This is a genomic window from Microbispora sp. GKU 823 (assembly GCF_002027145.1).
In the GTDB taxonomy this organism is placed as follows: domain Bacteria; phylum Actinomycetota; class Actinomycetes; order Streptosporangiales; family Streptosporangiaceae; genus Microbispora; species Microbispora siamensis.
In genome coordinates, this window is the sequence record NZ_MWJN01000069.1 from 1 (window position 1) to 48,815 (window position 48,815).

General features: G+C 70.5%; 39 protein-coding genes and 1 pseudogene. 17 read left to right on the forward strand and 23 right to left on the reverse strand.

Annotated elements, in window-relative coordinates:
* A partial coding sequence (locus B1L11_RS29575) for an extracellular solute-binding protein (RefSeq protein WP_143737642.1) occupies positions 1–507 on the reverse strand: 507 nt, incomplete at its 3' end.
* Positions 508–789: 282 nt separating this feature from the next.
* Here B1L11_RS29575 and B1L11_RS29580 point away from each other — a divergent pair.
* The gene (locus B1L11_RS29580) at positions 790–4,392 is read left to right on the forward strand and encodes a LamG-like jellyroll fold domain-containing protein (protein ID WP_218671394.1); all 3,603 of its coding nucleotides are present in this window, start codon (positions 790–792) and stop codon (positions 4,390–4,392) included.
* Between the two features lie 67 nt (positions 4,393–4,459).
* Here B1L11_RS29580 and B1L11_RS29585 read toward each other — a convergent pair whose 3' ends face one another.
* The gene (locus B1L11_RS29585; protein WP_204052611.1) at positions 4,460–5,038 is read right to left on the reverse strand and encodes a TetR/AcrR family transcriptional regulator; all 579 of its coding nucleotides are present in this window, start codon (positions 5,036–5,038) and stop codon (positions 4,460–4,462) included.
* Between the two features lie 202 nt (positions 5,039–5,240).
* On the opposite strand from B1L11_RS29585, the gene B1L11_RS29590 reads away from it, so the two are divergent.
* Positions 5,241–7,589, forward strand: a complete 2,349-nt coding sequence (locus tag B1L11_RS29590) for an oxidoreductase (RefSeq protein WP_143737643.1) — start codon at positions 5,241–5,243, stop codon at positions 7,587–7,589.
* Between the two features lie 46 nt (positions 7,590–7,635).
* On the opposite strand, the gene B1L11_RS29595 is transcribed toward B1L11_RS29590, so the two are convergent.
* The 7 genes from B1L11_RS29595 to B1L11_RS52285 form a co-directional block, all read right to left on the reverse strand.
* Positions 7,636–9,330 (reverse strand): AMP-binding protein, encoded by a 1,695-nt coding sequence (locus B1L11_RS29595; protein WP_079318429.1) that lies wholly within the window; start codon positions 9,328–9,330, stop codon positions 7,636–7,638.
* Between the two features lie 59 nt (positions 9,331–9,389).
* On the reverse strand, positions 9,390–9,599 hold the full coding sequence (locus tag B1L11_RS29600; RefSeq protein ID WP_079318374.1) for a DUF2399 domain-containing protein: 210 nt from the start codon (positions 9,597–9,599) through the stop codon (positions 9,390–9,392).
* Positions 9,596–9,766: a hypothetical protein gene (locus B1L11_RS47225; protein WP_179155383.1), complete on the reverse strand. Its 171-nt coding sequence runs from the start codon at positions 9,764–9,766 to the stop codon at positions 9,596–9,598. The genes B1L11_RS29600 and B1L11_RS47225 overlap by 4 nt, the downstream gene beginning before the upstream one ends.
* Positions 9,763–14,139, reverse strand: coding sequence for an SbcC/MukB-like Walker B domain-containing protein (locus tag B1L11_RS29605; protein WP_079318376.1), 4,377 nt, complete (start codon positions 14,137–14,139; stop codon positions 9,763–9,765). Before B1L11_RS29605 ends, B1L11_RS47225 begins: the two co-directional genes overlap by 4 nt.
* Positions 14,136–15,632: a DUF2398 family protein gene (locus tag B1L11_RS29610; RefSeq protein WP_079318378.1), complete on the reverse strand. Its 1,497-nt coding sequence runs from the start codon at positions 15,630–15,632 to the stop codon at positions 14,136–14,138. Before B1L11_RS29610 ends, B1L11_RS29605 begins: the two co-directional genes overlap by 4 nt.
* Positions 15,629–17,176, reverse strand: coding sequence for a TIGR02677 family protein (locus tag B1L11_RS29615; RefSeq protein WP_079318380.1), 1,548 nt, complete (start codon positions 17,174–17,176; stop codon positions 15,629–15,631). The genes B1L11_RS29610 and B1L11_RS29615 overlap by 4 nt, the downstream gene beginning before the upstream one ends.
* A 209-nt stretch (positions 17,177–17,385) precedes the next feature.
* A complete protein-coding gene (locus B1L11_RS52285; protein ID WP_306291724.1) occupies positions 17,386–17,739 on the reverse strand; it encodes a helix-turn-helix domain-containing protein in 354 nt (117 codons plus the stop codon).
* Positions 17,740–17,922: 183 nt separating this feature from the next.
* Between B1L11_RS52285 and B1L11_RS29625 the strand changes: the two genes are divergently transcribed.
* The 3 genes from B1L11_RS29625 to B1L11_RS29635 all read left to right on the forward strand — a co-directional run bounded on the left by B1L11_RS29625 (position 17,923) and on the right by B1L11_RS29635 (position 20,543).
* Positions 17,923–18,366, forward strand: a complete 444-nt coding sequence (locus B1L11_RS29625; RefSeq protein WP_079318383.1) for a VOC family protein — start codon at positions 17,923–17,925, stop codon at positions 18,364–18,366.
* Between the two features lie 9 nt (positions 18,367–18,375).
* A complete protein-coding gene (locus tag B1L11_RS29630; protein WP_079318385.1) occupies positions 18,376–18,714 on the forward strand; it encodes a hypothetical protein in 339 nt (112 codons plus the stop codon).
* A 473-nt stretch (positions 18,715–19,187) separates the two neighbouring features.
* Positions 19,188–20,543 carry an FAD-binding oxidoreductase gene (locus B1L11_RS29635; protein ID WP_079318387.1) on the forward strand — a complete coding sequence of 452 codons (1,356 nt, stop codon included), beginning with the start codon at positions 19,188–19,190 and terminating at the stop codon, positions 20,541–20,543.
* 43 nt (positions 20,544–20,586) lie between these two features.
* On the opposite strand, the gene B1L11_RS29640 is transcribed toward B1L11_RS29635, so the two are convergent.
* A complete protein-coding gene (locus B1L11_RS29640; RefSeq protein WP_218671395.1) occupies positions 20,587–21,951 on the reverse strand; it encodes a PLP-dependent aminotransferase family protein in 1,365 nt (454 codons plus the stop codon).
* A 354-nt stretch (positions 21,952–22,305) separates the two neighbouring features.
* Here B1L11_RS29640 and B1L11_RS29645 point away from each other — a divergent pair, with 354 nt between their 5' ends.
* Positions 22,306–22,674, forward strand: coding sequence for a hypothetical protein (locus tag B1L11_RS29645; RefSeq protein ID WP_079318391.1), 369 nt, complete (start codon positions 22,306–22,308; stop codon positions 22,672–22,674).
* Here B1L11_RS29645 and B1L11_RS47230 read toward each other — a convergent pair.
* Both B1L11_RS47230 and B1L11_RS29650 read right to left on the reverse strand, forming a co-directional pair.
* Complete coding sequence (locus B1L11_RS47230) at positions 22,671–22,808, reverse strand: hypothetical protein (protein WP_179155384.1); 138 nt, start codon at positions 22,806–22,808, stop codon at positions 22,671–22,673. The two genes, B1L11_RS29645 and B1L11_RS47230, sit on opposite strands and share 4 nt — an antisense overlap.
* A gap of 23 nt (positions 22,809–22,831) precedes the next feature.
* Positions 22,832–24,265, reverse strand: a complete 1,434-nt coding sequence (locus B1L11_RS29650; RefSeq protein WP_218671396.1) for an MFS transporter — start codon at positions 24,263–24,265, stop codon at positions 22,832–22,834.
* Between the two features lie 79 nt (positions 24,266–24,344).
* Here B1L11_RS29650 and B1L11_RS29655 point away from each other — a divergent pair, with 79 nt between their 5' ends.
* Both B1L11_RS29655 and B1L11_RS29660 read left to right on the forward strand, forming a co-directional pair.
* Entirely contained in the window at positions 24,345–24,914 is a 570-nt protein-coding gene (locus B1L11_RS29655; RefSeq protein WP_079318395.1) for a TetR/AcrR family transcriptional regulator, read from the forward strand.
* A 50-nt stretch (positions 24,915–24,964) separates the two neighbouring features.
* The gene (locus tag B1L11_RS29660) at positions 24,965–25,612 is read left to right on the forward strand and encodes a tyrosine-type recombinase/integrase (protein WP_256863008.1); all 648 of its coding nucleotides are present in this window, start codon (positions 24,965–24,967) and stop codon (positions 25,610–25,612) included.
* Here B1L11_RS29660 and B1L11_RS29665 read toward each other — a convergent pair.
* The 5 genes from B1L11_RS29665 to B1L11_RS29690 form a co-directional block, all read right to left on the reverse strand.
* Positions 25,575–26,276, reverse strand: coding sequence for a hypothetical protein (locus B1L11_RS29665; RefSeq protein WP_079318399.1), 702 nt, complete (start codon positions 26,274–26,276; stop codon positions 25,575–25,577). The two genes, B1L11_RS29660 and B1L11_RS29665, sit on opposite strands and share 38 nt — an antisense overlap.
* A gap of 466 nt (positions 26,277–26,742) precedes the next feature.
* Positions 26,743–27,582, reverse strand: a complete 840-nt coding sequence (locus B1L11_RS29675) for a hypothetical protein (RefSeq protein ID WP_079318403.1) — start codon at positions 27,580–27,582, stop codon at positions 26,743–26,745.
* A gap of 98 nt (positions 27,583–27,680) precedes the next feature.
* Positions 27,681–28,541, reverse strand: a complete 861-nt coding sequence (locus tag B1L11_RS29680; RefSeq protein WP_079318405.1) for a haloalkane dehalogenase — start codon at positions 28,539–28,541, stop codon at positions 27,681–27,683.
* 109 nt (positions 28,542–28,650) lie between these two features.
* Positions 28,651–29,466, reverse strand: a complete 816-nt coding sequence (locus B1L11_RS29685; RefSeq protein WP_079318407.1) for an NAD(P)H-binding protein — start codon at positions 29,464–29,466, stop codon at positions 28,651–28,653.
* A gap of 87 nt (positions 29,467–29,553) precedes the next feature.
* A complete protein-coding gene (locus tag B1L11_RS29690; RefSeq protein ID WP_079318409.1) occupies positions 29,554–30,471 on the reverse strand; it encodes a LysR family transcriptional regulator in 918 nt (305 codons plus the stop codon).
* A gap of 70 nt (positions 30,472–30,541) precedes the next feature.
* On the opposite strand from B1L11_RS29690, the gene B1L11_RS29695 reads away from it, so the two are divergent.
* The 6 genes and pseudogenes from B1L11_RS29695 to B1L11_RS55280 all read left to right on the forward strand — a co-directional run.
* Positions 30,542–30,859, forward strand: a complete 318-nt coding sequence (locus B1L11_RS29695; protein ID WP_079318411.1) for a hypothetical protein — start codon at positions 30,542–30,544, stop codon at positions 30,857–30,859.
* A 370-nt stretch (positions 30,860–31,229) separates the two neighbouring features.
* Positions 31,230–32,171, forward strand: coding sequence for a carbohydrate ABC transporter permease (locus B1L11_RS29700; RefSeq protein ID WP_218671398.1), 942 nt, complete (start codon positions 31,230–31,232; stop codon positions 32,169–32,171).
* A 23-nt stretch (positions 32,172–32,194) separates the two neighbouring features.
* Complete coding sequence (locus tag B1L11_RS29705; RefSeq protein WP_218671399.1) at positions 32,195–32,872, forward strand: carbohydrate ABC transporter permease; 678 nt, start codon at positions 32,195–32,197, stop codon at positions 32,870–32,872.
* Positions 32,809–33,003 carry a hypothetical protein gene (locus tag B1L11_RS48760; RefSeq protein ID WP_218671400.1) on the forward strand — a complete coding sequence of 65 codons (195 nt, stop codon included), beginning with the start codon at positions 32,809–32,811 and terminating at the stop codon, positions 33,001–33,003. Before B1L11_RS29705 ends, B1L11_RS48760 begins: the two co-directional genes overlap by 64 nt.
* Positions 33,004–33,034: 31 nt before the next feature.
* Positions 33,035–34,378, forward strand: a complete 1,344-nt coding sequence (locus tag B1L11_RS29710; RefSeq protein ID WP_079318415.1) for a sugar ABC transporter substrate-binding protein — start codon at positions 33,035–33,037, stop codon at positions 34,376–34,378.
* Between the two features lie 28 nt (positions 34,379–34,406).
* Positions 34,407–34,520: pseudogene (locus tag B1L11_RS55280) on the forward strand (LacI family DNA-binding transcriptional regulator); the annotation flags it as partial.
* 47 nt (positions 34,521–34,567) lie between these two features.
* Here the strand turns inward: B1L11_RS55280 and B1L11_RS52295 are convergent.
* Positions 34,568–34,966: a hypothetical protein gene (locus B1L11_RS52295; protein ID WP_256863010.1), complete on the reverse strand. Its 399-nt coding sequence runs from the start codon at positions 34,964–34,966 to the stop codon at positions 34,568–34,570.
* On the opposite strand from B1L11_RS52295, the gene B1L11_RS52300 reads away from it, so the two are divergent.
* Together B1L11_RS52300 and B1L11_RS52305 are read left to right on the forward strand one after the other, a co-directional pair.
* Positions 34,958–35,434 carry a substrate-binding domain-containing protein gene (locus B1L11_RS52300; RefSeq protein ID WP_256863012.1) on the forward strand — a complete coding sequence of 159 codons (477 nt, stop codon included), beginning with the start codon at positions 34,958–34,960 and terminating at the stop codon, positions 35,432–35,434. The genes B1L11_RS52295 and B1L11_RS52300 overlap by 9 nt on opposite strands.
* A 91-nt stretch (positions 35,435–35,525) precedes the next feature.
* The gene (locus B1L11_RS52305) at positions 35,526–37,598 is read left to right on the forward strand and encodes an alpha-galactosidase (protein WP_079318417.1); all 2,073 of its coding nucleotides are present in this window, start codon (positions 35,526–35,528) and stop codon (positions 37,596–37,598) included.
* 60 nt (positions 37,599–37,658) lie between these two features.
* Here the strand turns inward: B1L11_RS52305 and B1L11_RS48770 are convergent, their stop codons facing one another.
* Entirely contained in the window at positions 37,659–39,413 is a 1,755-nt protein-coding gene (locus B1L11_RS48770) for an RICIN domain-containing protein (protein WP_218671402.1), read from the reverse strand.
* An 857-nt stretch (positions 39,414–40,270) separates the two neighbouring features.
* Between B1L11_RS48770 and B1L11_RS29730 the strand changes: the two genes are divergently transcribed.
* Positions 40,271–43,087, forward strand: a complete 2,817-nt coding sequence (locus tag B1L11_RS29730; RefSeq protein WP_079318419.1) for an immunoglobulin-like domain-containing protein — start codon at positions 40,271–40,273, stop codon at positions 43,085–43,087.
* A 158-nt stretch (positions 43,088–43,245) separates the two neighbouring features.
* Here B1L11_RS29730 and B1L11_RS29735 read toward each other — a convergent pair whose 3' ends face one another.
* The 4 genes from B1L11_RS29735 to B1L11_RS29750 form a co-directional block, all read right to left on the reverse strand.
* Positions 43,246–46,290 (reverse strand): LamG-like jellyroll fold domain-containing protein, encoded by a 3,045-nt coding sequence (locus B1L11_RS29735; RefSeq protein WP_079318421.1) that lies wholly within the window; start codon positions 46,288–46,290, stop codon positions 43,246–43,248.
* A gap of 242 nt (positions 46,291–46,532) precedes the next feature.
* On the reverse strand, positions 46,533–47,354 hold the full coding sequence (locus B1L11_RS29740) for a carbohydrate ABC transporter permease (protein WP_079318423.1): 822 nt from the start codon (positions 47,352–47,354) through the stop codon (positions 46,533–46,535).
* Positions 47,351–48,331: a carbohydrate ABC transporter permease gene (locus tag B1L11_RS29745; protein ID WP_079318425.1), complete on the reverse strand. Its 981-nt coding sequence runs from the start codon at positions 48,329–48,331 to the stop codon at positions 47,351–47,353. Before B1L11_RS29745 ends, B1L11_RS29740 begins: the two co-directional genes overlap by 4 nt.
* Positions 48,332–48,397: 66 nt before the next feature.
* Positions 48,398–48,815 (reverse strand): extracellular solute-binding protein (locus tag B1L11_RS29750; RefSeq protein ID WP_372974744.1); only part of this gene is annotated, 418 nt, incomplete at its 5' end.

The following is a 48,815-nucleotide window of genomic DNA, read 5'->3' on the forward strand; positions in this document are numbered from 1 at the left end:
CTTCTTCAGCACCTCCTTGTTGTAGTACAGGGCGAGGGTGTTGGCCCCGATCGGGACCCCGTACGTCTTGCCGCCGAACTGGCCCGCCGCGAGCAGGTTCGGCGCGATCGACGAGACGTCGAGCTTGTTCTCCTCGGTCGTCGTCAGCACGCCGGCCTCGGCCAGCGTCGAGACCACCGGGTTGTCCACGATCAGCACGTCCGGCGAGTTGCCCTGCTGCGCCGCAAGCAGCGCCTTGTTGGTGAGGTCGCTGGTGTCGTAGCCGGTCCGCTCGACCTTCACTCCCGCCTGGGTGCCGCACGCCTCCAGCAACTTCACCCATTCGGAGCTCTTGTCGTACTGGGGGTAGGGGTCCCAGATCGTGTAGGTCCCGCCCCCGGCGGCCTGGCTCGAACTCGCCGAGCCGGCGCCGCCGGACGGTGACGAGCACGCGGCGAGTCCTGCGGCAGCGGCCAGCACCGCCACACCCATGCCGGTCGCACGCCGGCCGCTTGACCCTGTTCTCATTGACGTGACCTCCGCTGACAGCGTTACGCGCCTGTTTCCCGACGAGAGTCGAACCGATTCGCCGAATCGGTTCGCCGACGATAGGCCGGGCCCGTCATATGCGTCAATGGGCTGCGGGCAGGAGTTGCGGAGATGTTGCGGACGGCGCACTTGACCCCCTCGCGAGGGTGCGCTTATCGTCCAGTCGAATCGATTCGGCGAATCGATTCGATCCACCACTCGACTCCCCCCCGAATGGGACAGCGCATGGCCGTACCCTTGTCCGGGCGAGCGCGCAGACGCGTGCCTCACGCCGTTCTCGCCGCCGCCCTCGTCACGACCGCGATTCCCCTGACCGCCTCACCAGCCCTCGGCGCCGGCGTGCCGGCCCTCGTCCTCCACTACGACTTCGAAGGCGACCTGTCGAGCGGCGTCATCGAGGACCGCTCCCCGTCCGGCCTCGACGGGGCCCTGGCCAACCCGGGCGCGGCCAAGGCCGCCGCGGGTCCCGACGGCACGCAGGCCCTCTCGCTGCCCGGCGGGCCGACCGGCTCGGCGACCGCCCCCTACGTGACGATCCCGAACGGCCTGTTCCGCGACCGCCACGCCATGACCGTCTCCACGTGGCTGAAGTGGGCTGGCGGCGCCGACTTCCAGTGGGTCTACAACCTCGGCAAGGACGCCGCGACCGCCACGTTCGTCACGCCGTCCTACGCAGGCGACGCCACCACGAGGTCGTCCATCAAGCCGGTCAACGGCAGCGCCGAGGTGGGGGTGCCTGGCGCGCAGAAGCTGCCCACCGGGCAGTGGGTCAACCTCGTCACCACGATCGACGGCAGGACCCTCACCTACTACGTGAACGGCGTGGCCATCGGGAGCACCACCGCCCAGATCGACCTGGCCGCGGTGATGCACTCCGACCGCAACAGCACCTCCGGCTTCCTGGGCAAGGCGTTCTGGGGCGGACACCCGTTCCTGGCCGGAGACCTGGACGACTTCCGCGTCTACGACGCCGCCTTGAACGCCGAGCAGGTCGCGGAGCTCGCCGGAGACCACAAGGCCACTCTCAGCAAGGTCGACCAGACCTCCTTCGAGATCACCACCTACCCGGGCACCGCGCCGGCACTGCCCGCGACCGTCGACGCGCAGTTCTCCGACGGCATCCGCCGGGGCGTGCCGGTCAGCTGGGAGGCGGTCGACCCGGCAAGTTACGCCAAGCCGGGCCGGTTCACGGTCAAGGGCACCGCGTACGGGACCACGGTCGAGGCCACGGTCAAGGTCGTCGCCAACGATCTGGTCATCGATCTCGGCACCGAGACCGGCGCCTTCCACGGCGGCGCGTCCGGCACCCTGTACGGCGTGTACGGCGAGGGCGTGCCGACCTCCAACCTCCTGGAGGGCATGCGGCTGCGCACGGTCGCGACGAAGGCCCAGGACGGCCCCCAGCACCCCGGCGCCGACGCGCTGGAGGTGGTCAAGCCGCTCGCCGACAGCACTGGCGGCGACGTGTACATCTACATGACCGACATCTACCGCGGCTTCCCCTACCAGTGGCCCGGCGACACGCCCGGGGCCAGGCTGAACGACTTCAAGGCCAAGATCGCCAAGCAGGTCGACCAGGTCCTCAAGCTCGACCCGAAATATCAGGACCACATCGTCTTCGTGCCGTTCAACGAGCCCGAGGGCAACATGTTCGGCACCGGCACGTGGAGCTACAACAAGATCAGTTGGCTGAGCGACCCCCAGTACTACTTCAAGGCCTGGGACGAGGTCAACGCCCTGATCAAGGGCAAGATGCCGAAGGCCAGGATCGCGGGCCCCAACACCAGCGTCCTGTACGACCAGGTGCAGGGCTTCCTGCGGCACGCCGTGCAGGCGGGCACCGTCCCCGAGGTCATGACCTGGCACGAGCTGGGCGACCCCGCCCGCATCCGCACCAACGTGGCGAAATACCGCCAGTGGGAGCAGGCCATCTTCACGGGCACCCCGTACGAAGGCAGGCGGCTCCCGATCAACCTCGACGAGTACGCCTTCAACTACCACACCTCGGTGCCCGGCCAGATGATCCAGTGGGCCTCGGCGATCGAGGAGTCGAAGGTCGACGCCGACATCGCGTACTGGAACATCGACGGCAACCTGTCCGACTCGGCCGTGCAGGCGAACCGCGGCAACGGCCAGTGGTGGCTGCTGAACGCCTACGGCCAGATGACCGGCAACACCGTCAAGGTCACCCCGCCGCGGCCGAACGTCAGCTACACGCTGCAGGGCGTCGCGACGCTCGACAAGGCCAAGGCGCAGGCCCGTACGCTGTTCGGCGGCGCGTCCGGCCTCGTCGGAATCCACTTCGACAACGTCGACACCGGGCTGTTCGGCGACACCGTGCACGCGCTGGTCCAGGAGATCCCGTGGACCGGCCAGATCGGCGACTCAGCGCAGCCCCGCGTCGTCGCCGAGCTGAACCGGAAGGTGACGGACGGCGCGGTGACCTTCGAGTTCGGGTCCGTGCTGCCCGCGCTGAAGGAGTCGTCGGCCTACCAGATCATCCTCACCCCCGGCGACCACGCCGCCTCCGGCACTCCGGCGACCACGCTCTGGCAGGCCGCGTACGAGGCGGAGGACGCCGGCCACACCGGCGCCGGGTACAGCAGGAACGGTCCCGAGGGGACCCCGTCCGACGTCGGCAAGTTCTACACCTCCGGCGGCTACGACGTCGGCGGGCTGCGCACCGGCTCCGACGTCACGCTGAACTTCACCGTGTCGGTGCCGCAGGACGGCACATACGACCTGTCGGTCTTCGCGAACTCGCTGAACACCTACGGCGCGGTCCAGGAGCAGGGCCCGACCAACGTCTTCCTCCGGGTCGACGGCAAGGACGAGCAGGAGCTCCACCTTCCGCTGGGGTACAAGTGGGTGGTCTGGGACCACACCGACACGAAGGTCACCCTGTCCAAGGGGGAGCACACGATCACCCTGGCCGCCAGGAGCCTCGACGGCGCCCGCGCCACCAAGGGAGACGCGATCGTCGACAAGATCGACCTGTCCCTCGCCAACCCCGCCGCGAGCGAGGCGATCTACGAGGCCGAGCACGCCACGCTGGACGGCGCGCGCACCGACTACGGCGAGAAGAAGGTGTCCGGCTCCGGCGTGGCCGAACTGCGCAAGGGACAGTCGGCGACGTTCTGGGTCTACTCACCCGGCGACGGCGAGTCCACGGTGGGTGTCGACCTGCATGGCGGCGGCAAGGGCACGCTGACCGTCAACGAGCAGGACATCGCCGAGCCGTCCGGGTCCTCCGAGATCAAGGCGTTCCTGTCCGGCGGCGTCAACAAGATCACCTACACCGCGCGGACGGGCAGGGTGCGGCTGGACCGGCTGCGGGTCCGGAAGACCGAGGGCGCGCTCACGCCGACCTGGTACGAGGCCGAGTCCGCCGACGTCGCCGGCGCCGCCAAGGTGGCCGCCTATCCGCTGGCGAGCGGCGGTAAGGCCGTCACCGACATCGGCGGCGCCCCCGGCGGCGCCCCCGGCACCGCCGGCACCCTGACCTTCGACGTCACCGCCCCCAAGAGCGGGACGTACGCGCTGACGGTCCGCTACTCCAACCCCGAGCAGTCCCCCGCCTCCCACTACAACCCCGACCCGCTGGCCCGCCACGCCGAGATCTCCGTCAACGGCGCCGCCCCGCAGCGGGCCTGGTTCCCCCACTCGTTCCACGCCGACAACTTCTGGGAGCTGACCATCCCCGTCCAGCTCAGGAAGGGAGCCAACACCGTCGCCTTCGCCTCACGAGAACTGCCGAACTTCGACGGCGACACCTACATCTCCGACGCCTTCCCGGACATCCTGCTCCGATCGAAGTACGCCCCGATCATCGACAAGATCGCGGTGACACCCATCGCCAGGTGACACACCGGGCACGTCAGCCGGGCGGGGCCGTCGGCCCCGCCCGGCATTCCTGTTTCTCCACCGGTATTCAGGCCGGGCGGGCCCGGAGGCCGTCGAGGGCCATGCCCAGCACCCGCTCGCGCTGGTCGTCGTCGACGAACCCGCCCCCGGTGATGCCGGAGATCATCCGCAGGACGTCGTCGAAGGTCACGTCGCCGCGAACCTCCCCGGCCTCGCGCGCCCGGTCGAACAGCGGCTCCCCCGCCTCGTACATCGCGGTCCGGCTGGAGCGCATCATCTCCGAGTCGCGGTTGAGCGCCTCGTAGATGGCCCGCTTGGTGGCCGCGTAGTCCACGAACCGGCGCAGCCAGGCGGCCAGCGCCTCCCACGGCGGCAGGGCCGCGACCTGCGCCGCGGCACTGCACAGTTCGTCGATCTCGTCCAGGTAGACGCTGTCGAACAGGTCCTGACGGGTGGGGAAGTTGCGGTAGAGCGTACCGATGCCGACCCCGGCGCGCCGGGCGATGTCCTCCAGCGAGGCCTGCGTGCCGTGTTCGGCGAAGGCCTCGCGCGCGGCGGCGAGCAGCGCGTCGAAGTTGCGCCGCGCGTCGGCGCGCTGGGGGCGTCGCACCCTCGTCCGGGGGCCTTCGGCCGCCTTCTCGTTCACCGGGATCCTCCCCAGGTTGTACCGGAGGCATACCTCCGCTAATGTGGAGGCACGCCTCGACTTTAGCAGGCGGGCATCCGCGTTCGTGTCTTCCCTGTCAACGCCGCCCTGATCGTCGTCTTCACTACGCGCCGTCCTCGTGCCCGGGGACGGCGTCACCGGCGCGCCTCGTCGCGCCCGTTCCTCCTGTCGAAGGATGTCGATGTCACGTACCACCTCGCCGCAACGGCTGACCTTCCTCGCGCTGGCAGCCGCCACGGCCTCGTTCTCCATGCTGCAGTCCCTGGTCAGCCCGGTGCTGTCCACCATCCAGCACGACCTGCACACCGGCCAGAGCACGGTGACCTGGGTGCTCACCGCCTGGCTGCTGTCCGCCTCCGTCGCGACTCCCCTCATGGGCAGGATCGCCGACATGATCGGCAAGGACCGCACGCTGCTCGTCGCGCTGGCCGCCATCGCGCTCGGCTGCCTCGTCGCCGCCATCGCCCCCAACGTGGGGGTGCTGATCGCCGGCCGGGTCGTCCAAGGGCTGGGCGGGGCCGTGTTCCCCGTCTCGTTCGGGATCGTCCGTGACGAGTTCCCCGCCTCGCGGGTCCCCTCGGTCGTCGGCGTCCTGTCCGCGGTCATCGCCGTCGGCGGCGGCGTCGGCATCGTGCTCGCCGGCCCGATCGTCGACGCCCTCGGCTGGCGCTGGCTGTTCTGGATCCCAGCGATCATCGTCGTCGCCACCGCGTTCCTGGCGTACCGCCACGTTCCCCGGTCCCCGGTGCGCACGCCCGGCCGGGTCAACTGGGCGGCCGCGGCGCTGCTGTCCGGATGGCTGGTGGCGCTGCTGGTCCCGCTCAGCATGGCGACCTCCTGGGGCTGGGGTTCGGCCGCCGTGATCGCGCCGCTCGCCGCCGCCGTGGTGCTGTTCGCCGCATGGATCGCGGTCGAGCTGCGCTCGCGCGATCCGCTGATCGACATGCGCATGATGCGGCTTCCGGCCGTGTGGACGACCAACCTGGTCGCGCTGCTGTTCGGCGCGGGCATGTTCGCCTCGTACGCCTTCCTGCCGCTGTTCGTGCAGATGCCGGCGGCCGTGACGGGCTACGGCTTCGGATCGAGCGTGACCGAGGCAGGGCTGCTGATGCTGCCCATGCTCGTCACGATGGCCGTCGCCGGCACGGTGAGCGGCCCCATCTCCCGCGTCGCCGGGGTCAAGGCCCAGCTCGTGTGGGGGTGCGCGCTCGGCGCGCTGGCGAGCGCCGGCGTCGCCCTCTGGCACGACCGGCCGTGGCAGCTCGCCGCCGCCACGGCGGTGTTCGGGCTCGGCCTCGGCCTGGCCTACGCCTCGATGACCAACCTGATCGTGCAGAGCGTGCCGGCCGGCCAGACCGCCGTCGCCGGAGGCATGAACACCAACATCCGCACCATCGGCGGGTCCGTCGGCACCGCCGTCGTCAGCTCCATCGTCACCGGCCACCTGCGCGCCGACGGCCTGCCGTACGAGTCGGGCTTCACCACCGCCTTCCTGGTGCTGGCCGTGACCCTGGCGGCCACCGTCACCGTGGCACTGCTGGTCCCGGGGGCGCGCCGCCGTACAGCGCCCGCCGCCGAGGCGCCGAGCGGGTCCCGGCGGGCGCGGCGCGCTGAACACATCACCCAAAGGAGACAACACATCATGCAGAGGACATGGCTCATCACCGGCGCGTCCCGGGGCCTGGGACGCGCGCTGGCCCGCGAGGTGCTCGAACGCGGCGACCGCCTCGTGGCCACCGCCCGCCGGCCGGAAGGGCTGGACGACCTCGTCCGCGCCCACGGCGACCGGGCGCGCGCCGTCGCGCTGGACGTCACCGACGCCACGGCGGCGCAGCGGGCCGTACGGCTGGCCGTCAAGGAGTTCGGCTCGCTGGACGTTCTCGTGAACAACGCGGGCTACGCGAACTCCTCGCCCATCGAGGGGACCTCCGACGAGGACTTCCGGGCGCAGTTCGAGACCAACCTGTTCGGCGTCGTCACCATGACCAGGGCCGCGCTCCCGGTGATGCGCGCGCAGCGGTCCGGTCACATCCTGCAGATCGGCTCCGTCGGCGGCCGGGTCGGGGGCACGCCGGGGCTCGGCGCCTACCAGGCGGCCAAGTTCGCCGTCGAGGGGTTCTCCGAGGTGCTGAACAGCGAGGTCAGGCCGCTCGGGATCACCGTGGTCATCGTCGAGCCCGGCGGGTTCCGTACGGACTGGGGTGGCTCGTCGATGCGCATCCCGCCGGTGGGGGCGGACTACGAGCAGACCGTCGGCCGCATCAACGCCTACCGGCGCGCGGTGGACGGCGCCCAGCCGGGCGACCCCCGGCGCGCGGCCAGGGTGATCGCCGGGCTGGTCGACGTGGACGAGCCGCCGCTGCGGCTGCTGCTCGGCTCCGACGCGCTGCGCATGGCCGAGCAGGCGTCCCGCGCTCGCGCCGCCGAAGCCGAGCGGTGGGCCGCCGTCAGCCGTTCGACGGACTTCGACGGCGTCGTGGGGCTGACCGAGGAGCCGGTCGCCCGCCTCCTCGCGCACGGTGCGCGGTGACGGCCCCGGCCCCGCTTCCGGGCGGTCGGCCAGAGGGGCGGACCGGTCAGCCCCGCAGCTCGGGGAACTGGTCGTCCCGCCACTCCCCGGACGGCGGGGCGCCGGCCTCCGCCGCGTCGCTCTCCCTGGCTCGCAGCTCGACCCGGCGGATCTTCCCCGAGATGGTCTTGGGCAGCTCGGCGAACTCGATCCGGCGCACGCGCTGATAGGGCGCGAGCCTCTCGCGGGCGTGCCGCAGGATGGCCGCGGCGGTCTCCCGGTTCGGCTCCCAGCCCGCGGCCGGCACCACGTACGCCTTGGGCACGGCGAGGCGGATCGGGTCGGGGGCGGGCACGACCGCCGCCTCGGCCACGGCGGGGTGCTCGATGAGCACGCTCTCCAGCTCGAACGGCGAGATCTTGTAGTCGGACGCCTTGAACACGTCGTCGGTGCGTCCCACGAAGGTGATCGAGCCGTCGGCGTCGCGGACCGCGACGTCGCCGGTGTGGTACAGGCCCCCGGACATGGCTCCCTCCTCGCCGTCCAGGTAGCCGGTCATCAGGTTGACCGGGCGGGCGGCGAGGTCGAGGCAGATCTCACCCTCGTCCGCCGGCCGCCCGGTCACCGGATCGATGACCACGACCGGGACGCCGGGGAGGGGGCGGCCCATCGATCCGGCCTTCACGGGCGCGCCGGGCGTGTTGGCGATCAGCGCGGTCGTCTCGGTCTGGCCGTAGCCGTCGCGGACCGTCAGCCCCCACGCCCGCTCCACCTGGGCGATGACCTCGGGATTCAGCGGCTCCCCCGCGGCGACCGCCTCACGCAGACTGCCCGGCCCGTCCCCGAGGTCGGCCTGGATGAGCATCCGCCAGACCGTGGGCGGCGCGCAGAACGTGGTGACCCCCGCGCGGCGGATCTGCCCGAGCAGGGCGGCGGCGTCGAAGCGGGAGTAGTTGTGCACGAACACCGTCGCCTCGGCGTTCCAGGGCGCGAAGAAGCAACTCCAGGCGTGCTTGGCCCAGCCGGGCGAGCTGATGTTGAGGTGGACGTCGCCTGGCCGCACCCCGATGAAGTACATCGTCGTCAGGTGCCCGACCGGGTAGGACACCTGGGTGTGCCGCACGAGCTTGGGCCTGCTCGTCGTCCCCGAGGTGAAGTACAGCAGAAGCGGGTCGCCGGGGGAGGTCCGGGCCTCGAACGGATCCGGCTCCGGCGTCGCGTAGGCGTCGCCGTACCGGAGCCACCCGGCCGCCTCGCCCACGCAGACGCGGCCGTACTCTCCCGGCACGCCGTCGAACTTGTGCGTGTCGGCCGCGTTGGCGATGACGTGCCGGACACGTCCCCGCGCCACCCGGTCGGCGAGGTCCGCCGCGCCCAGGGCGGTGGTCGCCGGCATGATCACCGCGCCGAGCTTTATCACGGCCAGCATCGACTCCCACAGCTCGACCTGGTTGCCGAGCATCAGCAGCACGTGATCGCCCTTGCCGACCCCCTGGGCGGCCAGCCAGGCCGCCACCTGATCGGAGCGGCGGGCCATCTCGTCGAAGGAGTAGCGCCGCTCGGAGCCGTCCTCCTCCACGATCCACAGCGCCGTACGGTTGTTTCCCCGGGCGATCGCGTCGAACCAGTCCGTGGCCCAGTTGAACCTGTCGCCGAAGACCGGCCAGGCGAACTCGCGTGCCGCCCGCTCGGGCTCCTCCCTCAAGCGCAGCAGCAGGTCGCGGGCTTCCCTGAAGACGTGGGTGCTGGTCGTCTCGCTCACGGTGACTCCTTCGTCGCGCAGGCCACGGAGGTCAACGTACGACCGTCCCTCGCGCGATGTCACCCCCGCAGATCCGCCAACAGGGAGTCGGCGACGGCCTCCTCGTAGACCGGGCTCCCCTGCTCGCGCATCGCGTCCGCGAGGGCGGGATCCCAGGGCGTGGGCACCGGCCGTCCGGTGAGCGCGACACGCCCCTCACCGTCACCGGCGTCCCCGTCATCGGCTTTCGCAGCGCCGGTCAGACCGGCGAGGTAGTCGGCTGCGGTCATATGCCAGAGCTCCGCGCCATGACGCCGCGCGACGGCACGGTGCTGAGCTGGTGGAGCGTGACCTGGAACGGCGTGCCGCCGTTGTTCTCCAGGCGGCGCCGCGCGGCGCGGAGCAGGCGCTGGTACTCCGGTGCGTGGTAGCGCTTCACCGCCTCAGGGTCGGTCATTCCTCTTCCTCCATGTCCACGACCTTCTCGTGATCCTCCGTAGCGAGGAGGGTGCCTTCGGTGAGGGCGGGGGCCCGGCGACTCGGCCTGAAGCCGAGCAGCGTCTCGGCCAGCTCCTCGTTGCCGGAGAAACCGGCGTCGGCGTCAATCGTCTGGGCGCCGTCCCAGAGCATCAGCATCGCCGACACCGCATGGGCGCTCTTGTCGTGGTGCATGTCGTAGTGCGCGGCCATCGGCACGGTGTCGAAATGGACCCACAGATCGTGGCCGGTCATGAACAGGTCGAGGCCGAACTTCACGGTCAGGCCCAGCAGCTCGGGCTTGTACCGGTCGTCGATGCCGGCGAACGCCTCGTCCAGGGCGATCATCCGCGGGCACGTGGGCTTGGCGGACGAGTAGAGGGCGTTGGCGGCGGCGAACAGCGGGAGGTGGATGGCCGCCGACTTCTCCCCGCCGGACATCTCCTCGTGCTTGGCCCGGGTGAGCTTCACCTCCTTCTCCCCCGGCACGGCGAGCACCAGCTCGAAGCCGTACCAGGTGCGGTAGTCGAGCACGTCGGCCAGGGCCTGCTTGTACGTGGCACGCGGATGGGCGGCCCGGTAGTCGCGGATCATCTCCCGCAGCAGGCCGCGCAGCTCGCCCAGCCCGGCCGCGCCGAGCCCATGCGCATCCCGGTCGAGGAGCCGCGAGACCGCGACCTGCCGGTCGTTCAGCCGGTCGGAGCGCCCCCATCGGATGCCGATCCTGGTGCCGGACGACATGGGCCGTGACCGGGTGTCCTCGTTCATCCCCCGCACCAGGTCGCGTGCGGTGCGGACCCGGTCGTGCACCTGCTGGGCGAGCGCGGTGAGCAACTCGTCCTCCAGCACCGTCCGCTCCCGCTCCTCCAGCAGCATCCCCTGCTCCTGGACGCGGTCCGCCACCCGCCGGGCGAACGCCGCGACCGGATTGCGGCCGCCCTCGTCACTGACGTAGACCATGACGACGCCGGCGGGGTCGTGCTCCAGCCGGTAGTCCTCGGCGCAGCCGTCGAGTGCGTCCTGGAAGGTCCGCAGCGAGGCCGACAGCCGGCTCGCGGCGTTCTTGAGCGCGCTCTCCCCGGGCACGCGGATGTCGGCCATCTCCGCGGCGAAGGCGTCAAGCAGCGCGGCCACGTCTCCCGGCAGCACCCGGCCGACCAGGGCGGCGGGATCCGGCGGCGGTCCACTGGAGCGGGCGGACAGCTCCGCGGCCACCGCCGCGGCCGCCTCCGCCGGTTCGGGCCAGCCGACGTGGGCGGGCCACGGCGTCACGGCGGTGACGCCGAGCAGCGGGCGCAGCTCCAGATGCGCGTACGGCCCGAACGCCGCGACGTGCTCGAAGAGGTGCCCGAGCGCCTGGCCGAGGGAGGCCTGGCCGTGCCTGAGGTCGGCCTGGGCGACGATCAGCGCCTCGTTCTCCCGTGCCGCCGTGGCGGCGTGCTCCTCGCACCGCCCGCGGACCTCGGCGAGGCGGCGCTCGGCCTCATCGATCTGGGCGAGCACCTCGCGCAGCGGCGCGTCGAGTGCCTCCTCGCCCGCCCTGAGCTCCTCGGCGTCGGCCCGGTGCTCCCGCTCCTTGTCCTCCAGAGCGCGGGAGTCCGCGTCGTGCCGCTCGCGCTGCCGGGCGATCGCGGCCTGGCGGGACGCGAGGTCCCGCTCCTCGGACGCGGCCCGCTCGCGGCCGTCGTGCAGCCGCTGCGCCATCGTGAGGAAGTCGTCGACGGCCCGCGCGACCGCGTCGACCTCCTGTTCGGCGACGGGCATGCTCCTTTCCGCCGCGACCTGCCGCAGCCGCCGGCGCGCCGCGTCGACCTGGGCCACCGCGGCGTCGAGGTCGCGGCGGCGGTCCGCGAGCGCCGACCGCGCCTGGGCCAGCAGCGCGGACTCCTGCGACACGCGGGTGACGGCTTCGACGACCGCCGTGGCGGGCGGGAGCTCCCGCCGGGCCCGGGCGAAGTCCTCCAGCCGGCGGTTCGCGCGCGCCAGGTCGCGCTCGGCGTCCTCGTGCGCCCGGCTGGTCTCGCCGATCATCTCGTCATACTCGGCGAGCCTGGCCGCGCGGCGGTTGGCCCGGTTCGTGGCGCCGATGTACTCGGGCGACGGCTTGGGCCGGGCGCCGAGGAGAAGCCCGAAGGCGAACTGGGCCCGGCCGGTCACCGTCGGCGCCGGTCCGCCCTGCTGATCCCGGCAGGGCGTGATCGTGTCGGAGACCGCGACCGACCGCAGCACGTCCGCGACGACCGCCGCCGGCACCAGGTCCTGCTCCTCCGGCACGAGGACGTCGGCGAGCGTACGGCCGGTCGGGCGGCTCTCCTCGGGGAGCGGGAGCAGGTAACCGTCGGATTCCAGGACCTCGACGGCGTCGCGGGTGTGCCGTGCCTCCGGGTGCACCCAGGCGGTCAGCAGTCCCGCGCCGTACAGAGCGCCTTCGAGGCCGGCCGCCTCCTTCTCGTCGAGGTCGTCGGCGAACCGGACGAGCCGCCACAGGGGCGCCCCCGGGCGTCCGTCGCGGTCCGCGGTCCGGCGGTCGTCGTGCGGCGGCGCCTCGTCGCGTTCCGCCGCGATCTCCTCCCGCTCGCGGCGCAGGCGGACGAGGCCGGCGGCGAGGTCGCGCACCCGGGCGGACAGGCGCTCGGCGGACCTGGCCGCCTCCGTCCGCCGTTCCTCGGTCCGCACGCTGTAGACCTCGGCCAGGGACGGCGCCCCGGCGTCGCCGGCGTGGGCGAGGGCCTCCGCCAGCGCCTCCACGTCGGCGGGCCCGGCCACCGCCTCGTCGTCCTCCGGGCGCCCGTCCTCCAGATGCCCGTCCTCCAGGTGCGGGTCTGCCGGGAGCACATCTCCTGAGGGCTCCGACGAGCGGGCCCAGCGGGCGGCCCAGGCGTCGAGCGCCTCCCGCGCGAGGCGGCGTGCCGTCGCCAGCGCGGCGTCGGCGGCCTCGCACCGCGATTCCCGTTCCTCTACGTCCCTGTCCGCCTTCTCCAGGTCGGTCTCCGCCCGCAGGCGGTCCCGCTCCGCCCCGGACACTCTGGCGATCTCGTCGCGGACCTTCGCGACGTCGTCCCGGCGGGCGGTGGCACGTGCCCTCGCCGTCGTGAGCAGGTCCTCCCCGGTGTCGGCCGGGCCGTCTCCGTCGTGGGAGACGCCGGCCCGTTCCGCCGCGTCGGCGAGGTCGGTGGCGTGACGGACGATCGCCGCGCGTGCGCCCTCCAGCCGCTCCGCGAGTTCGCCCGCCTCGCCTTCCAGGGCGGTCAGGTGGTCGGCGCCGTCCGCCAGCCGGGCGCGCTCCCGTTCGATCTCCTCGCCGGTCTTGGCGATCTGACGACGGCGCAGGTCCAGCTCGCTCCGCGCGCGGTAGGCGTCGTCCGCGCGCAACGCGGTGAGGCGGCGCTCCAGCCCTTCCCGCTCGGCCTCGGCGGCGGTGGCCGCCTCCGAGGCGGCCTCCCGTGCGGCCGCGGCCCTCTTCCGCGCCTCCTCGGCGCGCACGAGCGTGCGGGCGTGCTCCACCGCGCCGTCCGTCTCCGTCTGGATGCGGGCGAGCCGGGCCTTCGTGTGGGTGCGGAGGTACGCGACGTAGTCGGTGAGGAACGCCCGTACGGCCGCGTCGGCGACGGCGAAGTCGTCGAACTGCTTCTGGACCGCCGCCAGGTTCTCGAAGTCGCGGGCCGCCTGGTCGACGAGCTCCTCGTCGATGGGGCTCAGACCCGAGGTGAGCGTGGCCGAGACCTTGTCGGGGTCGAGGTCCTTGGCCAGCAGGGGGCGGCGCAGCGCCAGCAGCAGGTCGAGGAGCTGGGTGTAGCGCTCCCTGCCCAGCCCGAACAGCCGGGCGTCCACCGCGTCCCGGTACTGCGTGGCGGTCTCGCTGTGGGCGTCCGGCCCGAGGACGGCCTTGAGCTGCCGCTCGGTGAGCGGCCGGGAGTCGGGCGCCAGCAGCCCGAAGTCGACGCCGAGGCGCTTGTCGGTGACGAAGAACGAGGTCCGCACCCCGTCCCTGTGCCGGTGCGCGCGGATGCCGATGATGAGGGTGACGGTCTCGTCGGTCTCGGCGGGCTCCGCCCCGATCTCCCGCCGGGCGAACTCCATCCACACGTAGCCGTACTCGGCCTCCTGCCCCCGATAAAGCAGGTTGGACTTCATCGTGCGGTTCTCGCCGCTGAACGGGTCGAGCCGCCGGGCGTCCGCAACGCCGTCGAGGATGAACGGGAAGAGCACCTCCAGCGCCTTGGTCTTGCCCGAGCCGTTGTGCCCGCGCAGGACCAGGCGCCCGTCGGCGAAGGCGAACTCCTCGTCCACGTAGTCCCAGACGTTGATCACACCGGCTCTGGTGGGCTGGAACCGGTCGGGCGGCGGTGTCATCGCTCCTCCTCCTGCGTGGACGAAACCTCCTGCATGCGCGGATCCTGTGGTTTCGGATCCTGGGGTGCCGGATCCTGGGGTGCCGGATCCTGGGGTGCCGGATCCTGGGGTGGCGGCTCCTTCGGCGTGGCCGGCTCCGGCAGCGCCACCAGCGACAGCTGGCCGCCCGAGGTCCGTGTGGGCAGGGCGGCCCGGATGTTGCGGTAGCGCAGCGCGGCGGGCAGGACGAGCACGCCGCCGGGCACCGGCCTGAGCAGCATCAGGTCCGCGAGGAAGCCGATGACGGCGTCGAGCAGCCCCCGGGGGTCCTGCTGCCAGGTGGTGGTGAACGAGGCCGCCCCGAACTCGTCGTATAACTCGGTCGTCATCGTCTCGAGGCGAGTGCGCTCCACGAACGGCGCCTCGGCGGGTGCGGGCCGATCGTCGGGGGACGGCTCGGACTCGGGCGGAGACCAGGCGAGCTCGGCGACGATGCCGTCGCGGGGCAGCCCCGCGTCCATCCGTGCGACGAGGTCGGCCTGGTCGTCGGCGAGCGCGGGCACGGGCAGCGGCTCCGGCACGTGCTCGGGGTCCTCAAGCAGGTCGGCGATCTTCGCCAGCAGGAGCCCGGCCGCCCGGCTCACCGCGTTTCCCCTGCCCGGGAACGGCCGGTCGGTGAAGACGCCGCCCGGGTCGGCGAGCATGACGCCCTCCGCGCGCCGTTCCAGGACCAGGCCGGTGAACCGGACGAGGTCCTCGGCGAGACCCGGGGCGCGCAGCGCGTCGGCCACCTCGGGCTCGACGTCCGCGTAGTACACCACGGGGAACTCGACGAGCAGCCGCCGCGCCCTGCGTGCCGGGTTCGAGTGCGGCGGCTCGTGCACCAGGCCGGCCGCGCTGGTGAGGTGCTGGACGGGCCTGGCCGGTTTGAACAGCACCGCGCAGATGTCGTGGTCGATGTCGTACAGCGCGTCACCGCGCTCGGAGTCGCGCGCCCACCACTCCAGGCTGCCGTCGGACAGCCGGAGCGCGCCGCGGTCGACCAGCCAGCCCAGCACGTCGACGATGGCGGCCTTGTGCGAACCGATCGCGGGGTCGAAGCCGAGGCCGTCGATGGAGTTGGCCAGCGGCGTGAAGATCCGCACCAGGTCCGCCAGGCTGATCTCGATGCGGGAGCGCTGGAAGGACCCGAGGACCAGGCACAGGTAGGCCATCCTGCGGCGGTCGAACGGCTTGCCCTTGCGGGAGAAGATCGATCGCTGCGTGTCGTCCAGGACGTCGAGGCGGCGGACCAGCCGTACGTGGTGGGTCGTGGCGATCAACGTGTAGCCGAGCAACTCCCGGAAGTCGCGCGCCATCTCGTCGGCCCAGCGCAGCACCTGGTCGAGCACGCCGGGCCGCGGCCGCTCCTTGGTGATCAGGTCGCAGGTCAGCACGCGGCGGACCGCCTGCTGGTAGGAGCCGAGGTCGGCGGCGGGGACGCCGACGGCGACCCGGAGGCGAGAACTCGTCACCTGGCACCCCCTGTATTCGAACCTGTCCCCTGCGTCCGCCCGGCGAGCTCGACCCGGAACCCGGGCAGATGGAGCAGTCCCTGCGCGGTGCGCACGGCGCTTCCGGTGTCGCACGGCACGAGCCGGATCATCACGGCGTCGTTGGCGCCGGAGCCTCTCTTCAGGCGGCCGGCGACGACCGTGCGTCCCTCCAGCGCCCGCGTCATCAGTTTCAGCAGGATCCGGGTCTCCGACTCGTCGAGCACCCGCCCGTGCGCGCCCAGCTCCGTCAGGTGGCCGGCGGCCTCGCGCTCGGCCGCGCGTTCCGCGGCCTGCTCGCGGCGCAGCGCCGCGCGCGCACCGGAGTTGCCGCGCACCGGCGTCGGCACGCCCGGGGTGGGCGCCTTACCGCTGCGGAAGAGCGTGACCGACACCTCCACCCCCGGCGCGTCCCACCAGGTCGCCCTGGGCGAGATCTGTTCGGTGTCCTCGTGGGCGGCGCCCAGGTGCCGCGCGGTCCGCAGGTTGAACGCCGCGCCCATCAGCGCGTGGGCGGCGCCCTCGTCCGGCGCGTTCCAGACCCACTCGGCCAGATGCCGCAGCTGGGTGGCCCGGTTGACGCCGCCGCGCTGCGCCTCCGAGATCTGCCGCAGCAACGCGATCACGCCCGACACCGCGATGCGCGTGGCGTTGCGCAGCTCACCGGCGCGGGATTCCTGCGAGCCCTGGGGGGCGAACCACGCCCGCAGGACGGACCAGCGGCGGCGCCAGTCCTCCAGCCGCTCGTCCCGATCCATGAAGGGCCGCTCGTCCGCGGCCGCCGCGCGGTCGAGCAGGGAGGCCAGGCCGCTCGCCTCCACGTCCCGTACGGCCGTGGCCAGGCGGGGCAGATAGCGGTCGAGCTCCGCCATGAACTCGGACATGTGCGTCAGCAGGGCGTTCTTGTAGCGCAGGAACGTCTCGGGAGAGGCGTCGGTGGACCGGATGATCTCGCCGAGCGTCACGTGGAAGTGCGCGGAGCGGCGCCCCATGTCCTCCATCACCGAGTCCAGCCGGGACAGCCGCCGGTAGACCTGCTCACCCTCCCCCGCGCGATTGGCCGCCGCGAGCGCCTTGAGGTCCTCCAGGATGTCGGAGAAGACCAGCCGCGACAGGTTCGCGTCCTGGATCCGGGCCGCCAGCAGTCCCTCGACCGAGGTGTACGCCCAGTAACCGAGCTCGCTGAACTGGTAGACCGACTGCCTGTTGCGGTAGCGGACCAGGTTGCCGGCCCGGGACGCGTCGTCGAACCGGTGCACCACCCCGTCCTCGTACAGGGCGTCCAGCCGGTCGCGCAGCTTGCCGTCGAACGTCGGGACCTCGTCGTGGAGCCGGGCGAGTTCGTTCAGGGCCGCCTGCACCTCCCCGGCGTCCACCTGGACCCGGTGCACCTCACGCAGCCGGTCCATCGCCCGCAGGACCCAGAGGAAGGCCACAGGATCTTCGCGCCCGGTGGTGAAGTTGAACAGCCTGAACCGATCGCTGATCGCCAGCGAGTCGAGGTCCAGCGCCCTGCGGTCCGCCATCCGGTCCCCCAATCCGTGTCACACACCCCCGATCGCGGAGTCCCGCCCACCGCCAAGGGCGGGCGGGGCTCCGCGTGCCGAGAAGACCGTATTGGAGGGCACCGACAGTTGCGACCTGCGCGGGGCAGGGGGCCGGCGGCCTCAGCTCGCCAAACAACGGCTCCGATCGAAGATCACGAGTGGAAGCCGGCGTCACGACCTTTGGGTCATCAGGCCGAACCCGGGCCTGGGAGGAGGTCGACGTCGTCGGCGTGCATCGGCTCTCCGCAGTGACTGCAGCGTGGGTCGACGTGGCCGATCTGCCCGCAGGCATGGTGACGGTACAGGACGGGAGGCCCGGCCTCGCCGGCGAGCCAGCGGTCACCCCACCGGGCCATCACCATGAGCATCTCGACGAGATCGGCACCCTTGTCGGTGAGGTGGTACTCGTACCGGGGGCGGGCATCGTAGGGCAGCCGCTCGAGCACACCCTGTTCGACCAGGTGGTTGAGCCGCTCGGTGAGTACCTTGCGGGAGATCCCCAGGTCGCCTGGATGTGGTCGAAGCGGCACACCCCGGCCCACACGTCGCGCAGGATCAGCGGCGACCAGGGCTCACCGATCACGTCCAAGGTACGCGCGATGGAACACGCCATCTCCCCGAACCGCGTTCGCTGCATGGCAGCAATCTAGCAATTGGGGTTCCCTGAGGGAACCTCGGCTGCTACCTTTCTCGGCGTCTCTTAAAGAAACCTCGAAAGGGATCCGATGACATTCATAAGGCGCTTCGACCACGTCGGCATCACCGTCGCCGACCTCGATGCCGTGACGGCGTTCTTCGTCAGCCTCGGCCTGGAGGCCGATCGGAAGATGGCCGTCGAAGGCGAGTTCCTGGACACGGTGATCGGCATGACCGGCGCCCGCACCGAGATCGTCATGCTGCGAGCGCCCGGCGGAGGTACGACGCTGGAGCTCTCGAGCTTCACGCGACCGGACCACCTCCCGGGTTCGCCTGCCGCGCCGGCCAACGAGCTGGGCCTGCGCAACGTCGCCTTCGAGGTGCACGACCTCCAAGCCGCAGTCGACCACGCCGCAGCCGACGGCTATGGCCTGGTGGGAGGCATCGGCGAATACGAAGGCGTGTGGCGGATGGCCTACGTCCGCGGGCCCGAAGGAATCATCGTCTCGCTGGCCGAGCGCATCGAGAAGTAAGGAGACATCATGAGCACGATCGTGACCGACGAACAGATTCGGGCTCTGGCCGCGACCGCGAAGCCCTACAGCCTGGCGCTCCTTCAGTGGGGGCCGGAGCGGACCATGGACGGCGCGGACGCAATCGAACTCGAACACCAGCGACGCATGGTATCGCTGCGCGCTGAGGGGGTGATCGCGATCCTGTGCCCGGTCGCCTCCGACACCGTGGCCGGCATCGCGATCATGACCGTACCGGCCGAAGAAGCCGCCGAGATCATGGCCGGGGACCCCTGCGTCCGAACCGGAATGATGCGCTGCGAGGTTCACCCGTGCCACGGCTTCCCCGGAGACGCCCTCCCCGTATAAGCGATCCCGGCCAGGGCAATCAGCGTCTATCCGATCCCGGCGTACATCTCGCGGCAGGCGGCCCTTGGAGTACCAGGACGGGGTCTGTCGAATCAACGGTGTAACTCGATCTTGATGTCATCTCCACGCCGATAGAAGAGCTTGGCGAGCACGTCGGCGGGGGCTTGGCGTCCTTCGTCCGCTGCCTGTGTTCGAGGAGCTGACCGAACTCCAGCGGCAGCCCGTACGCGCCCTGGCCGAACCGACGCGGCGAACTGGTGCTGGGCCGACTTCATCAAACTCACGCGGACCTGAACCCGCCAGTGACGCCAGCCGACCCGCCTACGTCGGCCTCGACATTGAGTCGCGCACGCACTGTAGGCCCGGACCCGCCTGAATGTTGATCGTCCTCCCGTACTCCTCCGAATTGGTCCTCAATTCGCCTACAGAATCGGACCTTATCGAGCGTACCGATTCCGGTCAGGCTAAGTGGCATGACAACGACAGCGGCCCGCTTCGACGGCCGGCTCCTCACGCCTGGCGACGCCGGCTACGACACCGCCCGTACCGTCTGGAACGCCATGATCGACCGGCGTCCACGCATGATCGTCCGCGCGGCGGGCGTCGCCGACGTGGTCGCCGCCGTGCGGCTGGCCCGCGAACTGGACCTCGAGATCGGCGTGCGCTGCGGTGGCCACAACGCCGCCGGCTTCGCCGTACCTGACGGTGGTCTCATGATCGACCTGACGCCCATGGGCGGCGTGCGGGTCGACCCGGCCCGTCGCCGGGCCTGGGTGCAGGGCGGCGCGCTGCTCGGCGCGCTGGACCGGGCGTCCCAGGCGTACGGCATGGCCACCACCGCCGGCAACGTCTCACACACCGGCGTCGGCGGGCTCACGCTCGGCGGCGGCATGGGCTGGCTGGCCCGCCAGTACGGCCTGGCCTGCGACAACGTCGTCTCCTACACGATGGTCACCGCCGAGGGGGACGTGGTGACCGCGAGCCGCATCGAGAACCCCGACCTGTTCTGGGGCCTGCGCGGCGGTGGTGGCAACTTCGGCATCGTCACCGAGTTCGAGTTCCAGTTGCATCACATCGGCACGCGGACGCTGGTCGCCGAGTTCGACTTCCGCGCCGAGGACGCCGTCCCGATCATCGAGGGCTGGCGCGACTTGAACGCCGTCGCGCCCCGGCAGGCGACGTTCACCGCCAGTGTCGCCAGCAGTCCCGCCGGCCCGATCGCCACGCTGGGGTTCGTGTGGGTCGGCGACCCGGCCGAGGGCCGCCGGCTGCTCCCCGCGATGCGGGCGCTCGGGCGCCCCGTCGCCTCCCGCGTCACCACTCCGTCGTACCTCGAACTTCAGCAACGTGACGACTCCACCGGCGGTCACGCCTACCGCCGCTATTCCACGGGGCACTACCTGCGGAACTTTCCCACCGCGGCGATCGAGGCGTTCCTGCTGCGCGGCGGCGCGGACCTGAGCGCGAGCCTGGACCTGCCGAGCGTCGGCCTGCAGGCACACGGCGGCGCGATCGCCGATGTTCCGGAAGCAGACGCGGCGTTCAGTCACCGCGGCACGATGTTCGAGTTCGGTGCCGGCTCTCGCTGGACCGACCCGGCCGAGGACGACGCCAGGATGAATGCCACCCGCGCCGCCGGTGCCTCGCTCGAGCCGTACGCGAGTGGGGTGTACGTCAACTCGTTGACGGCCGACGAGCTGGCCGATGGGCAGCGCGGCGTACGGCGGGCGTATTCGGCCGCGAAGCTGGCCCGGCTGACGGCGGTGAAGACCGCGTACGACCCGGCCAACGTGTTCCATCTGAACCAGAACATCCGCCCGGCATGCTGATGCGCATGTCCTGGATGTGCCCCGGCGGAGCGCCTGCGCGGGATCAGGGTCCCCGTACGTCCCGGATGGCCCTCGCCAGCAGCGCGACCCCCTCGGCGATGGCGGCCTCTCCGAGAGTGGCGTAGCCAAAGATGAGGCCGCCCGGTCCGGTGTCGGCGATCCGGTATGGGCCGACGCCGTGGATGGCGAGCCCGTGCCGGGCGGCGGCCGTCACCACCGCCGCCTCGTCGAGGTCGGGCGGGAGCCAGGCGACCACATGCTGCCCGGCGGCGATTCCCGCCGGTTCCAGATCGGGCAGGTGGGTGCGCAGGGCGCCCAGCAGTGCGTCGCGGCGGCGGCGGTACAGCGGACGCATCCGGCGCAGGTGGCGGTCGAACTCGCCGCGTGCGAGGAAGTCGGCGAACGTCAACTGGTCGATGACCGGCGAACCGCGGTCGGCGAGAACCTTTGCCGCGGCGACGTCAGCGACCAGATGGGGAGGCACTACCAGCCAGCCGAGCCGCAACCCCGGCGCGAGCGTCTTGCTGGCCGTACCGCAGTAGACGACACGATCGGGAGCCAGGCCCTGCATGGCGCCCACCGGCGACCGGTCGTAGCGGTACTCCGCGTCGTAATCGTCCTCAATCACGATCGCGCCGCGGCGTTTCGCCCAGCGGATCACCTCGACCCGCGCCGCGGCCGACAGGACTCCCCCGGTGGGCCACTGGTGCGATGGCGTGAGCACAACCGCGTCGGCGTCGGCCCGTTGGAGCGCATCGACCTGAACGCCGTCCGGCCCCACCGGGATGCCGACCACGTCCAGACCGGCGGCGCCGGCCAGGACTCGGGCATCGTCGTTGGACGACGGGTCTTCCAGGGCGATCCGCCTGGCACCGTGCTGGACGAGCACCTGGATCAACAGCGAGATGCCCTGCCCATAGCCGTTGCAGATCACCACGTTGCCGGGGAGGGCAGATGTGCCGCGCACCCGGTTGAGGTAGTCGCACAGGGTCTCGTGCAGTTCCGGTACGCCACGCCCGTCGAGGTAGGCGAACCGGTCGTTGGGCGTGGTGGTGAGCACGGTTCGGACCGAGCGCAGCCATGCGGCCCTCGGGAATTGTGAAACGTCGGTGCGCCCGTACCCGAAGTCGACGGTGAAGCCGGCACTGCGCGCGGTCGGCTGCGCCGTCGAAGCCGCGGAGCCCGCGTCGGCCGGCGGCATCGACGCGGCGACCTGGGTGTAACCGCCCGATCGGCTGACGAGGTAGCCCTCGGCGACGAGCTGCTGATAGGCCTCCACCACGACCCCACGGGAAACCCCGAGGCCTGTCGCGAGGGTGCGGGTGGGTGGTAGCGACGCGCCCGCTCGCAGCAGGCCGGCCCGGATGCCTGCGCGGATGGACGTCTCGATCTGCCGGTGCAGCGGCACCCCGGCGTCGCGGTCCAGCTTGATGAGCAGGTCCTCGGCCGGCGCGGAATTGGTTCTCGACCGCCCCACAGGACCGGACCTTACTGGCGTGTACCAATTCCTGCCAGGCCGAGTGACCGGAGACCGAGCTCCCCGCCGAGGTGCCCGGCCCGGCCAAGCTGCGCTGGGCCGATGAGAGCACGCTAAGCGTGCCGGTGCTGACCGCCACAGTCGCCTACGCCGGGCTCAGCAAGCCCAAGTCCATCGTCGACGAGAAGTGCCCGGCCGAGGGCTGCCGGCCACTGCGCGTGATCGCAGTGGCGCGGGGCGAGGCCACGATGCCCAGCAGCCGGGGGGACGTGCAGGTACCGGCGGGTGGCGGTGGACCCGGCCGTGATGGGCGGACCGCCCCGGCCCCTGGACGACGGGATCCAAGAGGTGCACACCTACGAGGTGCGCACGCCGACTGAGCTCCAGTTGAGTTACATGCATGGCACTTGCGACACGACGTACGGCTCGCGTGTCCGCGAGACGCCCGAGGCAGTGGTCGTGGACGTCGACGTCCGGCGCGACGACAACGCGGAGGTCTGCACCGATATGGGGAAGACGGACCGGATCTGCGTCACGCTACGCGAGCGCTTGGGCCGCCGGGTGGTGCTGGACTCCAGCAGCGGGGTGCCCCTGTTGCCGCAGAGCGACGTTCGCCTGGTCGAGTTCCAGAAATATGACCCGCGCCGCTCCTAGCTGAGCGACCAGCCGGGCCGTGCCGTCGGCGTCGCGCGCCTGGATCCTTCCGAGAACCTCCGCTCCCATACCTGGGCGTCCGCGAGCGCGGTGACGGCGCGGCCGAGCCTGACCACGTCCGCCGCGACGAGCACGGAGAGGAATCCTCCGGAGCGGCTCAAGACGTGGGCAGACTGGGAGGAGCTGTCAGCGGCGGCTCACTGACTGCTTGGCCTCCTGACTGTTCGACCCGGACGCCCCTCGGCGTCCGGGAGGCGGTCAGCCACAGGCCGGTGAATACGGCGCAGGCCAGCGTCACGGCACCCGCCGCGAGGAAGGCGCTGTTGAGGCCGGATTCGAAGGAGGCGCCGCCGGACTCCCGCGTATGGACGATCGCCCCGAGCACCGCCACGCCGAGCACCGCGCCGATCTGCCGGGTGGTGCTGCTGACGCCCGAGGCGAGGCCGCCCTCCTGCGGGCTGACCGCCTGGATGGCGGCCCCGGTCAGCGGCGACATGGTGAGAGCGAACCCGATACCGACGACCGCCAGCCGCCACCACACGTTCCCGTAGCCGGTATCGGCCTGGACGAAGCCCAGCGCCAGCAGCCCCAGCCCGGCCAGGGCCAGGCCGATGCTGACGACGACGCGGAAGCCGTACCTGGCCGCGAACCGGCCCGCGTACGGGCTGACGATCACCATGGCCAGCGAGGTGGGCAGGGTCCGCAGGCCGGCGACCAGGATCGAAGTGCCCTGGACGTAGACGAAGAACTGGGAGAAGAAGAACGACGACCCCATCAGCGCGAACCCGACCACGACCATCGCCGTGTTGGACGCCGTGAACAGCCGCTGACGAAACAACCGCAGCGGCAGCATCGGCGTCGGCACACGACCCTCGACCACGACGAACGCGGCCAGGAACACCAGCCCGGTGGCGAAGCTGCCCAGGATCACCGGCGAGGTCCAGCCTCGGGAACCGCCCTCGATCAGGCCGTAGGTCACGGCGCCCACGCCCGCGACGGACAGGACCGTGCCGGGGACGTCGATCGGCGGTGCGCTAGGGTTGCGGGACTCCCCCAGCACACGCAGCCCGGCCAGCAGCAGGACCGCCCCGATGGGCACGTTGACCAGGAAGATGGCGGGCCAGCCGAAGGACTCCGCCAGGATCCCGCCCGCCAGCGGTCCGGCGGCCAGGCCGATGCCACTGAACCCGGCCCACAACCCGATCGCTTTGACGCGCTCCCTCGGGGCGGGATACGCGGCGGCGAGCAGCGCCAGTGAGGCGGGGCTCAGCGCCGCGGCCCCGACGCCCTGCAGCACCCGCCCGGCGATCAGCCAGCCGATCGAGGGCGCGAGCGAACACACCACCGACGCGGCCGTGAACACCACCACCCCGGCCAGGAACACCCGCCTGCGGCCGAACCGGTCGGCGAAGACGCCGCCCGACAGCAGCAGCATGGCCACCAGCAGCACGTAGGCGTCGACGATCCACTGCAGGCCGGTCAGCCCGGTGTGAAGCCGCTCCTGCATGTCGGGCAGGGCGGCGCCGACGATCGTGTTGTCGAGCAGCACCATGAACTGACCTGCGCAGGTCAGGGTGAGCAACCCTTTCACGTACATCCTTCCTAAAAGCAGTTGAAGACTGCGTTTAGGGAGACTCTAACGCAAGTCTGGACTGCGTTAAGGTGAGGGTATGGAGGAGCAGGAGCGGGGCAGGCGGCCCGGCGGGCGCAGCGCCCGGGTCCGCGCGGCAGTGCACCAGGCCGTTACCGACCTGGTCAGCGAGCGCGGCTACGGAAACTTCACCGTCGGCGACATCGCGGCCCGCGCGGGCGTGGCCGACACCAGCGTCTACCGCCGGTGGGGCAACCTCCAAGCCCTGCTCGGCGATGTGCTGCTGACCCGGCTCAACGCGCAGGCGCCGATGCCCGACACCGGCAGCCTGGCCGGCGACCTGCGCACCTACGCCGCCATCGTGGCCCGCGAGGTCACCGGACCCGACGGCCTGGCGTTGGTGCGGCTGACCATCGCGCTGTCCGGCGAGGGCCAGCAGGGCCTTCAGGCGCGCGACGAGCTCCTGGCCGACCGCACCAGGCAGTTGCAGGCCATGCTCGACCGCGCCCGCGACCGCGGCGAGGACCCGCCCGACGCACTGGAAGTGCTGGACCATCTCCTGGCGCCGATCTACATGCGCGTCCTGTTCGGCGCGGGCCCGCTCACCCCTGACTATCTCGACGGGTTGGTCGACCGGTTGCTCGCCTGATCCAGTCCGGCGCGCTGTGGATCACCGCCGACCCCGCCGACGTCACCAAGGTGCTGAACACGATCTGCTCCCCGCGGCCGCGCAAGGACGTGCCCCTGGACCGGCTGCGTGACCCGGTGCTGTTCGGGACGATCTACCGGTGCGGGACACGCGCCGCCGAAGCCTGTGTCCTGAACGTCGAGGACTTCGACCTGCGCACCGACGACGAGCACGTCCGCAGCCACGGCAAGGGCGGTACTGTCCGCACCGTCCTGCTGGATGACCGCGACTACGTCGCCCTCCTCAAGCTCTACCTGAACCGCGCCGGGTACCGGTTATGCAAGCCGCACCGGCGTTGCACACCCCGTGACCCGCAGCTCCTGCACCGGCCAGTCGCCGCGGGATGGCGCTGGGCGGCGGTCGCCGCCGTCGCCGCGGTTGCGCTCCCGCTGCTGATCGTCGTGCTCGTCTTCGCCCAGCCCTCGGTCCCGGCCGGCAGCGCTGGGGGCGCGACGCCGAGCCAGCGGGCGCTCGCGGACATTCCCCGTCGTACGGCTCGACCGCGCCTGTCACGCCGACGTTGCCCGCCGGATCGGAAATCACATCGGTCCCTGAGCGTAAGCGCCGCTCATCGGCACACCCGCGATGCGCAGACCCCGGCGGTCTTCTGCCGCAGCACGGTTACTTCCGCGGCGCGAGGCCCTCGCCATTTCCACTGAAGATGTTTCCGGGCATCTCATCGGGCGGAAAGGCGCGGTCGAACGGGACGGCGCAAGGGCGGCTGTTCGTCGCCCTTGCTTTCGCTCCGGAGCTCCTTGTACATGTCCCTGCACTGCTTGGTGTCCATGTCGTCGGCAGCGCACAGCTGCACGTCCAGGTCGAGATCGACGGTGCGCTGCGGCCCGCGGAGGTGTAGGTGACGCGAACGCCTTCGGCCCGTGCTGTGCGGTCGCCGGTCTTCCCGTACTGCAGGCCGAGTTCCGTGAGGAGTCCGTCGTGGTCCATGTTGCTGCAGGGCGTGGTCACGGCGGGACTGCGCGCCGGGAATTCGAGCTCGGTCAGAGGCTGCTCGGCGTTGCCGAGCATGGCACGTGTACGGCTCTGCAGCCGGGAGGAGAACGCCTGCAGGACGATGCCGCCACTCGGCCTGATCAGGTCGACCTTGTCGATGGTGACCGAACCCGGCCGATCAAGGCACATCACCCACCCTCCCAGGGAGTAGGGCCGACGGGCCACGGTGTCGGGCAGGACGATACCGATTGAGGCGGTCTCGCCCATTTTGGGGTCTTCGTCGAGGAGTAGCCGCGGGCCCTCACCCACACAGCCGGCTGTCATGACCACGATGACGCCGGCCGGCAGGATCCGGCGGATGAGGGCACGCATGGCGGAACTCCTTACCCCCGATCGACTGGTCTCAGTACTTGTGCGCTTCGGCGATACACAGGCCGAGCCTCGGCCTCGCCGAGCAGGCCGTGGAGCGGGCTCTCGCGCTCGGCGAGGCGGCGGCAACTACGCCGATTCCTACCTGCGGGCGGCCCTGGCCCTGGCGCGTCAGGACCTGCGGCAGGACTACCAGGTGCGTGTCCTGCCGGCCCTGGCCGACAGCCGGCAGGGCCAGCGCCGTTACAACGAGGCGGCCGACTGTCTCCACCGAGCCGTCGCCGTCAGCCGGCGAATGCGGGCACCCCGCTGGGATGCGCGGGTGGTCCGGGCGCTGCGTGACCTTCGCGTCGGCTCCGGAGGCGGGCGATGACGACGCCGCAGGGGGAGTTTGACCTCGACGCGCACGCCCGGGACGTCGATGCCCGGAAGTCAGTGCTCGGCGAGGAACCCTCGTCGGCGGGCGGCCTCAGCTCACCGAGAGGGAGTAGCCGTTGGTGCGGAAGTCCATGCCGCCGCTCGACGAGGTGATCTCATAGCCGAACTGGACGTCGCCCAGCGTCACGTCGCCGAACCACTTGTTCGTCCTGAGCCAGTTCAGGACCGCCTTGACATCCACGCTGCCGGAGGTGGCGTTGCCCTGCCGTACGAACGAGAACACCTGGTTGGAGCCGTTGGAGCCGCGGTACACGTCCCAGCTGTGGCCGCCGACCGACACGCTCGTCTGCCGGGAGCCGAGCGGCCCGACCGGGCCGTACTTGTTCATCCAGAGCATGATCTCGTAGGTGTGGCCGTCGCACCAGATGTCGTACGCCGTCGTGTACGCGCCACCGCTCGGCACGGTGACGTTGAAGCCGCTGGTCACCGAACCCAGCGTGCTGAGGCGCCGGTTCACGTTCCGGCTGACGTTCGGATAGGACTTCACGCCGCCGGTGTTGGGGTGGTTCGCCCACACACCCCAGTTGCTGTAGGAGTTGGCCCAGATCGTCTGGGGACCGGCGCCGCCGCCCCAGATGTTGTTGTAGAGCGTGTAGCCGCCGTTGGTCCAGGTGCCCCACTGGTCCGACGAGGACCACACGGCCGCCTGGGCCGGATCGGCGAGCAGCCCGACGACCACCGTGAGCGTCGTTGCCGAGACGAGCAGACGCAGCGTCCTGAGCATGGTCTTCCTCTCCGCCGTAGGTCCCTTCCGGCGCCGCCCGTCGCGGGCGCGCGTCGAACCCCAGCGTCGAAGCGCTTCGACGCCATTTCGACGATCCGAAACCTTCTCGCCGCCGGGATTGGGGTCACGGTAGGACCGCGCGCACATCGAGGAAACCCCGGCGGGAAAACTTCTCCGACTCCCCTGGTCAAGCCCGCCTCGGCCCGAGGCGCGCGTGAAACTTCCACGCTCAGGACGCCCGGGTGTCACCGGAGCCCGTGCGCCTTCGCCCAGCCCGCGACGGCCGCGGCGATCAACTCCGGGTGGTCCTCCGGGGTGTGGTGCCCCGCGACCTCGTCGAACCGCCGGATCTCGAGGCCGGCCATGGAGGCCGCACACCAGTCGATCATGTCCTGGTGCACCATCGTGCCGGGTCCGGGCGCGAAGGCCAGCAGGAGCTTCGGCACCTCCGGGCTGGCGGCCAGCCACGTGTCGTACGCCTCCACGCGGGCCACCACGTCGGCGGGCTCACCGCCCAGCGGCATCGAGCGCGCCCACCGCAGCAGCGGCAGGCGGCTCTCCCGCGTCGGGTACGGCTTGCGGTAGACGGCCAGGTCGCTCTGGTCCATGGGGGCGGCGACGGTGCCCGGCAGTCCTTGTTCGATGAATGCGTCGTCGTCCAGGATCATCTTCTCCCCGACGCCCTCGGTCTTGATCGCCGCGAACAGTTCCCGGCCGCCTTCGGGGAACTCCTCCCAGGTCATCGGCTTGACGATGGTCTCGGTGAAGGCGATTCCGCGTACGCGGCCGGGATGACGGGAGGCCCAGTCGAAGGCCAGCGCGCCGCCCCAGTCGTGGCCGACGAGGACCACGTCGTGAAGGCCGAGGGCGTCGAACCAGGCGTCCAGATAGCGGGCGTGATCCGCGAAGGTGTACGCGATGTCGGGCTTGCCGGAATCACCCATGCCGATCAGGTCGGGGGCCAGCCGGCGGCCCTCGCCGATCGCGGGGATGACGTGCCGCCACAGGTGGGATGAGGTGGGGTTGCCGTGCAGGAAGACCATCGGCGTGCCGGAGCCGGTGTCGCGGTAGTGGATGGTGGAGCCGAGAACGTGCGCAACGGGCACGACGAATCCTTTCAGATCTCGAGCTTGTGGATCGGGTGGAACGGCGCGTGCCGGGCGGAGGGTGGTCAGGCAGCCACGGACGGCTCGGCCGGGAACGCCTCGATCGGGCTCATCGGAAGGCGGCGACGTTGCGACCCGCCCAGTCGGCGAAGGACCGGGGCGCACGGCCGAGGACGCGCTCGACGTCCGGGCTGACCTGCCGCTCGGCGTCCGTCGGCTCCCCCAGGATGGCGAGCGTCCCCTCCACCACCTGCTCGGGCATGAACTGCAGCATCTGCGCCCGGGCCTCCTCCCGGGTCTGCTCGGCGAACCGCACCGGCCTGCCCAGCGCGGCACCGATCGCCGCCGCCCGTTCCCGCGGCGTGGTTGGCGCGGGACCGGTCAGCTCGTAGACGCGGCCTGCGTGCCCGTCCTCCCGCAGGACGGTCACGGCGACCTCGGCGATGTCGGCCGGGTCGATGGTCGGCAGGCCGATGTCGCCGAACGGGGCGGCGGCCGTACGCCCGCCGCGGATGGACTCCGCCCAGGCGTAGGCGTTGGAGTGGAAGCCGCCGGGACGCAGGATCGTCCACTCCAGGCCGGACCGGCGCACCGCGTCCTCGAACGCGGCGGGGTGGCGGTAGAACTCCGGCCTGGTCCCCGCCCCCTGCGAGGACAGCAGGACGACCCGCCGGACCCCGCCGGCCCGGGCGGCGCCGAGGATCGCCTGCGGGTCCTGACCGGCCACCAGCAGGAACAGCGCGTCCGCACCGTCGAAGGCGTCCTTCAACCCGGCCGGGTCGTCCAGGTCTGCTCGCACATGCCGTACGCCCTGAGGCACTTCGGCGGTCCGCCGGGAGACGGCGGTCACCCGCTCACCCGCGGCGGCGAGCAGCGCGACCACCTGGCCTCCGACGTTTCCGGTGGCACCCGTCACCACGATCATGATTGCACCCTTTAAGTTAGTTGACTGACTCAATAGAACCGTAGCGGCCCTCGATACCACTTGTCCAGCTCTAGTCAGTTGACGGACTCAGAAGGGCGGAAGGGTTCCGACACGTGACAGTCCGCACTCACGTGCGGCGATGCCGCGGCCGCGTGCCCCGACATTGTCCCGGCGCCACCTGAGTGCGGCGGCCACGAACGAGGCGACCAGCGGCCGGCGGTCCCGCTCGATCCAGGCGAGCACCAGGCGGCTGGGCGGCGCGTCGGCCACCGGGACGCAGACCAGGTCGGCCGGGGCCGGTTCGACCAGTGAGCGGGGCAGCACCCCGATCATCCGGCCCACCGTGATCATCTGGAGCATCTGGACCACGTCGGCGACCTCGGGACCGGTGCCATCGCCTCCGGGTAGTCCTTTCCAGCGTGGCAGCGTCTCACCCTCCAGATCGGACATGCGCACCGAAGTATGCCCGGCCAGCCGGTGTCCGGCCGGGACGATGACCACGCGGTCCTCGGTGTGCAGCGTCTCGTGGGCCAGGCCGTCGAGGTCGTCGAACGGCGCGTAGAGCAGGCCGACGTCGGCCCGGCCGTCGCGCAGGAAGTCGGCGCGATCGGCCGGGCCGCTGAACAGGATGTCCACCTGGCGGGCGTCGGGCTGGTGCGCGTATTCGGCCAGGAGCCCGGAGAGCAGGCCGGCGTCGCCGCCGGGTTTGAGCACGAGCCGCAGGTGGTCCTGAGTGTCGCCGGCACGCTGGGCGTACCGGATGGCGGCGCCGACCGCGTTGAGCGCGTGCCGGCCGTGTTCCTGCAACGCCTTCCCGGCCGGGGTGAGCTCGACGTGTCGGCTGGAGCGGATGAAGAGCGGGACACCGAGCCGGGTCTCGATCCGTCGGATGGCCTTCGACAGCGCCGGCTGGGCGATCGAGAGCCGGACGGCGGCCCGGCCGAAGTGCAGCTCGTCGGCGAGTGCGATGAAGTACTCGAGCTCGCGGGTCTCCAGTTCGACCATGCCTACAGGTTATCGCCGAATGGCGAACCGGTCTTGGACGCAGGCGACGTGCGGAGCCCAGAATGCCTGCATGATCTACCACACGATGATTGTCTCTTTCGACCAGCCGCTGCCCGACGCCGAGCTCGACCAGTACCTCGCGGATATCGAACAAGTCATGCTCGGCTCCGGTTTCGTGCAGTCGGTCGCGACCCGGCGCCACATTCCCGTCCCCGGCGAGGAGGACATTCCGGCCCTGATCGCGACCGCGATCGTGCGGGTGGCCGTCGCCGATATCGACGCCCTCGCGAAGGCGTTCACCGCGCCGGGCGTGCACGAGGTCATCGACCGCTGGCAGTCCCGGCACCCCTACAAGGTCGCCTGGGCGAACCACGAGACTCTGGCATAAGCGGCACTTCCCAAAAGGCGGGCCTGGTCACCGGGGCCGGCAGCGGGATCGGCCGTCCGAACGGCGCGGTCACAGGCCCGTACGTCGACCGCAACGGGACGGCGACGACCTCGGGAGGCGGCAGGCAGATCCTGGCCGGGCACGGGAGCATCCCCGGCCCGGCCACCAGGCCGTCCTCGCTTACAACGACGGCGGCATCCTCTTCTACCGCTGGTACGCCGACCCTGCCCCGGCCGCCCGGGGTGGCGTCCTCGCCGCCCCCTGGGGCGATTCCTGCGGCATGAACACTTGACGACTCGGATGTTATCGATAACTCTTCTCTCCATCACCTGAGCCCTCCGGATACCCCGGTGGCATGTGGAGAACGAATGTGACCGATAACATCACCTACGTCCAACCCGTACGGGGCCACCGCCGGGTGGAGCGCCGCCTAGCGGCGCGGGCCCGCACCGTCGCCGAGGCGTACGCCCTGCTCGCGCCGAGCCTCGCCGGCTTCCTGCTCTTCCTCGTGGCGCCCATCTTCGGCGTCGCGGCGCTGAGCCTGTTCGACTGGAACCTGATGGGCGCGCCCTCGTTCGTCGGACTGGCCAACTACCGCGAGCTCGCCGCCGACCCCGAGGTCTGGCGGGCCGTGCTCAACACGATCTACTACGTGGTGCTCAACATCCCGGCGCAGACGGTGCTGGCGCTGCTGCTGGCGCTGGCGCTGAACCGGCGGATGCGCGGCGGCAAGGTGCTCCGGGTGGTCTTCGTGCTGCCCTGGATGGCCATGCCGGTGGCGCTCGGCATCATCTGGTCCTGGGTGTTCGACCCGCGATACGGCGCGGTCAACCAGCTGCTGGGCATGGTGGGGATCGACGGCCCGAACTGGCTCACCGACCCCGCGTGGGCCATGCCGGTGATCGCCTCGGTGAACGTCTGGCAGTACACGGGCTACACGATGCTGATCCTGCTGGCCGGGCTGCAGGCGATTCCGCACACGCTGTACGAGGCCGCGGCGATCGACGGCACCACGCCGGTGCAGCGGTTCTTCATGATCACCCTGCCGCTGCTGCGGCCGTCGCTGTTCTTCGTGCTGGTGACGAACACGATCGGGTCGTTCCAGATCTTCGACACGGTCTTCGTGATGACCCAGGGCGGTCCGGGTGGCGCCACCGACGTGCTGAACTTCCACATCTACCAGCAGGGGTTCCAGCTCTTCCGGTCCGGCTACGCCTCGGCGCTGGCGATGGTGCTGTTCGCGCTGATCCTGCTGGTCACCGCGGCGCAGTTCCTCTACTTCCGCAAGCGCACCGTCTACGACTTCTCCTGACGACCCCGATGAGAAGGACCCCGATGAGAAGGATCGGCCTGTATCTCGCGCTCTTCGCGGGCGCCGTGGTCTCGGTCGCGCCATACCTGATGACGTTGAACTCGGCGTTCAAGGAACCCGCGCAGGTGCTCACCACCCGCGCCTGGGAGCCCGCCTTCCCCGTCACGCTCGCCAACTTCGCCCAGGTCTGGTCGGAGTACGACATGGCCGGCTTCCTGCTGCACTCGCTGGTCTACGCCGGGGTCGTTACCGCCGGGCAGGTCGTCTTCAGCACGATGGCCGCCTACGCCTTCGGCAGGATGTCGTTCCCCGGCCGCGACGTGCTGTTCTGGGGCTACCTCGCGACGATGATGGTGCCACAGATCGTCACCCTGGTCCCGCTCTTCCTGATCATGCGGGAGTTCGGGCTGATCGACACCTATCTCGGGCTGATCCTGCCCACCGCGTTCGGCACGCCGTACGGGATCTTCCTGGTGCGGCAGTACTTCCGCACGATCCCGAAGGACCTGGAGTCGGCCGCGCGCATCGACGGCGCGGGCACGCTGACCGTGCTCGTCCGGGTGCTGCTCCCGCTGAGCCGCCCGATCCTGGCCACCCTCGCGACCATCACGTTCATCACGACCTGGAACACGCTGCTGTGGCCGCTGATCGTCACCAACGGCGACGCGACCCGGGTGGTCACGCTCGGCATCTCGCCCTGAAGGGCCAGTACTCCTCCCAGTACCACCTGATCCTGGCGGCCGCCGCCCTCGCGCTGCTGCCGCTCATCGTGATCTTCCTGCTGTTCCAGCGGCACATCGTCCGTTCGATCGCCCTCACCGGGCTGAAGTAACCACCCCCCGTAGAGAGAAGGGCATACATCTATGTCCAGAAAAATCGCCTTATCTGCTGTCGCGGTGGCGGCCCTGCTGTCCCTCGCCGCGTGCGGCGGCGGAGGAGCCGACGACTCGGACTCGACCGGCGGCGCCGTCACCCTCCGGTACGCCATGTGGGACGAGGTGCAGAAGCCGCCGATCGAGCAGTCGATCCGGGAGTTCGAGAAGGCCCACCCCGGCATCAAGGTGCAGATCGAGCTGAACAACTGGAACGACTACTGGAGCAAGCTGCAGACCCAGCTCGCCGGCCGCTCGGCCCCCGACGTCTTCTGGGACCACGTCTCCTACTTCCCGAAGTTCAGCAAGGAGGGAGTGCTCACCGACCTGGCGCCGCTCATCGCCCAGGACAAGGTGGACACCTCGATCTACGACCCCAAGCTCGCCGAGGGCTGGAAGGTGGACGGCAAGGTCTACGGCCTGCCCAAGGACTGGGACACCATCGGGCTCTTCTACAGCACCAAGGCCCTGAAGGACGCCGGGCTCACCCCCGCCGACCTCGACGGCCTCACCTGGAACCCCGCCGACGGCGGCACCTTCGTCAAAACCCTGCAGAAGCTGACGGTCGACGAGAACGGCAAGCGCGCCGGCGAGCCGGGCTTCGACCCCAAGAAAATCAAGCAGTACGGCCTGGCCATGCAGGCGCCCACCGGCCAGCAGGACTGGTGGAACTTCGCCCTGCAGAACGGCTGCAAGCTCCAGGACAAGCCGTGGGGCCGGTGGACCATCGACCAGCCGGCCTGCGTGCAGGCCATCCAGTTCGTCCAGGACCTGCGGCTGAAGTATCACGTCGCGGTGCCCGCCACGGTCACCAACCCGCCCAACGGCCCGTCTCTCGACCAGGTCGTCGGGCGCGGGGAGGCGGCCACGGCGATGGACGGAAGCTGGATGCTGCGCGCCTTCGACACCGCGCTGCCGAACGGGGGCTTCGGCGTCGCCGACCTCCCCGCGGGCCCGGTCGGCAAGGGCAGCGTCTACAACGGCCTGACCGAGGCCGTCTACGCCGGCACCAAGCATCCGAAGGAAGCATGGGAGCTGCTCAAGTGGCTGATCTCCGAACGCCATCAGAAGGCCGTCGCCCAGGCGGGCGCCGTCTGGCCGGGGATCACCTCGCTCAACGACGTCTTCGCCGACGCGTGGAAGGCCAAGGGCGTCGACGTCACCGGCTTCAAGAAGGCCGCCGAGGGCACCACGATGGGCTACCCGCTGACCGAGGCGGCCGACGTCTACAACGTGAAGGCGCTCGACATCTTCAACCAGGTCTGGCTGGGTCAGCTGTCGCCGCAGGACGCCGCCCAGAAGATCACCACCGAGGCCAACGCCGCCATCAAGTAAGGTCAGACTCATGGAAGTTACCGGTCACATGCCTGCCCAGGACGCTCCCCGCGCACGGTCGGCGAGCATCTGGGACGTCGCCCGGGTGGCCGGTGTCTCCCAGCAGACCGTCAGCCGCGTCATCAACGGCAAGGCCCGGGTCAGCGAGGCGACCCGGGCCAGGGTCCTCCAGGTCATCGCCGAGCTCGGCTACCGGCCCAACCGGCTGGCCCAGGCGCTGGCCGGAGGGCCCGTCCGCTCGGTCACCGTCCTCACCTCCGACACCGCCCTGTACGGCGCCGCAGCCACGCTGCGCGGCATGGAGGAGGCGGCCAGGACGGCCGGGTTCTCCGTGGGCATCAGCGTGCTGGAGCGGACCTCCGGCCAGGCGGACATCGCCCTGCGGCTGAACCGGCCCGGGGAGGCGGTCATGGTGATCGCCTTCGACGACGCGGGCGTGCGCGCGCTGCGGGCGCTGCCCGCGGACGTCCCGGTCGCGGCCGCCGTCGAGCGACGCCCGACGACGGGCCGGACGACCCCTGGCAGGTCTGGCTGGACGACCGGGCGGCGGCCGCGCACGCGACCCGCTACCTGCTGGGCCTGGGGCATCGCACCGTCCACTACGTCGCCATCCCCTCCTCCACCAGCGCGCTGCCGCAGCGCACCCAGGGCTGGCAGGACGCGCTGCGTGCCGCCGGCCGCCCGGTGCCCGAGCCGCTGCCCGGCGGCTGGAGCCCTCGATCCGGCTACCTCGCCGTACGCTCCCTGCTCGCGGACCGCTCGGTCACCGCGGTCCTGTGCGGCAACGACGACCTGGCGCTGGGCGTCATGCGGGCCGCCCGCGAGGCCGGGCGGGACATCCCCGGCGACCTCAGCGTGGTCGGCTTCGACGACTCCCCGCCCTCCGCCTACCTCAACCCCTCGCTCACCACCGTGCGGCTCGACTTCGAGGGCCTCGGCCGGGCCTGCTTCGGCCTGCTGCACCGCAGGCTGGATCCGCAGAACGCCCCCGCCGTCCCGGCCTGGAGCGAGCCCGAACTCATCGTGCGGGAGAGCAGCGGCCCCGCTCCCGCCTGACCTCCCGCGTCTCCACGGCCCTCCGCCGCGCCATGCGGCGGAGGGGTCCGGCATGCCATGCCGCCTTCTCCTTCGCCGTCGAAAGGCTGAGATGATCCACCACGACTCCGAACACCGCCTGTGGGTGCTGTCCGGGCCGTCCTCCTCCTACGTACTGCACCTCGACGAGGCCGACCGGCCGCGCGTCCTGCACTGGGGACCCCGGCTCACCCCCGAGCAGGCGGCCTCGCTGCTGCTCCGGCTGCCGCGGCCCGGCTTCCGGCCGGTCGAGGACCCGCTGGAGGGCTCCTTCGACCTGGTCGCGACCGGGGGCCTGTGCTACGCACAGGCCGGCCTGCAGGTGCGCTTCGCCGACGGCACCCGCGACCTGGAGCTCGTCTTCACCGGGCAACGCCGCACCGATCGGGAGCTGGTGCTGGCGTACGCCGACCGTCACTACCCGCTTGCTGTGGAGTGCCACTACCGCCTGTACGGCGACGTGATCGAGCGCCACCTGGTCCTGCGCAACGAGGGTGAGCCCGTCACCGTCGTACGGGCGGACTCCGCCACCTGGGTCCTCCCCCGTCTGGACGGCTACCGGCTCAGCTCCGTACGCGGCCAGTGGGGCGCCGAGACCCGGCTGCACCGCGCCGAGCTGCCGTACGGCGAGACCGTACTGACCAGCCGCAGGGGTGTGACCAGCCACCAGGCCAACCCCTGGGCGATGGTCGACGACGGCACGGCGGGCGAGGAGCACGGCGCGGTCTACTCCTGCGCGCTGGCCTGGAGCGGGAGCTGGCGGCTCACCGCGCAGCGGCTGCCCACGGAGTGCGTGACGCTGTCGGCCGGGGCCGGGCACGACCCCGTGACCTGGGAGCTGGGCACCGGCGAGGAGCTGGTCACGCCGGTGTGCGCGGGCCTGTACACCGAAGGCGGCTTCGGCGCCGCCAGCCGCGCCTGGCACGACCACCAGCTACGGCACGTGCTGCCGCACCCCGGCGAGATCCGGCCCGTGCTCTACAACTCCTGGGAGGCCACGGGCTTCGACGTCTCCCTCGACGGGCAGATCCGGCTGGCGGAGTCGGCCGCCCGGATGGGCGTGGAGCTGTTCGTGGTGGACGACGGCTGGTTCGGCGCCCGCACGCACGACGCCGCCGGGCTGGGCGACTGGTATCCCAACCCGCACCGGTTCCCCGACGGGCTCGGGCCGCTGATCGACCGGGTGCACGAGCTGGGCATGCGGTTCGGGCTGTGGGTGGAGCCGGAGATGGTCAACCCCGACAGCGACCTCTACCGCGCCCACCCGGACTGGGTGATCCACCGGCCGCATCGGACGCGCACCGAGCACCGCAACCAGCTCGTGCTCGACCTGTCCCGGCCCGAGGTCGGGGACTGGCTCTACCGGACGCTGGACGAGTTGCTGTCCAAGAACGCCATCGACTTCCTGAAGTGGGACATGAACCGGCCCTTCACCGAGGCCGGCCCGGACGATCGGCTGTGGCTGGGCCACGTCCACACCCTGTACGACGTGCTCGACCGCCTCCGCGCCGCCCACCCCCACGTGCGGATCGAGTCGTGCAGCAGCGGCGGCGGCCGGGTGGACCTCGGGATCCTGCGGCGTACCGACCAGGTGTGGACCTCCGACAACACCGACGCCCTCGACCGGCTGGACATCCAGCACGGATTCTCCCAGCTCTACCCGGCCCGGGTGATGGGCGCGTGGGTCACCGACAGCCCCAACCCCTACACCGGCCGGGAGATCCCGCTCGACTTCCGCTTCCACGTGGCCATGGCCGGGGTGCTCGCCATCGGCGGGGCCCTGACCGAGTGGAGCCGGGCCGACCTGGACCGGGCGGCCGAGCTGGTCGCCGACTACAAGCGGATCCGGCCGCTGGTCCAGCACGGCCGGCAGTACCGCCTGCGGCCGCCGGACGGCGAGCTGTCGGCCGTGCAGTACCTCGCCTCCGACGGCAGGGAGGCCGCCGTACTCGTCTACCGCCGCGCCCGCCGGTTCGGGCACGCCGATCCCGGCATTCCGCTGCGCGCCCTCGACCCGGACGCGCGCTACCGCGACACGGCCACGGGTGAGGTCCACCACGGGGCAGTCCTGCTCACCCACGGCCTGTTCCCCGATCTGGCGCCCGGCGACTACGCCAGCGCCCTGGTCCACCTGGTCCGGGAATAGGCGCGCGGGAACAGGCGCGAGAGGAGGCCCGCCGGCGCCGGCGGGCCTCCTTCATTCATGTCATCCCGCTGTCAGGACCAGGCGGTAGGCGCCGTTGGCGTCCTGGTTGGCGATCGGGATCGTGACACTGCCGTTGGTGACGGTGTAGGCGTTCGACCACACCCGGGTCGCCGCCGGCACGTTCGTCTTGCGTCCCGAGCCCGGAACGTACTCGAGCGTCGCCGTGACCGAGGAGCCCAGCCCGCCGATCCCGTCGACGCGGACGGTGTTGTTGCCGGCCTGGCCGCCGAAGACCAGGCTGAACGTCCTGCCGTCGTAGGCGGCCACGCCGTCGTTGTACGTGGTCGGGGTGACCTTGACGACGTTGCCGGTCTGGTCGGCGTACCACTTGTACATCCAGTACGACGCCGTCGGCTGGCCGTTGTACAGCAGGCCGTTGAGCGTGCCGGCCTCGTACCAGAACGCCCGCTCGGCGTCGCGCACGCCCTCGCGCTCGAACTGCGCGACGTAGTGGTTGACGCTGCTCGGCACGTCGATCTCGCCGGTCGTGGCGTACTCGTTGATGGAGATGGGCCGCGGCGAGATGCCCAGCTCGCGCTCCAGCGCCCGGTAGGCCCGGACGTTGGCGGTGACCTGCTGCCATCCGCTCAGCTCGTGCCACGACACGACCTGCGGCAGCGTGTTCGTCGCCTTGGCGTTGGTCAGGAAGGACCGCATCGCGTTCACGTTCCAGTACGAGTAGCTCGGCCCCATGATGGCCTTGTTCGGCTCGCTCTGCCGGATCCGCTGGTAGGTGCGCACCCACCCGTCGTTGAAGGAGACGCCCGACGCCGACGGCCAGGTCCAGTCCGGTTCGTTCCACGGCTCCCAGGCGTCGATGTTGCTGACGCCCGCCGACTTGGCCGCCGCGATCATCTTGTCGATCCGGCTGTACCAGTCGTTCCAGTTGGTCCAGTTGTAGGGGAAGCCGTCGAAGCTGTCGGCCATGTCGACGGTGATCACGGCGCCGATGGCGGCGGCGTTGCGCCAGACGTTCAGCGTGTCGCCGATCGGGACCGGGGATCCGTTCGGCCGGTGCTCGTGCAGCGGCGGCGGCTGCCGGAGCTGGTGCAGCTTCAGCGGCTGCATGATCGACACCGGCGGGGTGTTCGCGTCGGACAGGCCGTAGAGGGTGCCCGACCCGACGCGGGTGACCGGCCGCACGACGCTGCTCGCGTCGACCACGAGGGCGCTGCCGCCGCCGGTCGTCGTGCTCCACTTCTGGTTGCTCTGCCCGTTGCACGTCCACAGGATGACGGCGGTGCCGTTGGCGGTGCCGCCATGGTCCACATCGAGGCACAGGCCCGACTGCGTCCCCGTGATCGACCCGTCGGAGTTCTGCCGCCACTTCTGGTTCGCCTGGCCGTTGCAGGACCAGATGATCACCTGGGTGCCGGGCGAGGTCTGGTTATTGTACGCGTCCACGCAGCGGGTGCCGTTCAGGGTGCGCAGTTCGCCGGCCGAGGTGAACTCGAAGCCCTGGTTGGCCTGGCCGTTGCAGTCCCAGATGTCCAGGGTGGTGCCGAGCGTGTCGACGTTGCCCTTCACGTCCAGGCAGCGGCCGGAGGCGGTGCTCACCAGCGGCGCGGGGGCCGCGGAGGCGGGTGCCGTCCAGGTGAGCGCGGTGGCCGCCAGGGTGGCGAGCGCCGTGAACAGGCCCAGGGCGACGGCGCCCGGCGAACGCCGCCGCCCGGCCGCCCGGGCGAACGGGGTAAGTCGTGCATCGTTCTTCTCCTCGTCGGGGGGTGGTAAGGCCGGAGTGTGCGGAAGCGGCACTCCCGCCGGTAGGGGGTCGCGGGATCCGCGACGATGTGAGTTATCGGTAACATGAGGATCTAGAACCTGCCGCCGACGATGTCAAGCGGTGGTCGCGGATCGGCCGAACGAAGGGAAGTCGTCTTATCGGTCCTATCGCTGGTCAGCGCCTGTTCCCAGGCACGAGAAAGGCCGGGCGGACGTGAAAGATTCACGCCCGCCCGGCATGCTTCTTGACGACTAGAGGTGATAGCGGTAACACTCCCCCCAGTCCGTATCTCATGCGGGCTATCCCAGAAGCTCCCGTCACCCACCGACGCCCTGCTGCGCGACCCGCACCTGGCCACGTTCCTGGGCTGAACGGCCCTGGTTCCGTTGTTTGTCGTAGGCGGCATAGAGGCCTTCGGTCACGTTCAGTGAACCCGCCGCCAGCGCTCGGGGAAGTTCTTCATGTTCTGACAAGGATGAGACCTTTATCCACGTCTTGCGTAGCTTTCATCGGTTCGCGCACAAAGCTCGCTTCTGTTAACGCTATCTTTCGCTGGCGCTGGAGGTTATGGTCTGCATTCAAGACCCGGACACCTGCGACATATAGCCCCATCCCCCCAGTTCACGCCGTCCCCCCACATCTCACAGCGAGGTGAACCTTTGTCTGTGCTGCCCTCGTCCCCTCGGAGCCCCGCCCGGAACGGCGTCGTGCCCCACGTGTCAGCGACCGGATCGAGGAGGATCGATTGAGAGTGCGACAGCCAAGGTCACGTCACAGGCTGAGTCGCAAGGGTAGAGGTGTCGCGGGCCTGGTACTGGGTGCGCTTCTCTCGGTCTCGCTCGCAGCGACGCCCTCGCACGCTGCCGAGGACAACCTGAACGAGGGCCTGGTGCACCACTTCGCCCTCGACGAGACCAGTGGGACGACGCTGGTCAACTCGGGTAGTGCGGGCTCGGCGGCGAACGCCACGCTCGTGCATCCGGAGAAGGCGACCTTGACCGGCGATGGAGTCAGGTTCAACCCCGGCTCCTACGAGAGCGCCCTCGATGGTGCGTACGTGGCACTGCCGAAAAACATCACCACCGGCATGTCGAACCTCACGGTCGACTATGACGTGTGGATCGACCCGGCGAACGTCGGCGAGCACCAGATGTGGAGCTTCGGCGCGAAGTCCGGCTCGTGCGACGCCGACACCGGCGCCCAGGGCTCCATCTTCGCGTCGAACACCCAGCGGTTCCGCATCGCGGTGGGTTCGGCGAACCTCCAACAGAACCGGGTCCGCATGCCCGAGGGAGCATGGACGCACGTCACCTACACCCAGTCCCTGAACGCGAACGGGACGAGCTGGACCGGCAGGCTTTACCTCGACGGCGTGCTGCACGCGACGTCAACGAACCTGACCACGCCGCCGTCGGTGAACGCTGCGGGGACCAACTGCAACTTCCTCGCTCGCTCGCAGACGTCGGGCCACTACTCGTTCCGCGGAACGATCCGGGACTTCCGGGTCTACGACCGGGCAGTGAGCCCCGACGAGACACTCGCCCTGGCGAAAAGGACCGTCTCCAATGGCGTTCACGCCGACGCCGACGCCATCGACCTCGGCCTGACCAATGCGATCGTACGCGACATCGTTCTGCCCAAGGTGGGCTCCGTGGCGGGCTCGACCATCACGTGGACGAGTTCGGACCCGTCAGTCGTCCAGGTCTACACCCCGCCGACCCTCCCCAGCGCACGCAAGGTTCCGGTGACCGGCAAAGTCACCCGACCCGCGCAGGGGCAGCCCGACGCGACAGCCACACTCACGGCGACTGTCCGCAAGGGCGCCCAAGAGGTCACCACACGGGAGATCCCCATCGTGGTGAAGGCCGAGTTCGACAACGCGCAGGCGGTCGACCGTGACACGTCCGACCTGACCCTGCACGCCACCGACCACGTGCGCGGAAACATCAACCTCCCTGCCACCGGCGAGTTCGGATCCACGATCACCTGGAAGTCGACCACCGACCTCGTCACCCCGACGGGTAAGGTGACCCGCCCGCCCTTCGGCCGTGCGGACGTCGACGCCATCCTGACGGCGACCATCACCAAGAGTTCGGCCTCGAAGACGAAGTCGTTCCCGGTGACCATCACCGCCATGCCCCGTTCCGAGGAGTACGAGCGGTACTTCATGGGGTACTTCAAGGGCGAGGGGATCGCCGACGGCGAGCAGATCATGTTCGCGACGTCCAACGGAAACACCGCTCTGGACTGGACCGGTCTGACCGGAGGCCGGCCGTCGCTCATCTCCCAGCTGGGCGACCAGGGCCTTCGTGACCCGCACATCGTCCGCTCACCCGACGGCGACACGTTCTACATGATCGCCACCGACCTGAACTGGTACGACCAGGGCGGATACGCCATCAACGACACCCAGTACATCGAGGTGTTCGAGTCGCACGACCTCGTGCACTGGACTCCTCAGCGGCACGTGAAGGTCGCGCCCGACAACGCGGGCAACGCCTTCGCACCCGAGTCGCTGTGGGTCAAGGAGATCGGCGCCTACGCCGTGTTCTGGGCACAGTCGCTCTGGAACGACCCCGTGAACCGCACCGGTCAAGGAAACGCGCAGATGTGGTACACCACGACGCGCGACTTCCAGACGTTCTCCGGTCCCAAGGTCTGGCAGAACCCGGCCCCTCTGTCGCGGATCGACACGACCGCGATCCGCGTCGGCGACTACTACTACCGCGTGACCAAGAACGAGGCCGGCAACCAGGGCTCGGACATCTTCTCGGAGAAGCACACCGACTTCCTGGACAGCAACATCGACAACTGGACGTTGGTCGCTCCGGCTCTGGGGCGCACGACGTGGGTCGCCAACCAGGGGTACGAGGGGCCGATCATCTTCAAGGCCAACCCTGGTGACACCTCCTGCCCCGGCCAGTTCTACCTCTGGGGTGACCGATACACGAACGGTGGTGGATACCAGGCCGCGTGCCACGACAACATCGAGGCTCCGACCTGGAACGCCAAGGCGATCACGATGACCAACGCGGGCGTCGCCCGTCCGCGTCACGGCACCGTGATCCCGATCACTCTCCGCGAGTGGAACGACATCCGCCGGATCCCGAACAGCGACGTCACGACCACCACTGAGGTGGCTGTCGAGCCGTACGCGAGCGAGGCCCAGACGACCACGGCCACCGCCACGGTCAAGGCAGCCGACGGGTTCGAGACCGGCGGTCAGGTGCGGTTCAGCATCGGCTCGTGGTCGAAGCTCGCGTACCTGAAGGACGGCACGGCCACGGTCACGCTGCCGGCGGCTCTGCCTGCGGGTACCCGGACGGTCAAGGCCGAGTACCTCGGCTTCGACTACCTGAAGGCGTCGGAAGGTGCGGCGTCGTTCGAGGTGCCCTCCGGCCCGGACGCCGTCAAGGTCCATGCGAAGACCGCGCCGGCGTCGGTCGTCCGCGGGGACACGTTCAAGCTGCACGTGACCGTTGGTCCGGCGGGCGGGCAGAAGAAGAACGCTCCGACCCCGACCGGCGAGGTCACCGTCACCTTCGGCGGCACCGTGCAGGTCGTGTCACTGGCGGACGGCGAGGCCGTCGTCACACTGCAGACTGCCGATCTGCAGCGCGGGGCGTACACGGTCCACGTCGCATACTCCGGCAACCCGACCTACCAGCCCTACGCCGCCGACTACCAGAAGTTGACGGTGCGGTAGCCGGCAGGTGGCGGGCCGGCGAGCTCATCCTCGTCGGCCCGCCACGAGCGACCTGGGCGGGCCGGCGAGCTCAGCGCCTCGACGCGCCCGGCGGGAGCATCGGGACCAAAGCACACCGGGGCCGGGCGCCCGGAGGACGCCGGCCCGCGACGTCGGCCTTATCCGACGCGCTTCCAGGGACCGTTCGGGTCGCCTGGTGTCTGGTTGCGGGTCCACCACTTCGCCTGGTAGACGACGCCCTGGTGTTCCGCCCGGTCGCCGGCGACGAAGATCCGTGACGGGGTCCACACGGCGGTGCCGTCCGCCGTGGTCACGATCTGCTGCCAGGGCCCGTACGGATCGCCGGGGGTCTGGTTCTTCGTCCACCACGAGGCGCGCCAGACGGATCCGTGGTAGGACACCTGGTCACCGGTGTCGTAGACCGTGGCGGCGGCCCAGGCCGGGGGGTTGTCGATGACGATGGAGACGGTCTGCTCGGTGGTCAGCCCGTTCGCGCCGACCGCGTCGATCTTGAGCTGGTAGGTGCCGTTCGGATAGGCGGTGGTGTCGACGACGAGGTTGGGGTGAAGCCCGTCGTTGTGGCTGCCGGGCGCCTTGGTGTTGTCGGTCAGCCAGACGCCGCCGCGGTTGAGTTCGATGTAGGTGTAGGACACGTCGGACGCCGTGCCGCCGAGGTCGACGGTGAAGGTCGGGGTGCCGGAGACGGTGGCGCCGTCGGCCACCGAGACGCCCTTGATCGTCGGGTAGGGCTCGAGGGCCCAGAAATGGTCGGGGACGGCGGCCTCGCCTGTCGCGGGTGCCGGGCTGGCGACGAGGGTCGCGTTGCGCCCGTTGCCCGACGAGTCCGCGACGGCCGTGCCTCCGGTCTCGTCGAACGTGTAGCGCAGGACGTCGCCCGCGCCGGCCTGCCCGGTCGCGAGGGCGGACACCTCGGACGCGGTCAGCGCGCGGCTGTAGACGTTGAAGTCGTCGACCGCGGCGGCCAGGTACGGGTCCCCCGAGTACTGCGAGCGGCCGATCCAGTTCTGGGTGGTGCTGCCGAGGCTGGACGGATGCAGAGTCAGGTTGGTGTTGGTGCCCGCGACCTGGCCGTTGACGTAGAGGGTGCCGGTGGTGCCGGACACGGTCACCGTCACCAGCGACCAGGTGTTGAGCGGGAGCGTCGTGGTGGAGCTGATCTGCTGCTCCCCGCCGGCGCCGCTGGTCGTGATGGCGAAGCGGAGCCCGGTGTTCTTGTTGAGCGTCAGGAACATGTAGTTCGACGCGCCGGTGCCGAAGTCGAACACCCGCGACCACGTCGTGTTCTTGGCCGGGTTGACCCACGTCGAGACCGTGAAGTCGCCCGTGACGCCGCTCACCGCGCCTCGCGGGACGTTCACGTACTGGTTGGCTCCGGACAGCGCGACGGCCTTGCCGAGTTTGCCGGTCACCCGGGTGCCGCCGATACCGGAGGACGTGACGGTGGTGTCACTCCACTGCACGACCTGGGCGCCCGGGTCCTTGCTCATGCCGTCGACGGCGAGCACGAGACCGGTGTCGTAGTTCACGAGCTGGTTGTGGCCCTTCCCGTCGGGGACGACCTGCCAGAGCTGGGCGTTGCCGCCGGTGTCGGTCTCCACGACAGCGGACGCACCGTTGCCTGACGAGGCGTCCTTCACCCCGAGCACCAATCCGCTGGCCGCGTTGACCACCTTGTACAGGCCGGAGCCGGTGGAGACCAGCTTCCATTTCTGTGTGGCGCCGCCCGCGGCGGTGGCCTGGTTCACGAGGGTCCCGGCCGACGTCCCCGCATCGTGGGTGTCGAGCGCGAGCCCGCTGTTGAGATTGGTGATCCGATACGTGTTCTCGAGGTCGGTCGCCGTACCGGCGCCGCTGATCACCAGGTGGTAGGCGTCGGCGGAGCTCATCGCCACCGGCACGGTGATGGAGCCGTCGGTCACCTGGTAGACGGTGTCGGAGACGGTGATCGGGCCGGCGACGGGGTTGGTGCGCCCGTACGACGGCGTGTACTCGAGCTTCGCGTGGACGGTGCCGCCCAGGTCGAGCTTGTCCAGTCCGTCGACCTTGACGGCGGTGGCGCCGCTGCCGCCGCCGAAGACCACGCTGACCTGCTTCTTGTCGGTGGGCACGGCGGCGGCGCCGTCGAGGCCGGTGGTGGCGTTGGGCGGGGTGGTCACGACCATGTCCCCGCTCATGTCGGCGTACCATTTGTAGAGCCAGTAGGCGCCGTTCGGGCTTCCGCCGGTGCCGGTCAGCAGGTCGCCGAGCGCGCCATAGCCGTTCCAGAACGCGAGCTCGGCGTCGTGGATGCCGTATCGCTCGAACTTCGCGATGTACCCCACCAGGGAGCCCGGGATGCCGACCTCGGAGGGCGCCGCGTACTCCTCGATCGAGATCGGGCGGGGGCTGATGCCGAGGTCCTTCATGATGGCGTTGACCTTGGCGAGGTCACTCACGATCTTGCCCGAGTTGATCAGTTCGTGCCAGGCGATGATGTCGGGGACCGTGTCGGTCTCGACCGCGTTCTTCAGGAACTTCTCCATGTCGGTGATGTTGTCGGAGAAGCTCGGGCCCTGGATCGGCGTGGTCGGGTCGAGCGATCGCACCTGACGGAAGGTCTTCGTCCAGAAGTCCTCGTAGGTGCCGTTGGACGAGAGCCAGGTGTTGTCCGACTCGTTCCACAGCGCGTACGCCGCCATGTTCGTCGCGCCGGACGCCTGGACGGCCTTGACCTGCTGCTCCACCACGCCCGGCCAGGTGTCCCAGCTGAACTTGTACGGCCAGCCGGCGTAGTAGTCCGACAGGCGGTTCACGACCTTCGCGCCCGCTCTGGCCGCCTTGTCGGCGACCACCAGCACGTCGCCCTTCGCCTGCTGCTTGCCGCCCACGGCCATCTGGACGAACGTGTTCGGCTTGATGGCCTTGACCAGGGCGTCGGAGGGCGTCGCGTCGTCGGCGAGGCCGTACAGGGACCCCGTCGCGACATGCGTGACCGGGCGGAAGGGCTGGTCGGCTTTCACCACGAGCGTGGCCGCGGGGGCCGCCGCGGCGGACGCGGGCGAGGCGGACAGGGCCGCTCCCGTGGCCGCGATCGTGAGCGCGGCCACCGCCAGGACCGCCGCGTGGTGGGATGCGCCCTGATACCGGCGCAGGCCGAGGCGCGGGGCCGATGCCCTCCCCGGAGGCGATGCCGTTCGAGACATGCGTGGTGCTCCTTTGCGTTCGTGAACGAGGGACGCTCACATTTGGTTGTGCGTCGTCTCGAAGGGGTCCCGGTCCGTGGCGATGCGCTGTGTTAGCGTTAACATTGAGGCGCGTCCGGGGGTGGTGGCGTCCTCTGCCGATGTGGGCGCTTCCTTCGAAAGGGCGAGGACGGCGGCGGGCCGCCCTGGAGTGCCCTGACGCGTGGTGCCGACAGAGGCGACGGACGATCCGTCGCCCCTGTCTAGTCCTTGACTGCGCCGGCGGTGACCCCGGCGGCGACGTAGCGCTGGGCGATGACGAGCAGCACGGTCGCCGGGATCGAGGCGACGACCGCGGTCGCCATGATGGCGTTCCACTGCTGGTTGTTGTTGCCGATGTAGTGGTAGATGCCGAGCGTGATCGGCTGGCGGCCGCCGCCCTGGTCGAGCGTGCTGGCGAAGACGAAGTCCGACCACGCCCACAGGAAGGCGAACAGCGACACGGTGATGACCGAGTTGCGGCTGACCGGCAGCACGACCGACCAGAACGTGCGCACCGCGCCCGCGCCGTCCACCCGGGCCGCCTGCATCAGCTCCTCGGGGATGCCGGACATGAACGCGGTGAAGATCAGCACCGCGAACGGCACCGCCAGCGTGGAGTCGGCCACGATCAGTCCCGGCACGGTGTTCAGCACGCCGGTGCTGAGGTAGATCGCGTAGAAGCCCATCGCCATGATCACGCCGGGGATCATCTGCGCGATCAGCAGCACGAAGCTCAGCACGCCGCCGCCGCGCGGGCGCAGCTTGGCCAGCGAGTACGCCGCGGGCGCCGCGATCACCAGCGTGAGGGCCACGGTGCCCAGCCCCACCACGAGGCTGGTGGCGAGGTAGGGCCCCTGCTGCTCCAGCACCGCGCGGTAGCCCTCCAGCGTCCCGTGCACCGGGAACCAGTACGGCGGCGACTTGCGCATGTCCTGGTCGCGGGTGAACGAGACGTTGATCATCCAGTAGACGGGGAACAGCATGAACGCGGTGAAGACCACGCCAAGGCCGGTCCGCCACCAGGTGCGCCGGGTCGCCCTCATGCCGCCGCCCCCTGCCTGCGCTGTGCGCGGATGTAGACGAGTCCGAAGACCAGCGCGATCACGATCAGCAGGTTGCCGACCGCCGCGCCGGGCCCGAAGGAGGGCAGCAGGTTGCCGAAGCCCAGCCGGTACGACCACGTGGCCAGCGTCGTGGACGCGTCGCTCGGCCCGCCCTTCGTCATGATCCAGATGATGTCGAACACCTTCAGCGTGTAGACCAGCCCGAGCAGCAGCGTGATCGCCGAGACCGGCCGCAGCAGCGGGAACGTCACCCGCCAGAACCGCTGCCAGCCGCCCGCGCCGTCCAGGGCCGCCGCCTCGTGGATGTGGGCCGGGATCGCCTGCAGGCCGCTGTACAGCACGACCAGGTTGAACGGGATGCCGATCCAGATGTTCGCGATGGTCACCGACCACAGCGACCAGTCCGGGGACGTCAGCCAGTTGACCGGGTCGATCCCCACCGCCGCGAGCACCGCGTTGACGACGCCCGACTCGCTGTTGAGCATCCACGACCAAGTCGAGGACGAAACGATCAGCGGCAGCAGCCACGGCACCAGGAACAGCGCGCGCAGCGTCGCCGACAGCCGGAAGTTCCGGCTGAAGAACACCGCGAGCGCGAGCCCGATGGAGAACTGGAAGGCCAGCGACACCACCGTGAACACGATGGTGTGCCACAGCGCCGGCCCGAACGTGGCGTCCGCGAACACCTTCGCGTAGTTGGCGAACCCCGTGAACGGCGCGTCCCCCTGCACGAACGACCGCACCGTGTAGTTCCGCAGGCTGAGGTCGACGTTCCGGTACAGCGGATAGACGTAGAACGCGAGCAGGTAGACCACCACCGGCGCGAGGAACGCCCATGCCGCCCACTGTCCCGATCGCCGTGCGGGTGCGCGGCGGCCCGCGGCCCGTGGCACCGGGGCCCGTTCGCGCCGGCGCTCCCCCGTCGGCGGGGCCGGCGTCTGTGTTGCGTGTTTCATGCTTTCCTTCGACCCGTCGGACAACCGGATGCGGGCCCGGAGACGATATCCCGGGCCCGCGCGACGCTACTGGACGGCGCTCGCCGCCGTCGCCTGGGCGGCCGTCAGCGCCTCCTGCGGCGGCTGCGACCCGCTCAGCGCGGCCTGCATCGCCTTCCACATGGGCTCGGAGATCTTCGGGTACTTCGTGCCGAGGTTGTCGCTGGTGCGGCCCTTGGCCGCCTTGACCGCCTCCACCCACACCTTCAGCTCGGCGTTCTGCTCGACCTGCTTGGTCTGCACCTCCTCGGTCGGCGCGATGTACGACAGCGTGGTGTCGGTGGTGAGGGAGTTGCCGGTGCTGGCCAGGCACGTCACCAGCTTCTGCGTGGCGACGTAGCGGGCGGCGTCCTTCTGCACGGGAATGGTGACGAACTCGCCGCCGGTCGGGGCGGGGGCGGTGCCGCCGTCCTTGCCGGGGATCGGGATGATGCCGTAGTCGAAG

Coding starts and splice junctions, on each gene's coding strand:
- B1L11_RS29590 (WP_143737643.1), top strand. CDS start 5,241: ATGTCACGTACCACCTCGCCGCAACGGCTGACCTTCCTCGCGCTGGCA.
- B1L11_RS29600 (WP_079318374.1), bottom strand. CDS start 9,599: ATGACCGCAGCCGACTACCTCGCCGGTCTGACCGGCGCTGCGAAAGCC.
- B1L11_RS47225 (WP_179155383.1), bottom strand. CDS start 9,766: ATGACCGACCCTGAGGCGGTGAAGCGCTACCACGCACCGGAGTACCAG.
- B1L11_RS29605 (WP_079318376.1), bottom strand. CDS start 14,139: ATGACACCGCCGCCCGACCGGTTCCAGCCCACCAGAGCCGGTGTGATC.
- B1L11_RS29615 (WP_079318380.1), bottom strand. CDS start 17,176: ATGGCGGACCGCAGGGCGCTGGACCTCGACTCGCTGGCGATCAGCGAT.
- B1L11_RS29625 (WP_079318383.1), top strand. CDS start 17,923: ATGACATTCATAAGGCGCTTCGACCACGTCGGCATCACCGTCGCCGAC.
- B1L11_RS29630 (WP_079318385.1), top strand. CDS start 18,376: ATGAGCACGATCGTGACCGACGAACAGATTCGGGCTCTGGCCGCGACC.
- B1L11_RS29635 (WP_079318387.1), top strand. CDS start 19,188: ATGACAACGACAGCGGCCCGCTTCGACGGCCGGCTCCTCACGCCTGGC.
- B1L11_RS29655 (WP_079318395.1), top strand. CDS start 24,345: ATGGAGGAGCAGGAGCGGGGCAGGCGGCCCGGCGGGCGCAGCGCCCGG.
- B1L11_RS29665 (WP_079318399.1), bottom strand. CDS start 26,276: ATGCGTGCCCTCATCCGCCGGATCCTGCCGGCCGGCGTCATCGTGGTC.
- B1L11_RS29675 (WP_079318403.1), bottom strand. CDS start 27,582: ATGTGCGCGCGGTCCTACCGTGACCCCAATCCCGGCGGCGAGAAGGTT.
- B1L11_RS29685 (WP_079318407.1), bottom strand. CDS start 29,466: ATGATCGTGGTGACGGGTGCCACCGGAAACGTCGGAGGCCAGGTGGTC.
- B1L11_RS29690 (WP_079318409.1), bottom strand. CDS start 30,471: ATGGTCGAACTGGAGACCCGCGAGCTCGAGTACTTCATCGCACTCGCC.
- B1L11_RS29695 (WP_079318411.1), top strand. CDS start 30,542: ATGATCTACCACACGATGATTGTCTCTTTCGACCAGCCGCTGCCCGAC.
- B1L11_RS29705 (WP_218671399.1), top strand. CDS start 32,195: ATGAGAAGGATCGGCCTGTATCTCGCGCTCTTCGCGGGCGCCGTGGTC.
- B1L11_RS29710 (WP_079318415.1), top strand. CDS start 33,035: ATGTCCAGAAAAATCGCCTTATCTGCTGTCGCGGTGGCGGCCCTGCTG.
- B1L11_RS52295 (WP_256863010.1), bottom strand. CDS start 34,966: ATGCCCCAGGCCCAGCAGGTAGCGGGTCGCGTGCGCGGCCGCCGCCCG.
- B1L11_RS52305 (WP_079318417.1), top strand. CDS start 35,526: ATGATCCACCACGACTCCGAACACCGCCTGTGGGTGCTGTCCGGGCCG.
- B1L11_RS29735 (WP_079318421.1), bottom strand. CDS start 46,290: ATGTCTCGAACGGCATCGCCTCCGGGGAGGGCATCGGCCCCGCGCCTC.
- B1L11_RS29740 (WP_079318423.1), bottom strand. CDS start 47,354: ATGAGGGCGACCCGGCGCACCTGGTGGCGGACCGGCCTTGGCGTGGTC.
- B1L11_RS29745 (WP_079318425.1), bottom strand. CDS start 48,331: ATGAAACACGCAACACAGACGCCGGCCCCGCCGACGGGGGAGCGCCGG.